Source organism: Polynucleobacter sp. MG-5-Ahmo-C2 (assembly GCF_018687735.1).
In the GTDB taxonomy this organism is placed as follows: domain Bacteria; phylum Pseudomonadota; class Gammaproteobacteria; order Burkholderiales; family Burkholderiaceae; genus Polynucleobacter.
On sequence record NZ_CP061304.1, the window covers coordinates 1,194,160 to 1,251,830 of the forward strand.

At 46.8% G+C, this 57,671-nt stretch carries 48 protein-coding genes and 1 pseudogene (2 of these 49 only partly in view); 16 read left to right on the forward strand and 33 right to left on the reverse strand.

Annotated features, from left to right (window positions below):
* Window positions 1–931, reverse strand: partial view of a DNA translocase FtsK gene (locus C2740_RS06215; protein WP_215294338.1) — the start only. The gene continues 1,325 nt to the left of window position 1, outside the view; only the first 931 of its 2,256 coding nucleotides appear in the window; the start codon lies at window positions 929–931; the stop codon falls past the left edge of the window.
* Between the two features lie 96 nt (window positions 932–1,027).
* Here C2740_RS06215 and trxB point away from each other — a divergent pair, with 96 nt between their 5' ends.
* Complete coding sequence (trxB, locus tag C2740_RS06220; protein WP_215292374.1) at window positions 1,028–1,984, forward strand: thioredoxin-disulfide reductase; 957 nt, start codon at window positions 1,028–1,030, stop codon at window positions 1,982–1,984.
* A gap of 69 nt (window positions 1,985–2,053) precedes the next feature.
* Here trxB and C2740_RS06225 read toward each other — a convergent pair whose 3' ends face one another.
* Complete coding sequence (locus tag C2740_RS06225; RefSeq protein WP_215292376.1) at window positions 2,054–4,114, reverse strand: sodium-translocating pyrophosphatase; 2,061 nt, start codon at window positions 4,112–4,114, stop codon at window positions 2,054–2,056.
* 171 nt (window positions 4,115–4,285) lie between these two features.
* Here C2740_RS06225 and ppa point away from each other — a divergent pair, with 171 nt between their 5' ends.
* The 3 genes from ppa to C2740_RS06240 all read left to right on the forward strand — a co-directional run bounded on the left by ppa (window position 4,286) and on the right by C2740_RS06240 (window position 6,893).
* Complete coding sequence (gene ppa, locus C2740_RS06230; protein ID WP_215292378.1) at window positions 4,286–4,822, forward strand: inorganic diphosphatase; 537 nt, start codon at window positions 4,286–4,288, stop codon at window positions 4,820–4,822.
* A gap of 40 nt (window positions 4,823–4,862) precedes the next feature.
* Complete coding sequence (locus tag C2740_RS06235; protein WP_215292380.1) at window positions 4,863–6,482, forward strand: NAD+ synthase; 1,620 nt, start codon at window positions 4,863–4,865, stop codon at window positions 6,480–6,482.
* Window positions 6,483–6,554: 72 nt separating this feature from the next.
* Window positions 6,555–6,893 carry a P-II family nitrogen regulator gene (locus C2740_RS06240; RefSeq protein ID WP_215292382.1) on the forward strand — a complete coding sequence of 113 codons (339 nt, stop codon included), beginning with the start codon at window positions 6,555–6,557 and terminating at the stop codon, window positions 6,891–6,893.
* A gap of 25 nt (window positions 6,894–6,918) precedes the next feature.
* Here the strand turns inward: C2740_RS06240 and C2740_RS06245 are convergent, their stop codons facing one another.
* Both C2740_RS06245 and C2740_RS06250 read right to left on the reverse strand, forming a co-directional pair.
* Window positions 6,919–7,908 (reverse strand): helix-turn-helix transcriptional regulator, encoded by a 990-nt coding sequence (locus C2740_RS06245; RefSeq protein ID WP_215292384.1) that lies wholly within the window; start codon window positions 7,906–7,908, stop codon window positions 6,919–6,921.
* 78 nt (window positions 7,909–7,986) lie between these two features.
* Entirely contained in the window at window positions 7,987–8,616 is a 630-nt protein-coding gene (locus C2740_RS06250; RefSeq protein ID WP_215292386.1) for a response regulator transcription factor, read from the reverse strand.
* A 227-nt stretch (window positions 8,617–8,843) separates the two neighbouring features.
* Here C2740_RS06250 and ilvD point away from each other — a divergent pair, with 227 nt between their 5' ends.
* A complete protein-coding gene (ilvD, locus tag C2740_RS06255; RefSeq protein WP_215292388.1) occupies window positions 8,844–10,535 on the forward strand; it encodes a dihydroxy-acid dehydratase in 1,692 nt (563 codons plus the stop codon).
* A gap of 71 nt (window positions 10,536–10,606) precedes the next feature.
* Here the strand turns inward: ilvD and C2740_RS06260 are convergent, their stop codons facing one another.
* The 10 genes from C2740_RS06260 to C2740_RS06305 all read right to left on the reverse strand — a co-directional run bounded on the left by C2740_RS06260 (window position 10,607) and on the right by C2740_RS06305 (window position 21,861).
* The gene (locus C2740_RS06260) at window positions 10,607–11,083 is read right to left on the reverse strand and encodes a copper chaperone PCu(A)C (RefSeq protein ID WP_215292390.1); all 477 of its coding nucleotides are present in this window, start codon (window positions 11,081–11,083) and stop codon (window positions 10,607–10,609) included.
* A 44-nt stretch (window positions 11,084–11,127) separates the two neighbouring features.
* Complete coding sequence (locus C2740_RS06265; RefSeq protein ID WP_215292392.1) at window positions 11,128–11,604, reverse strand: TlpA disulfide reductase family protein; 477 nt, start codon at window positions 11,602–11,604, stop codon at window positions 11,128–11,130.
* Window positions 11,604–12,788, reverse strand: coding sequence for a sialidase family protein (locus C2740_RS06270; protein WP_215292393.1), 1,185 nt, complete (start codon window positions 12,786–12,788; stop codon window positions 11,604–11,606). The genes C2740_RS06265 and C2740_RS06270 overlap by 1 nt, the downstream gene beginning before the upstream one ends.
* A 56-nt stretch (window positions 12,789–12,844) precedes the next feature.
* Complete coding sequence (locus C2740_RS06275) at window positions 12,845–14,992, reverse strand: TonB-dependent receptor (protein WP_215292395.1); 2,148 nt, start codon at window positions 14,990–14,992, stop codon at window positions 12,845–12,847.
* A 72-nt stretch (window positions 14,993–15,064) separates the two neighbouring features.
* Window positions 15,065–15,436: a DUF2946 family protein gene (locus tag C2740_RS06280; RefSeq protein ID WP_215292397.1), complete on the reverse strand. Its 372-nt coding sequence runs from the start codon at window positions 15,434–15,436 to the stop codon at window positions 15,065–15,067.
* 95 nt (window positions 15,437–15,531) lie between these two features.
* Window positions 15,532–17,028 (reverse strand): tripartite tricarboxylate transporter permease, encoded by a 1,497-nt coding sequence (locus C2740_RS06285; RefSeq protein ID WP_215292398.1) that lies wholly within the window; start codon window positions 17,026–17,028, stop codon window positions 15,532–15,534.
* Between the two features lie 41 nt (window positions 17,029–17,069).
* Complete coding sequence (locus C2740_RS06290; protein WP_215292400.1) at window positions 17,070–17,597, reverse strand: tripartite tricarboxylate transporter TctB family protein; 528 nt, start codon at window positions 17,595–17,597, stop codon at window positions 17,070–17,072.
* 85 nt (window positions 17,598–17,682) lie between these two features.
* A complete protein-coding gene (locus C2740_RS06295; RefSeq protein WP_215294340.1) occupies window positions 17,683–18,681 on the reverse strand; it encodes a tripartite tricarboxylate transporter substrate binding protein in 999 nt (332 codons plus the stop codon).
* 370 nt (window positions 18,682–19,051) lie between these two features.
* The gene (locus C2740_RS06300) at window positions 19,052–19,519 is read right to left on the reverse strand and encodes a DUF1854 domain-containing protein (RefSeq protein ID WP_215292402.1); all 468 of its coding nucleotides are present in this window, start codon (window positions 19,517–19,519) and stop codon (window positions 19,052–19,054) included.
* Complete coding sequence (locus C2740_RS06305) at window positions 19,516–21,861, reverse strand: ABC transporter ATP-binding protein (RefSeq protein WP_215292403.1); 2,346 nt, start codon at window positions 21,859–21,861, stop codon at window positions 19,516–19,518. Before C2740_RS06305 ends, C2740_RS06300 begins: the two co-directional genes overlap by 4 nt.
* 199 nt (window positions 21,862–22,060) lie before the next feature.
* Here C2740_RS06305 and cphA (C2740_RS06310) point away from each other — a divergent pair.
* Both cphA (C2740_RS06310) and cphA (C2740_RS06315) read left to right on the forward strand, forming a co-directional pair.
* Window positions 22,061–24,244, forward strand: a pseudogene (gene cphA / locus C2740_RS06310) (cyanophycin synthetase); the annotation flags it as partial.
* A 9-nt stretch (window positions 24,245–24,253) separates the two neighbouring features.
* Window positions 24,254–26,824 (forward strand): cyanophycin synthetase, encoded by a 2,571-nt coding sequence (cphA, locus tag C2740_RS06315; RefSeq protein WP_215292407.1) that lies wholly within the window; start codon window positions 24,254–24,256, stop codon window positions 26,822–26,824.
* A gap of 20 nt (window positions 26,825–26,844) precedes the next feature.
* Here cphA (C2740_RS06315) and C2740_RS06320 read toward each other — a convergent pair whose 3' ends face one another.
* The 6 genes from C2740_RS06320 to C2740_RS06345 form a co-directional block, all read right to left on the reverse strand.
* The gene (locus C2740_RS06320) at window positions 26,845–27,843 is read right to left on the reverse strand and encodes a class 1 fructose-bisphosphatase (protein ID WP_215294341.1); all 999 of its coding nucleotides are present in this window, start codon (window positions 27,841–27,843) and stop codon (window positions 26,845–26,847) included.
* 69 nt (window positions 27,844–27,912) lie between these two features.
* Window positions 27,913–30,522 (reverse strand): aminopeptidase N, encoded by a 2,610-nt coding sequence (gene pepN / locus C2740_RS06325; RefSeq protein ID WP_215292409.1) that lies wholly within the window; start codon window positions 30,520–30,522, stop codon window positions 27,913–27,915.
* A gap of 51 nt (window positions 30,523–30,573) precedes the next feature.
* A complete protein-coding gene (locus C2740_RS06330; protein WP_215292411.1) occupies window positions 30,574–31,149 on the reverse strand; it encodes a TMEM165/GDT1 family protein in 576 nt (191 codons plus the stop codon).
* Between the two features lie 105 nt (window positions 31,150–31,254).
* Complete coding sequence (ald, locus tag C2740_RS06335; RefSeq protein WP_215292412.1) at window positions 31,255–32,373, reverse strand: alanine dehydrogenase; 1,119 nt, start codon at window positions 32,371–32,373, stop codon at window positions 31,255–31,257.
* Between the two features lie 12 nt (window positions 32,374–32,385).
* A complete protein-coding gene (locus tag C2740_RS06340) occupies window positions 32,386–33,768 on the reverse strand; it encodes an amino acid permease (RefSeq protein WP_215292414.1) in 1,383 nt (460 codons plus the stop codon).
* A gap of 245 nt (window positions 33,769–34,013) precedes the next feature.
* Window positions 34,014–34,766, reverse strand: coding sequence for a ThiF family adenylyltransferase (locus C2740_RS06345; protein ID WP_215292416.1), 753 nt, complete (start codon window positions 34,764–34,766; stop codon window positions 34,014–34,016).
* Between the two features lie 20 nt (window positions 34,767–34,786).
* On the opposite strand from C2740_RS06345, the gene pdxH reads away from it, so the two are divergent.
* Window positions 34,787–35,422, forward strand: a complete 636-nt coding sequence (gene pdxH, locus C2740_RS06350; RefSeq protein ID WP_215292418.1) for a pyridoxamine 5'-phosphate oxidase — start codon at window positions 34,787–34,789, stop codon at window positions 35,420–35,422.
* Here pdxH and msrA read toward each other — a convergent pair.
* Window positions 35,419–35,991, reverse strand: coding sequence for a peptide-methionine (S)-S-oxide reductase MsrA (gene msrA / locus C2740_RS06355; RefSeq protein WP_215292420.1), 573 nt, complete (start codon window positions 35,989–35,991; stop codon window positions 35,419–35,421). The two genes, pdxH and msrA, sit on opposite strands and share 4 nt — an antisense overlap.
* A gap of 49 nt (window positions 35,992–36,040) precedes the next feature.
* On the opposite strand from msrA, the gene C2740_RS06360 reads away from it, so the two are divergent.
* From C2740_RS06360 to C2740_RS06370, 3 genes are all read left to right on the forward strand, one after another.
* On the forward strand, window positions 36,041–37,438 hold the full coding sequence (locus C2740_RS06360) for a coniferyl aldehyde dehydrogenase (RefSeq protein WP_215292422.1): 1,398 nt from the start codon (window positions 36,041–36,043) through the stop codon (window positions 37,436–37,438).
* Window positions 37,439–37,674: 236 nt separating this feature from the next.
* Window positions 37,675–39,213: a DEAD/DEAH box helicase gene (locus C2740_RS06365; RefSeq protein ID WP_215292423.1), complete on the forward strand. Its 1,539-nt coding sequence runs from the start codon at window positions 37,675–37,677 to the stop codon at window positions 39,211–39,213.
* A 2-nt stretch (window positions 39,214–39,215) separates the two neighbouring features.
* Window positions 39,216–39,779 carry a chorismate lyase gene (locus C2740_RS06370; RefSeq protein ID WP_215292425.1) on the forward strand — a complete coding sequence of 188 codons (564 nt, stop codon included), beginning with the start codon at window positions 39,216–39,218 and terminating at the stop codon, window positions 39,777–39,779.
* A gap of 4 nt (window positions 39,780–39,783) precedes the next feature.
* On the opposite strand, the gene C2740_RS06375 is transcribed toward C2740_RS06370, so the two are convergent.
* Both C2740_RS06375 and hemC read right to left on the reverse strand, forming a co-directional pair.
* Window positions 39,784–40,608 (reverse strand): uroporphyrinogen-III synthase, encoded by an 825-nt coding sequence (locus C2740_RS06375; RefSeq protein WP_215292427.1) that lies wholly within the window; start codon window positions 40,606–40,608, stop codon window positions 39,784–39,786.
* 13 nt (window positions 40,609–40,621) lie between these two features.
* Window positions 40,622–41,587: a hydroxymethylbilane synthase gene (hemC, locus tag C2740_RS06380; protein WP_215292429.1), complete on the reverse strand. Its 966-nt coding sequence runs from the start codon at window positions 41,585–41,587 to the stop codon at window positions 40,622–40,624.
* A gap of 43 nt (window positions 41,588–41,630) precedes the next feature.
* On the opposite strand from hemC, the gene argH reads away from it, so the two are divergent.
* Entirely contained in the window at window positions 41,631–43,049 is a 1,419-nt protein-coding gene (gene argH, locus C2740_RS06385) for an argininosuccinate lyase (protein WP_215292431.1), read from the forward strand.
* A gap of 41 nt (window positions 43,050–43,090) precedes the next feature.
* Here the strand turns inward: argH and C2740_RS06390 are convergent, their stop codons facing one another.
* The 4 genes from C2740_RS06390 to C2740_RS06405 all read right to left on the reverse strand — a co-directional run bounded on the left by C2740_RS06390 (window position 43,091) and on the right by C2740_RS06405 (window position 47,751).
* The gene (locus C2740_RS06390) at window positions 43,091–45,358 is read right to left on the reverse strand and encodes an arginine/lysine/ornithine decarboxylase (protein ID WP_215292433.1); all 2,268 of its coding nucleotides are present in this window, start codon (window positions 45,356–45,358) and stop codon (window positions 43,091–43,093) included.
* Complete coding sequence (locus C2740_RS06395) at window positions 45,355–46,269, reverse strand: ion channel (RefSeq protein ID WP_215292435.1); 915 nt, start codon at window positions 46,267–46,269, stop codon at window positions 45,355–45,357. Before C2740_RS06395 ends, C2740_RS06390 begins: the two co-directional genes overlap by 4 nt.
* Before the next feature lie 13 nt (window positions 46,270–46,282).
* A complete protein-coding gene (dcd, locus tag C2740_RS06400) occupies window positions 46,283–46,849 on the reverse strand; it encodes a dCTP deaminase (RefSeq protein ID WP_068948880.1) in 567 nt (188 codons plus the stop codon).
* A 71-nt stretch (window positions 46,850–46,920) separates the two neighbouring features.
* A complete protein-coding gene (locus C2740_RS06405; RefSeq protein ID WP_215292437.1) occupies window positions 46,921–47,751 on the reverse strand; it encodes a formate dehydrogenase accessory sulfurtransferase FdhD in 831 nt (276 codons plus the stop codon).
* Window positions 47,752–47,905: 154 nt separating this feature from the next.
* On the opposite strand from C2740_RS06405, the gene metG reads away from it, so the two are divergent.
* From metG to panC, 4 genes are all read left to right on the forward strand, one after another.
* Window positions 47,906–49,576: a methionine--tRNA ligase gene (gene metG, locus C2740_RS06410; protein WP_215292444.1), complete on the forward strand. Its 1,671-nt coding sequence runs from the start codon at window positions 47,906–47,908 to the stop codon at window positions 49,574–49,576.
* A gap of 103 nt (window positions 49,577–49,679) precedes the next feature.
* Window positions 49,680–49,868, forward strand: a complete 189-nt coding sequence (locus C2740_RS06415) for a DUF3460 family protein (protein ID WP_215292446.1) — start codon at window positions 49,680–49,682, stop codon at window positions 49,866–49,868.
* Window positions 49,861–50,724, forward strand: a complete 864-nt coding sequence (locus tag C2740_RS06420) for a ScpA family protein (RefSeq protein WP_215292448.1) — start codon at window positions 49,861–49,863, stop codon at window positions 50,722–50,724. The genes C2740_RS06415 and C2740_RS06420 overlap by 8 nt, the downstream gene beginning before the upstream one ends.
* Window positions 50,721–51,572: a pantoate--beta-alanine ligase gene (gene panC, locus C2740_RS06425; RefSeq protein WP_215292450.1), complete on the forward strand. Its 852-nt coding sequence runs from the start codon at window positions 50,721–50,723 to the stop codon at window positions 51,570–51,572. The genes C2740_RS06420 and panC overlap by 4 nt, the downstream gene beginning before the upstream one ends.
* 20 nt (window positions 51,573–51,592) lie before the next feature.
* Here the strand turns inward: panC and C2740_RS06430 are convergent, their stop codons facing one another.
* The 6 genes from C2740_RS06430 to oxc form a co-directional block, all read right to left on the reverse strand.
* The gene (locus tag C2740_RS06430) at window positions 51,593–51,793 is read right to left on the reverse strand and encodes a hypothetical protein (RefSeq protein ID WP_215292452.1); all 201 of its coding nucleotides are present in this window, start codon (window positions 51,791–51,793) and stop codon (window positions 51,593–51,595) included.
* Window positions 51,794–51,824: 31 nt separating this feature from the next.
* Window positions 51,825–52,757, reverse strand: a complete 933-nt coding sequence (locus C2740_RS06435; RefSeq protein WP_215292453.1) for a methionyl-tRNA formyltransferase — start codon at window positions 52,755–52,757, stop codon at window positions 51,825–51,827.
* A gap of 1 nt (window position 52,758) precedes the next feature.
* A complete protein-coding gene (gene frc, locus C2740_RS06440) occupies window positions 52,759–54,006 on the reverse strand; it encodes a formyl-CoA transferase (RefSeq protein WP_215292455.1) in 1,248 nt (415 codons plus the stop codon).
* A gap of 139 nt (window positions 54,007–54,145) precedes the next feature.
* Window positions 54,146–54,574 (reverse strand): PAS domain S-box protein, encoded by a 429-nt coding sequence (locus C2740_RS06445; RefSeq protein ID WP_215292457.1) that lies wholly within the window; start codon window positions 54,572–54,574, stop codon window positions 54,146–54,148.
* A gap of 83 nt (window positions 54,575–54,657) precedes the next feature.
* On the reverse strand, window positions 54,658–55,908 hold the full coding sequence (frc, locus tag C2740_RS06450; RefSeq protein WP_215292459.1) for a formyl-CoA transferase: 1,251 nt from the start codon (window positions 55,906–55,908) through the stop codon (window positions 54,658–54,660).
* A 90-nt stretch (window positions 55,909–55,998) separates the two neighbouring features.
* Window positions 55,999–57,671 carry the 3' portion of an oxalyl-CoA decarboxylase gene (gene oxc / locus C2740_RS06455; RefSeq protein WP_215292461.1) on the reverse strand. It continues 37 nt past the right edge of the window, so the window shows 1,673 of its 1,710 coding nt (coding positions 38–1,710); the start codon falls outside the window, past its right edge; it ends in the stop codon at window positions 55,999–56,001.

Here is a 57,671-nt window from a genome sequence, read left to right on the forward strand (position 1 = left end):
ATGCGGCAATCACAGTTACCTGAACATTAAATTCGGCTAACTTGCGCTCTATTAAACGGGAGGTAAATTCCAGGACATCAGCAGAAATTGTTTCTTTTGCTGCTGGTACAGGATCGAGCAACGCTAATGGCGGCAACTCTGAATCCGGAATATCCACAAACAGTGGCTGTTGTTTCTCACGTTCAACACGAGCGCTCTTTGCTATCTCAATAGGTGCACGCACAATTTGTACGGGCGCGGCAACATCCACACGACCGCGGAACTCCTCCACAAACTCTTCACGCTCTTCAGCAGCAGCCTCACCCAACTTGCGGTCTTCTTGACTATCGCGCCGCTCACGAATGCGGTGATAGGACACCTCGAAAAAGCGCCCCACCTTCTCAGCAATATCGAGCCAAGAAAAATGCAGAAATAAGGATAAACCGGCACATAAGCCAAATAAGAGCACCAAGGTCGCCCCAGTAAAACCAAGAGACATTTGTAGCGGATCGCCAATCAACTCACCCAAGATGCCTCCAGGGGGCCGTGGAAGCTGCCAGGACAGGGAATGCATTCGAATGGACTCAAGACCCATACTGCAAGACAAGGTCAGTCCAAAGCCCAACCAACGCACTAATAGAGATTCTGGTTTGGCGTTTGGGTCTACAGGAAGCGGAACACTCCACAGCTCTCGCCAGCCATTAAGCACCCTACGACCAAATAGAACCACCCACCAGAAGGCGGAAATTCCGAAGATGTAAAGCATCAGGTCAGCCAAATAGGCCCCAAAACGACCGCCAAGGTTTCTAGGAGTCTCAAAACTGGCGTGTGACCAGGCGGGATCAGCCTTTGAATACGTTAGCAAAATGGCAAATAAACCCAGGCACAAACCCACGGAGATGAACCAGCGGGCCTCTAGGAGAAGGCGGGGCATTCTGCCCGGCCCGTCCATCTCTGGAGGCGGAGGGCTCAATGGAGCCTTGGACTTCGGGTATACAGTTCTAGCCATGTTCTACCGATTGTAAACAAGCAAACCTATAATTTGGGTATGACTACAAATACCCCAAAACACTCCAAAGTTCTTATCCTCGGATCTGGCCCTGCTGGCTATACCGCCGCCGTCTATGCTGCCCGAGCCAATTTAAAGCCTACCCTCATTACCGGCCTGGCTCAAGGTGGTCAATTAATGACCACTACTGACGTCGAAAACTGGCCTGCCGATGCAGACGGGGTCCAAGGCCCAGAGCTGATGGACCGCTTTCTGAAGCATGCTGAACGCTTTAATACCGAGATTATTTTTGACCATATTCATACGGCAGCACTCAAAGAGAAACCCATTCGCTTGGTTGGTGACTCTGGCACCTATACCTGCGATGCCTTGATTATTTGTACTGGAGCATCTGCCCAATACATTGGTTTGCCGAGTGAAGAAGCATTCATGGGTCGCGGTGTTTCTGGTTGCGCAACCTGTGATGGCTTCTTTTACCGCAATCAAGATGTGTGCGTAGTCGGCGGTGGTAACACTGCAGTTGAGGAAGCACTCTACCTCACTGGCATTGCTAAAAAAGTAACGGTCATTCACCGTCGCGATAAATTCCGTGCTGAGCCAATCTTGAACGATCGCTTAATGGCGAAAGTTGCTGAAGGCAAAGTCGAACTCAAACTCAATTCAACATTGGATGAGGTACTTGGCGATGAAAAAGGGGTTACTGGTGTGCGCATCAAGAAACAAGATGGCAGCACAGAAGATGTTGCTGTCACTGGCGCCTTTATTGCGATTGGCCACAAACCCAATACAGAACTCTTTATTGGTCAGCTAGATATGAACAACGGCTACCTCAAGACCCACTCAGGACTTGAGGGCAATGCCACAGCAACCAACATCCCTGGTGTGTTTGCTGCTGGTGACGTGCAAGACCATATCTATCGTCAAGCAATTACGAGCGCTGGCACTGGTTGCATGGCCGCACTCGATGCACAACGCTATTTGGAAACATTGAATTAAGTGTTCTTAGTTTTGGCAATAAAAAACGCCTAGCATTGCTAGGCGTTTTTGTTTGTTGCCTTCTATTGCTTAACGTGAAATCACCGGCAACAAGGGCACGATGAGCAATGCCACAATATTAATGATTTTGATGAGAGGGTTTACCGCAGGACCGGCAGTATCTTTGTAGGGATCACCTACAGTGTCACCAGTCACCGCTGCCTTATGCGCTTCAGAACCTTTACCGCCAAAGTTACCCTCTTCGATATATTTCTTGGCATTATCCCAAGCACCGCCACCAGTACACATCGAGATCGCTACAAACAAGCCAGTCACAATCGTACCCATGAGTAAGCCGCCCAATGCAGCAGGGCCCAATAAGAGACCTACTACGATAGGCGCAATTACCGGCAAGAGCGAAGGAACAATCATTTCTTTAATGGCTGCGCTCGTAAGCATATCTACTGCCTTACCGTATTCAGGCTTAGCAGTGCCTTCCATGATTCCTGGAATCTCACGGAACTGGCGACGTACCTCTTCCACTACCGCACCAGCACAGCGACCTACCGCTTCCATTGCCATCGCACCGAACAAGTAAGGAATCATGCCGCCAATAAAGAGGCCAATGATCACCATGTGGTTCGATAAATCAAAAGAGACTTGCTGACCAATACCTTCTAGAGCATGGGTGTAGTCAGCAAACAAAACAAGTGAAGCTAAACCAGCCGAGCCAATTGCATAACCTTTGGTAACTGCTTTAGTAGTATTACCCACCGCGTCCAGTGGGTCAGTGATATCGCGCACTGATTGCGGTAAACCAGCCATCTCTGCAATGCCGCCTGCATTATCAGTAATTGGGCCATAAGCATCCAGTGCAACGACAATACCTGCCATAGACAACATTGCTGTGGCTGCAATTGCAATGCCATACAAACCAGCCAACCAATATGCTGCAAAAATAGCGGCACAGACAAAGAGCACTGGATAAGCAGTGGACTTCATGGAGATGCCTAAACCTGCAATGATGTTAGTGCCATGACCTTTAGTAGAGGCCTCAGCAATATGCTGCACTGGCTTGAACTGAGTACCGGTGTAGTACTCAGTAATCCATACCAAACCAGCAGTCAACAAGAGACCCACTACTGTTGAGCCGAACAAACGCCACTGGCTACCCGGAATACCCAAGGCATCATCAGGCATGATGAAGTTGGTCACGAAGTAGAAGGCTACTAGCGATAAAGCACCTGCAATGATCAAACCCTTATACAAAGCTGGCATCACATTCCTCATGCCAGGCGTTGCTTTTACAAAAGAGCAACCAATGATGGAGGCAATAATAGAAACGCCACCCAGTACCAAGGGATAAACAATCGCAGCTACCGGCGCACCAGCCACCATCAATGAACCAAGCACCATAGTGGCAATCAATGTCACTGCATAAGTTTCAAACAAGTCGGCCGCCATTCCTGCACAGTCACCTACGTTATCACCTACGTTATCGGCAATCACTGCTGGATTACGCGGATCATCCTCCGGAATACCCGCTTCTACCTTGCCAACTAAGTCAGCACCAACATCTGCGCCTTTAGTGAAGATCCCGCCGCCAAGACGCGCAAAGATCGAAATCAAAGATGAGCCAAATGCCAAGCCAATAAGGGGATGCAATACAGCAGAGAGATCACGTCCTGCACCAATCGATACGAGAAACATAAAGAAGAGGCTGACACCTAAGAGACCAAGACCAACTACCAACATACCAGTAATTGCGCCGCCTTTAAATGCAACATTGAGTGCCTCGTTCATTCCTTTAGTAGCTGCTTCAGCTGTGCGCACATTAGCGCGCACTGAAACGTTCATGCCAATAAAGCCGCATGCTCCAGATAGCACGGCACCGATCACAAAACCAATCGCAGTCGCGAAGTCGAGGAAGAGCGCCATAAGGATAGTGAGTACCACGCCAACCCCGGCAATGGTTTTATATTGGCGCGATAAATAAGCCGCCGCGCCCTGCTGAATCGCCTCTGCAATTTCTTGCATTTTGGCATTACCTGTACTTTGCTTCAAAATCCAGCCGCGCATCACAAAACCGTAAATTACGGCCAGGACACCGCACGCCAAGGCAAAATACAAGCCTAAAGTGATATTACTCATGCTTGAACTCCCTAAAGTTGATCTTATCGTTTTGTATATCTAGCGCTTAGTTCGACCAGGTTTTAGAAAGCTTTAAACTAGGGTCTTTAAGCTGTATCAGTATGTAGCAGAATCACCCCTACGCCTCCTTGCCGGCATCAGGGTATTTACTAATCACTATTCGGAGTATTTATGAGTCTCGACAACGTCAAGCCAGGCAAAAAGATCCCTGAGAGCTTCAACGTCATTATTGAAATCCCAATGAACGCGGATCCAATTAAATATGAAGTAGACAAGGAAAGTGGCGCAATTTTCGTTGACCGTTTTATGGGTACTGCAATGCACTATCCATGCAACTATGGTTACATCAACAAAACCATCGCTGGTGACGGCGATCCTGTTGACGTTCTCGTCATTACTCCATTTCCACTAATCCCTGGTGTAGTTGTCAGTTGCCGCGCTATTGGTGTTTTGCAAATGGAAGATGAAGGTGGGCAAGACGCTAAATTATTAGCAGTGCCAGAAGATAAAATTTTACCAATTTACACACACTGGCAGAAACCAGAAGATATCAACCCATTGCGTTTAAACCAAATCCAACACTTCTTCGAGCACTACAAAGATCTCGAGCCAGGCAAGTGGGTCAAGGTTAAAGGCTGGGGCGGGGTTGCAGATGCCCATGCAGAAATTATGGAAGGCATCGAGCGCTACAACAAAGAGTCAAAATAATTCTTAACCTTCCTTATTAGTAAAGGCTTTGTGAACCGGAGTGAGCGCACAAAAAATTGCCCTAGCCCAAATGAACCCCTTACTAGGTGATCTGGCTGGTAACGCGCAACTGATTCACAAAGCCGCCCTGGATGCCTTTAAGCAAGGCGCCAAACTCGTAGTTACTCCTGAGCTTTCACTCACCGGCTACCCCCCTGAAGATTTGTTACTCCGCCCCGCTTTCATTCAAGCGGCGCAGCAGCAGCTAGATCTCTTAATGAAAGAGTTGGCACAATACCCCGACCTTACCGTAGTGGTGGGTCATCCAAAACAAACTTCAATCGGTCTGCAAAACTTTGCGTCGGTCTTACAAAATGGCAAAGTCATTGCAGGCTATGCCAAACAAGAATTACCCAACCATGAAGTATTTGATGAAGTTCGCTATTTTGTTCCTGGCAATCAAGCTTGTGTATTTGAATGCGCAGGAATTCGTTACGGCTTAATCTTGTGTGAGGATGCATGGCATGCTGGCCCTGCCAAACAAGCCCATGCAGCTGGCGCGCAAGTATTACTGGTCCCAAATGCTTCGCCTTATCACCTGAAAAAAGAAACTCTTCGCATCGAAGTATTACGTGGGCATATTGCGCAAACCAAAATGCCGTTGGTCTATGTCAATGCCGTTGGCGGTCAAGATGAGTTGGTCTTTGATGGTGGATCATTTGCACTAAATAGCCAAGGTGAAGTGCTCATGGCGATGCCTCAGTTTGAGATTGGCCTGGGTATTGTTGATGTCAGTCCCTCTGGCCAGTTAGAAAAAGGTTTTATCAGCCCACCCCAAAGTGTTGAAGCGCAAGCCTATCAAGCATTGGTTCTGGGGGTACGTGACTACGTCACCAAGAACCATTTTCCGGGAGTCATTATTGGTCTATCTGGTGGCGTAGATTCCGCTTTGGTATTAGCCATTGCAGTTGATGCCCTGGGTGCGGATAAAGTCCGTGCCGTCATGATGGCTTCACGCTATACAGCAGACATTTCCTGGATTGATGCCCAGGAATTAGCCAACAATTTAGGCGTGCAATACGACGAGATTCCCATTAGCGGTCCAGTAGATGCTCTCGAAGAAGCTTTGGCAGCCCAGTTCGAGGGTTTGAAAGTCGATGCTACTGAAGAAAATATTCAAGCGCGCGTGCGGGGCACCCTCCTCATGGCGCTCTCCAATAAAACTGGCCGCTTGGTTTTAACCACCGGCAATAAAAGTGAGATGGCGGTTGGCTATTGCACGCTGTATGGCGATATGGCTGGCGGCTTTGCAGTCATCAAAGATATTGCCAAGACTTTAGTCTATCGACTGTGCGAATACCGCAATACCATTCAACAAGTTATTCCGGAACGCATTCTCACTCGCGCACCTTCTGCCGAATTGCGCCCCGACCAAACAGACCAAGATAGCCTGCCCTCTTACAAAGTGTTAGATGGCATCGTAGAGCGGTACATGGAACAGAACCAATCCATAGCCCAAATCATTGCCGCCGGCTTCGATCCCGAGAGTGTCGAAAAGGTCACCCGCCTCATCAAATTAAATGAATATAAGCGTCGCCAAGCACCTCCAGGGGTTCGCGTAACCACCCGCGCTTTTGGTCGCGACTGGCGCTACCCAATTACCTCGCAATTTAGGGCCTAATCATTGCTATAGAGGGTTGTTTTTGACGATATCCTTGAGTTCTAGGTATGATTACTGCATTAGGGGGAATAAATGAAATTAATCACATCAATCATTAAACCGTTCAAGCTAGACGAAGTTCGAGAAGCTTTGGCAGAAGTAGGTGTTACCGGCCTCACCGTCACTGAAGTGAAGGGCTTTGGACGCCAAAAGGGTCACACCGAACTCTATCGTGGCGCCGAATACGTCGTGGACTTCTTGCCTAAAGTAAAAGTCGAAGCAGTCGTGCCTGGCGATCGCGTTGAAGTTGCAATCGAAGCCATTACCAAAGCTGCGCGCACTGGAAAAATTGGTGATGGAAAGATTTTTGTGACCGCAGTTGAACAGGTCATCCGCATTCGCACAGGCGAAACTAACGAATCTGCAGTTTGATTGTTGTTTTAGCTAATACAGATTCTCAGCGCATCTGAGAATCTGCTGGAGGTCCAGGCTGACTGATTTCAGCCGCCTCCAAAATAATTGTTTTGCCAGCAGGATCTGAACGTACTTTTCCACCCTGGAAATACAAATCCACTTGATTCAAACCAAATGTGAGCACCTTAAGAGGTGGCTTGCCACGGATACTTGCCCCAACACCAGGCTCTAGGGTTTTATTTTGACTTTTACCGCTTGCATCAATCACGCAAACAGTTTGCGCTGTTTTTGATTGAACATACACCATATCACCGGCCTTTTTAGGAGCCTCAGGCTTGTAGGTCAGCGCCGCCATATCGGCTACTGGACACTCGGTAGAAATTGCCGCAGGAAGCGCAAGCTCTGCTACTACCGGGGCTGCTGCTAGAGTTGGCACCATAGGCTTGGCCTCTTCTGGAGGCGCATTAGCTTGAGGGGCTTCTTCTACCGCTTCCACCAACACAAGCTCTTCTTTGGGCGGCTCAGGAAAAAATACTGGGCGTAAGTTCACCATAGAGAATGCTAAGGCCGCTCCAATACCCAATAAAACAAAGAGCTTCTTTTTTGGATTGCTTTGTATAAGCGCTTTACCGCTTTCAAGATGTTTCAGCGGATTAGGGATTTTAATGGCTTCTTTTGGCGCTTCTTTGTCTTGCTGTGGCTTGGGAGTTTTTTCTGGCGCAGATGATTTTTCTAGATTCTCAGTTGCCTGCTCCACTGATTTTTCTGGAATATTTTTTACTGGTGAAGCTTGCTCCCCAAAATCAAAAGCATCTTCTATATTTAGTTTAAGTAGACGGGCAACTTTTTTGGCCGCAGTGACTTTGACTTGAGGGCTATAAAAAGTATTTGTCTCGCCATTTTCAATCTGCTGTATTTGGCGGACAGAGAGACATGCCATGCCAGATAACTCTTTTGTGCTCAAACCAAGACCTTCTCTAGCCTTGATAAAAGCTTCTTTGCGAATCTCCGGTAACTTTGCTGAATTATTCACGACTGATCGTCTGTCTCTTAAGTAAATAATAAAACTGATACTAATCCCAAAATGTTACGGGAATAATTGGCTATGAGGCTAATGGTTTAAGGGGTGATTCTCAAGATCTGACTCAAGGTACTTTTTTACCAAAGTTTGCACTGAGTCAGCATGCATCTTATCCATGATTCGCGCTTTGTGCACCTTAATTGTGGCGTCAGTTGTGCCCAATACAACAGCAATGTCTTTATTGAGAAGTCCCTTAACTAACCAGCCACAGACTTCACGCTCTCTCGGTGTAAGGCTTACGTAGTACCTTCTAGTCTCCACATCCAAGGAAATACGCTTTAGCTGGCGACTATCAAAATCCACCCCATCGGCTACGGCCTTGAGCAACTCCTCTAAATTGAAGGGTTTAAATAGAAAATCTACTGCCCCCTTCTTTAGGCCTTGCACAATTTGATGGGGGTGACTTTGGCCGCTGACAAAGACAATCGGCGTTTTGCGACCTAATTTAAGCAGCCTTTCTTGGAGATCTAACCCAGTGATGTCAGGCATTTGCATATCCAGAAGAATGACTGCTGGCGAGACTGGGACAGACTTTTCCAAAAAAACACTGGCTGAAGCGTAATCCTCAACCAAATATCCCAGTTCACGAAGCATTCTCGCTAGGGAGATACGCATCGATTCATCATCATCAATTAAGTAGATATGGCCGACTTTAGTCATTGAATCCAAAGGGGAAAGTCATGATTTGCCTAATTTACAGGAGTAAGTTAAACCAGGCTATTAGCTTAGTAGCTAATAATGCTGTCAAATATTGATGACTTAAGTGTTTTTTATATTGCATTGCAATATATTTCGATGGTGTTTAAGGCCACACAGAAGCTGAGCCATCATTCAATTCTCACGGCACAATAGAGCCTTTCATCACCAACCTTTTGGAGTAATAAAGCATGAAACGCCTTAATGAACGCTCACGCATGGTCACCGAAGGGGTTGCACGCGCACCCAACCGTTCGATGTATTACGCAATGGGCTACAAAGATAAGGATTTCACAAAGCCAATGGTTGGCGTTGCTAATGGTCATTCCACTATCACCCCTTGTAATAGCGGATTACAAAAATTAGCAGATGCTGCAGTGGATGCTTTGGAAGAGGCAGGCGCAAAAGCGCAAATGTTTGGCACTCCCACCGTTTCTGATGGCATTGGCATGGGCACCGAGGGTATGAAATACTCCCTCGTCTCTCGTGAAGTGATTGCGGACAGTATTGAAGTTTGCGTCAACGGTCTTTGGCAAGATGGCGTTGTTGTCATTGGTGGTTGCGATAAAAATATGCCAGGCGGCATGATGGCAATTGCACGTACCAATGTGCCAGCAATCTATGTCTATGGCGGCACTATCAAGCCTGGCCATTACAAAGGAAAAGATCTCAATATTGTTTCTGCATTCGAGGCGGTTGGGGAATTTACGTCCGGCAGATTAAGTGCCGAAGATTTAAAAGGCGTTGAAGAGCACGCCTGCCCGGGCAGCGGATCATGTGGCGGCATGTATACAGCGAACACCATGAGCTCCTCTTTTGAGGCACTCGGCATGAGTCTGCCTTATTCCTCAACCATGGCTAACGAAGATGCTGAAAAAGTAGCTAGCGCCGCCGAATCAGCCCGTGTATTGGTTGAGGCAATCAAAAATAACTTACGTCCACGCGACATCATTACCAAAAAATCCATTGAGAACGCAGTGAGCGTGATCATGGCAGTAGGCGGCTCTACCAATGCGGTATTGCATTTCTTGGCCATTACCAGTGCAGCAGAGATCGACTGGACCATTGATGACTTTGAGCGTATTCGTCAACGCGTTCCAGTCATTGTGGATATGAAACCATCTGGCACCTATTTAGCAACTGACTTACATCAGGCTGGCGGCATTCCGCAGGTGATGAAGATTTTGTTAGATGGCGGCTTATTACACGGTGATTGCATGACGATCACTGGCAAAACCATTACTGAAACATTGAAAGATATTCCCTCGGTGCCACGAGCTGATCAAAAGGTCATTCGCACTTTAGATAATCCTCTGTACAAGCAAGGTCACCTCGCTATTCTGAAAGGCAATATTTCTCCAGAAGGCTGTGTTGCCAAGATTACTGGCCTCAAAAATCCATCCATCACTGGTCCAGCCCGTGTCTTTGATTCTGAGGATGACGCTATGGCTGCCATCATGGCCCAAAACATCAAGGACGGCGATGTTGTGATCATCCGCTACGAAGGCCCTAAAGGTGGCCCCGGTATGCGTGAGATGCTCGCCCCTACCTCTGCCCTGGTTGGTCAAGGCCTCGGTGAGTCTGTTGGCCTGATCACTGATGGCCGCTTCTCTGGTGGCACTTGGGGCATGGTAGTTGGTCACGTAGCTCCTGAAGCTTATGTTGGCGGCGTCATCGCCCTCATTCATGAAGGTGACTCTGTCACGATCGACGCTCATAAACTCCTCATCCAACTCAATGTGAGTGATGAAGAAATTGCTAAGCGCAAAGCGGCATGGAAACAACCAAAGCCACGTTATACCCGTGGATTGCTTGCTAAATATGCAAGCCTTGCAAGCAGTGCAAGTAAAGGCGCAGTAACCGATTTAAATCTCGATCTGTAAAAGAGTTAGCCGCAAAGAAAAAAGCCCCTAGATTTAGGGGCTTTTTCTTTGCGTCACTGAGCACCTAAAGGTTAGTGTTTTGCATTCTGGCCCATTGCATTCACCGGCATCTTCACCTCGACTTCACCTGCTTTAGCGAACTTCAGCTTCACTGGCACTGTCTCACCAGCGCTTAATGGAGCTTTAATATTCATGAACATGAGATGTAAGCCGCCTGGTTTTAATTCAACAGCGCCACCCGCTGGTACCGCAATGTCTTTCACCTGCCGCATCTTCATCACATTGCCTTCCATTGCCATCTCATGCAATTGCACTTCACCAGCTATTGGTGAGTTCGCTGATAACAATTGGTCGGTAGAGTTACCCTTATTTTCAATCTTCATAAAACCACCAGCTACTTGTTGACCTGGCATCGTAGCGCGCGTATAGGCATTCTCAATTTTGATCGCACTAGTGCGGACAGTTTGTGAAACATTTTGCGCTGAGATATTACCGCTTAAGGCAATACCCATTGCTGCACACATCACCACAAATAATTTTGATTTCATTTCCAAATCCTCCTAGTTATTTTTGATACGCCTATATTCATAATTTAAGCGCCACCATTCAATGCGCTCTGCAGTTTACGAAAATCAATTAATCCACTTTTTCTGGAGGGCTTACCATTTTTATCTATCAAAATAGTAGTCGGGGTCTCACCATGCCATTTTGGATCAATCTCGTAACGTAAGCGCTCATCAAAAGGGCCTGCAACATAGTAATTATTCGCATAATCAAGACCAGCCTTATTAAGCATTTTTTGCATATTTTCAGAAGTTACGTCATCCACCTGAATAAAGATTACTTTTGCGCTTTGATTACCCTTCAGAAAATTTCCCCAGAGCGGCATCTCCTTAACGCACGAAGGACAAGTAACACCCCAAAAATGAATTGCCATTGGCGCACCATTTGCACTCTTCACCAAGCTAGACCAATCACCGCTCTGATATGGCTTCATGACTGCCTTATCTGCAAACGCAAAATTCATTGATCCAATCGCAATGATTAAGGCGAGTACACATTGTTTCATTATTTTTGTCCAACCTTAATCAATTGATACCCATCAATCCTAGTAAGCCAGGATAAAAATACTGTATCACCTTGACTGATCAACAGAGGGTGATCACTATACCCATTTGTTTTAGAAATCATTTGTGGTGTATTCCACGTTTTACCATCATCGGTTGATTGTTTGATGTAAACCAATGAATGCGCGCCATCAAACTCTTTCCACGCTAACCATACCTGCTGACCTAGAGCGAAGAGATAAGGCCTAGAGACATTAGCCCCTTCTGAGCCGATTTTGACAGACTTGGAATAACTGATGCCTTGATTGCTAGAGTTCGCATAAAAGACGCCTGCGCGCTTTGTCCCTTGGGTATACCACGCCACATGGAATTTTCCAGATCCGGATACCGCAATCGATGGGCCTTGATGCGGACAGGCATCCGTCTTCCAGTCATCATCTGCTACCCTACGAATTGGCCCAGCACCTTTAGCGGAAATCACTTGGCTTGCATGGTCCCGAATACCTCCAGGAAATATAGCTCGATACACAATCACCGGCTGATTTTGCGCATCTAAAGCGCCACCAATTCGACAGCATTCGCAACTATTTTCATTAGCAAATTTCTCGGCTTCAAATGTTTTTCCACTATCACTTGAAAATGAGTAGGCAATTGAACCACCCAAGCGTTTGCTACCGCCCGGCTTTGCAGCAGCAACAAGTCGCTTATCAATCCAAGAAATAAAAATGGAGTCATCAGCCCTCATTAGGACCGAGGGAAAGCGCTGACTAGATCCATCTTGAACTAAAGGTTCTGGGGCAGTAAAAGTCTTACCTCCATCAGTTGATCTAGCGGCATTAATCTGGGCATTCCAATTGGCGTCTTTGAAAAAAGCGTAAGCCAAAAAAACATTGTTCTGTTTATCAGCAACAATCTGCGGACGCGCATCACTACCAATATCTAATGACTTACCGTGCTCTGCAATTTTGACAGTCGACGTCAATGTTTTACCTAGATCGGAAGACTGTCCTAGGGATACCACTCCATTTGCTGTCCATGCAAGGAGCAAATTTCCATCATCAGAAAAATATGGGGTAGCTGCATTGGCGCAATCCAATCCAAATCCTTGGCAGGTATTACTTGCCTTATTAGGCATCTTCGAGGATGAATGATCCATTTGGGCTTGAGCACGGCCAAACAGGCCCATTAGGACGACGCCTAATATGGTCAAGCGCGAAAAAGAATGTAAGTGAAATCTCATAGCTAGAAGATGATACGTGCACCAACCGTAATTGTCTGAGGTTGGCCAGCAATATATTGCGAACCCGATCCAAAGGTAATGTAGTTACGATTCAAAAGGTTAACTGCGCTTAAATAAACTGAGGTATTTGTAGTCACCTCATGGTTGACCCTTGCACCCAATACGGCATAGGCCGGAATTGGTAGAGTATGGGCTGTGTCATACCAAGAGTTTCCGACATAACGAACCGAAGCAGTCAAGCTTGTTTTTGAAATTGGATAGTAGGTGATATTTGCACTCCCCATATTTCTGGGTGTTCCGGCAATCTGAACGCCAGTAGGATTCAGTGTTTGATCAATTGCACCATAGGTCGAGGTGAGTACCGCTTTGGTTAGCGTATACCCAAGATCGGCCGCCCATTTTGTGCTCATATCGTAATGTGCTTGCAGCTCTAGACCGGCGCTCCGAAGCGATTGGTCGTTACTATAGGATTTGGCACCAGCACTACATACTGGAGCACAAGTACTGGCAATTTGAGCGCTCGTTAGAGTATAGGTAGCAATTGCGTTGGTAACGCTTGCGTTGTAACCCGTTACCTGAATAAAGCCGGAGCTCCACCGATAGTCGGAACCTAATTCATAGCCAGTCATATTTTCAGGCGAAAGATATGGATTATTCCCAACATAGCTAGATCCCGAACCATAACTACGTATCGTATTGTTGAGGCCTGGCGCATGAAATGCTTGATAGGCAGCAGCCCGAAAATCCAACTCTTTCGTTGCGTTATAAAGCAACCCTAAATTTGGGCTAAATTTTGTTCTTGATTGATCTGGCACAGCCTGATTGATCTGCGAGCTTCCAACAGCTTGCGTGTAATTTATGGGAACCTCACTGTTCCATCTGTCGACCCTAGCAGATAAAGTTGCTTGAAGAGGGGCTGAGGGTAATTTTGATTTAACTTGCCCTAGAACGCCTGCAAAATTTTGGGTGCCCTGTGCAACTACCTGTGAAGTAAGCGCCCCCATTTTGCTTGTTTGGTAATTTGCCGCTCCAGGTGAAGCGTAGTTATTCTGAAAATTAGATGCTGATAACTGCTTCGCATCCACGCTCATGATGAATTGATCAATTACTAGATTTTGAAGATTACTTGTGTATTGGGCAGATCCTCCAAGTTGATAGTAGGGATTATGAAAGGAGGCATTAATATACGGATTAGTAGAGCTCACATTTTGCTGTTGTAATGTCGTATTTTCATAATAACCATTCACTTGAACCTGCTCGCTAGAATTTAGCTTTGTAGTTGTGCCACCCGAAAGAGTCATCTCATTGGTGGATTTTCTGGCAAAACTGTAACCACCCGTAGGTAGATTTGACATTGAATGCAGACCAAGATTGAAAAAGCCATCAGTATCTCGACTTAGCTTTGCTGAACCTTGTAACCTGTAGTTTGCATTTTCCGCACTTTCATTTCCCATTCCTGGTTTAACAGCGCTCGGTGATGATGGAGAGATGGATGCAATATTCTGATAACCCTCAGTGCTAAAGTAGTCCGCAGAAGCTCTTAATTTAAAAGAGTCGTTCAATGCAAATTCATTTGATACTGCTGCAGTGCCTGTTGAGTAAGATCCAATACTGGCTGATGCCTCCCCCTTATTGCCGTCAATAGGCTTGGTTGTGATATTGATTACTCCACCCATGCCCATATTTCCATACAAAGCCGAGACACCACCGCGAATAAATTCAACATCCTGAATGGCTGACATGGGTACTAAATTCCATTGCACAGTTCCATACATAGCATCATTTGCGGGTACCCCATCAATCAAAACTAATGTTCTAGCATTGCCTAATCCACGTACATTAATGCTTTGCCCGGTTGGGTCCTTCTCATAAAAAGGTTGATCATTTAAAAATACACTTGTCTGATTCTTTAAGATCTGGTCGATTGTTTGATCCGGAGCAATCTCTAATTCCTCTTTAGTCAAGATGGTCGTATTCTGAGTCATGTCACGCAGAGTAGTCCCTGATTTTGTCGCAGTAACTACCATGTCAGATAGCTTCTGGTCATAATTAGGCGGTGGCGCTATTTGAGCTTGCACACTAGCATTGATGAGAAATGAGCCGACGAGCATGCTCGCATATACGCTCACATTCTTTTTCTTAAACAACATTAATTTCCCCGCACAAAACACGGCAACTGATTTGTTACCAAATACATAGCTAGGCTATGCCCTAATAATTTCTTAGGCTTGTGCTGGAGGTGCTGCTGATGGCGGTTTTACCCAAACAACGAGTGGTTTGGGAGATTGATAGAAAAGCTGCGGCAGAAATGCAAAGGTTTGCGGTGCCTGAAATTTGAGGTTGGTATTAAATGCAGGAGTAATACTGCTTTGGGCAATACAAAAAGGGCATGGTTGAACTTGCTCCGCAAGGTCTTTGCCATCATCCTGAACATCAATTTGCATTTTGATACCGTCGGCTACGCAAATCTCCATCGAAAAACCTTGCCCATGCTTTGCCAACGATACCGCCTGAGACATTGCAGGTGCCAGCGCACTCATTGCAATTGCAATTGCAGCAATCCAGTGAACGAGGTGGTTTTTGCGGGAATTCATGATGGATAATTTTATCGGATTTTATGATGTGCCATATAAAAAGGGGCTTGCGCCCCTTTTTAATCAGATCAGACTGGCTTTTGACCAGCTAAGCTTTATGCGGCCACCTTCTTCTTACCAATGAACTTGCCTATTAATGGCCAGAACAACAGGAGCAAAGCAACAGATGAAATACCAGCCACTAGATAGTTAGAGAAGAAAACATCTAAGCTACCTTGTGAGATCAACATGGACTGACGGAAGGAGTCTTCTGCGCGGTCACCCAAGACCAAAGCTAAGACCATTGGGGCCATTGGATAGTCAAGTTTCTTAAAGACATAGCCCAGTACGCCAAAGCCCAACATCAACCAAACGTCAAATGTCGCATTGTGAACGGTGTAAGCACCCACGGCACAAATCACAATAATGACTGGTGCAATGATTGAGAATGGGATTCTCAAGATTGAAGCAAACAATGGCACACATGTTAATACTACAAACAAGCCAGCCAAGTTACCTAAATACATACTTGCAATCAAGCCCCAAACAAAGTCTGGCTTCTCTACGAAAAGCAATGGGCCAGGTTGTAGACCCCAGATCAACAAGCCACCGAGCAATACCGCTGCCGTAGGTGAGCCTGGGATACCAAGAGATAACATTGGCAGCAGTGCTGAAGTACCTGCAGCGTGGGCCGCAGTTTCAGGAGCAACAATCCCCTCCATCTCGCCTTTACCAAAGTTCTCACCATTCTTAGAAACGCGCTTTGCAACGCCATAAGCCATAAATGAGGCAGGCGTCGCGCCGCCTGGGGTGATACCCATCCAGCAACCGATTAAGCAGCTACGTAATGAAGTAGCCCAATACTTAGGTAACTTTGCCCAGGTCTCGAGAACCACTTGGCGGCGAATCTTAGCTGCTGCACCATGGAATGCAAGACCTTCTTCCATCGAGAGCAATATCTCACCGATACCAAACAAACCGATAACAGCGATCAAAAAGTCAAAGCCACGCATGAGTTCAGGGTGACCAAATGTCAAACGCAATTGACCAGTAACAGTATCCATGCCGACAGTAGCCAAGGCAAAGCCCAACATCATGGCGGAGATTGTCTTGAACGGCGATCCTTTATTCATGCCCACGAAACTACAGAAGGTTAGCAAGTACACCGAGAAGAACTCAGGTGGCCCAAACTGCAGAGCAAACTTAGCAACCAAAGGCGCCAAGAACGTAATCATCACAATCGCAAAGAATGCGCCAACGAAAGAAGAGGTAAAGGCTGCAGTTAGCGCCTCACCTGCTTTGCCGTTGCGGGCCATTGGGTAACCATCGAAAGTTGTCGCAACTGACCAGGGCTCACCTGGAATATTGAAGAGAACAGATGTAATCGCACCACCAAACAATGCACCCCAGTAAATACAAGAGAGCATGATGATGGCTGATGTTGGTGGCATTGTGAATGTCAATGGCAACAGAATTGCAATGCCGTTGGCACCACCCAATCCTGGTAGTACGCCAATAATCACACCGAGTGTTACACCTACCAGCATCAGCAGCAGGTTAAATGGGGTCATTGCAACAGCAAAGCCGTTGAATAGAGCGCTAATTTCTTCCAACTTGAACTCCTTTTTCTCTAATCTTTTTTATTTATATTTTTTTAGTTCACACCAACAAACTCGAGCGGGTTAAACCATGAACCATGTGGCAATGGAACTTGGAACCAAAACTCGAACATGAGGTATAGGGCTACGCTCACCCCAACTGATACTGCAATTGCCTTCCAAAGCGGATATTTACCAAGCCAAACCATGAAAATGGCGATATAAAACACTGAGGAGACATAAATACCAATTAACTGAACACCAAGCACGAACACAACCGCTGGCAACAATACAGCCATCACCTGATTGAAGGATTCTTTATCAACAAATGACTCTGTTTTCTTTTTCTTATTCACGATCGCCGCTTGGTAAAGAGTCACCGCGCTTGAAAGAAGGATGATTAAGCTAATATAGAAAGGGAAATATCCCGCTTCTGGGCCATCACTACCCCAGCTAGCACCAAGCTTGATGCTACCTACCATCACGATCAGCCCTACCACCATAAACAGGAAGGCGGTGATGATATCCATTGATCGCACACTGATCACTGAGTCTTGATTTGAATTATTTGTATGTTCAGACATTTGCTTTGTTCATTAATAAAGTTGATTAACGCACTACTTAAAAAATAGGACCCCCTGATGGAGGTCCTATCTGATTTCCTACTGATTACTTAGCCAAGAATCCAGCTTCGGTCATTAATTGCTTGTGAAGTGCCTCATTCAAGGTGAGCCAGTTTCTAAATTCTTTGCCAGACATAAATGTTTGGTTGAAAGCACCATCAGCCATGAACTTCTTCCACTCAGCTGTCGCACGTACTTTTTTGAATAACTCCACATAAAAATCAACTTGCTCTTGTGTCACGCCAGGAGCCATGAAGATGCCACGCAACATGGTGTAGTCAGTTGAAACACCTGCTTCTTTACAAGTTGGAACGTCATACCAAGATTGCGTATCGGTAATCTTTTCTTTGTAAGGCATGCGCGTGTCATCAAATACACAGAGAGCACGCAACTTGCCAGCACGCCATTGCGCAACTGCTTCAATTGGATTATTCACAGAAGAATCAATATGATTACCAACGAGCTGAACAGCAACGTCGCCACCCCCTTTGAATGGAATGTAAGTGAATTTAGCGCCGGTTGCTTTTTCAATCGCTACGGTAATAATTTGATCTTCTTGCTTAGAACCTGTACCGCCCATTTTGAATTTACCTGGGCCCGCTGCTTTAGCGGCATCAATATATTCTTTTGCTGTTTTGTATGGCTTTTCAGCGTTATCCCACAAAACAAATTGATCAAGCGCCAACATGGCAACTGGAGTGATGTCTTGCCAATTAAATGGAACACCAGTAGCCAATGGAGTGGTAAACAAGTTCGAGAGTGTGATCACGATCTTGTTTGGATCACCCTTAGCTTCTTTCATTGCCAAGAAACCCTCAGCACCAGCACCAGCGCCTTTATTCACAGGGATAATCGCCTGCTTCATCAAATTATTTTTGGTAATGATCCCTTGAATCATGCGCGCCATTTGATCGGCACCACCGCCAGGACCGGCAGGAATAATGAATTCAACAGGCTTACTTGGCTCCCATGCTGCAAATGCAGGTGAAACGCCAGCGACACCGAGGGCTAAGGCGGTGGAAATCAATGCCCCTTTTAACTTCATCTTCATAATGTGTGCTCCTGTAATGGTTTGCCAATTTATTTTTGGCTTATTTAATGTGTCTGTGATTTTTAAACAAGATAGGCTATCAGAACTTGACTGCCATCAATTATTTCAAAATCGTTACGTGCAAGCTTCTGCAATCTAGTGGAAACCCTGATCAATCAAGCTACGGACTGCGTTTAGTGTACTTACATTTGGACCTAAAAACCGCATTAAATACACATTAAATGCACAAAATGATAATGGCTATTTAGCGAGATTTGTCAGGGGTAATTCGGGGCTAAATATCTAGGTAATTACCCTAGTTATCCATTGGTGCCGCTTGCAGGAATCGAGCTGGCGACCTTTTCATTGCCAATACACCGCCCTACTACCGGAAGCGATCTAGGAGCTTTTTGCTGACCTTGTCCAGCTCGGTAGAGTCCTTAATCAGGAACTGCAGACCGTTAGAATCAGCAATCAACAGGGTATTTCCGGCGATTCTGCGGATATCCTCTTCACCCTTCAAACGAATACGAGTGGGACCTCGATCCGTTTCAATATCCCAAATACTGGGCGTTGCAAATGTCGACACCTTGGTAATTTTCTCGATGACCGGCATAAATTCACGGGCAGCCAATTCTTCCTCAATCAGAGCAAGCTCTGCCTCTGGAATGAGCGAAACATCTGGATACCAACATACTTCTTTGCCGGATTGATTCATGATGCCAATACCGGCAGCAGGTGCGGTAATTGGAAATGCTCGAACTGGATGAACTCCAATATGACGTTCACCTTTTGCGTCGATAAATACTAAATGGCCAAGTGCATCGCGCTCTAGTTGATGCGCCTTACTCATACGCCACCTCCAATATTTTTCGCAATCACTTCTAGTTGCTCTTCTTGCTTTTCCGCATGAGCCTCTTCAAGACTCTCACCGATAGCGCCACCCTCAACCAACTCGGCAGCATGACGCAACTGCGCTTGATACAAGGTGTAGTAAGCCCCCTGGGTCTCCATCAGCTGGTCATGTGAACCAATCTCCACAATCTCTCCCTTATCAAGAACTACCAGACGGTCAGCCTTTCTAAGTGTTGAAAGACGATGCGCAATCGCGATTGTTGTGCGGCCTTTAACTAAGTTATCTAATGCGCGCTGAATTTCTTTTTCGGTAGTGGTATCAACGGATGATGTTGCCTCATCCAAAATCAAAATACTTGGATTAATGAGAAGCGCGCGCGCAATTGAAATACGTTGACGCTCTCCACCCGAAAGAGATTGACCACGCTCACCAACTAAGGAGTCGTAACCAAGCGGGAGTCTGAGAATAAATTCATGGGCATGGGCTGCACGAGCTGCTTCAATAATTTCTTCACGAGTAGCGTCCGGTTTTCCGTAGGCAATATTCTCAGCAATCGTGCCAAAGAATAAGAATGGTTCTTGCAAGACCAAGCCAATACGCTTGCGATAGTCGGCAATTCGAATGCTGCGAATATCGCGCCCATCTAAGGAAATTGAACCAGAGTTCACATCATAAAAACGACAGATCAAATTCACCAAAGTGCTCTTGCCTGAACCGCTATGCCCTACCAGGCCAATCATTTCTCCGGGGGCAATATCCAAATCAATGCCTTTAGATACAGCGCGGTTTCCATAGCGGAAGCCCACGCCACGCAAGGCGATGCGGCCTTGAACTTGTCCTAATGGCGCTGGGTTGATTGGCTCGGGAACGCTCGATACGTGATCCAAGATATCAAAAATGCGCTTCGCGCCTGCGGCTGCTTTTTGTGTATGAGAAACAATTCGACTCATTGAATCTAATCGAATATAAAAACGTCCGATGTAAGCTAAAAAGGCAATCAATACACCAACTGTTACTTTTTGGTGCGCAACCTGCCAAATACCAAAACCCCAGACAACCAATAATCCAGTTTCTGTGAGTAATGTCACGGTTGGAGAAAACAATCCCCACACACGGTTCACACGATCATTGATTTGTAAATTGTGCTTGTTTGAGTCAACAAAACGTTTGAGCTCACGATCTTCTTGAGCAAATGCTTTCACTACCCGAATACCCGGAATAGTGTCAGCTAGGATATTGGTAACTTCAGACCAAATGCGATCAATCTTTTCAAAGCCAAAACGCAAGCGATCACGTACTACATGAATCATCCAAACAATGAATGGCAATGGAGCTAATGTCACTAAAGCAAGTAAAGGATCAATCGACACCAAGATTGCCGCAGTCATGGTGATCATGAGTACATCAGTTGCAAAATCTAAAGCGTACAAAGACAAGAAAACGCAGATACGATCAGTCTCTGCGCCAATGCGCGCAATCAGGTCACCCGTACGTTTGCCGCCAAAATATTCTAGAGAAAGCTTAAGTAAATGCTCAAAAGTGGTATTACGTAGGTCAGCGCCAATACGTTCACTCACCAATGCAAGTAAGTATGTTTTCCACCAACCCAGACCCCAGGCAACAATTGCTGCCCCAAATAAAGCCAGCAAATACATACTTGCTAAATGAAAATCTATTGGGTTGCCACGCTCATATGGAATCAACACGTGATCCATTAAAGGCATGGTGAGATAAGGTGGAATAAGCGTTGCGCCAGTAGATAGCAAGGTCAACACAAAACCCAGCGCAAGTTGTTTCTTATAGGGTCTTGCAAAACGCCAGAGCTTGAATAAAGTCCAGGTAGAAGGTGGAGTGTCGTCCTCTGGGTCACAAGTAGGGCATAAATCTGAATTGGCCGGTTTTGGACTTAAGCAAACTGGGCAAACTTGTTTATCGTATTCGCTTGACTCGCTCTTACTTTCTGCCTCTCCTCTAGTGAGTTGCTTAAAGCTTGATTGCAAGCGGAGAACTTGTGGGTTTACTGCCAAGGTGAAATACCAAGCTCGCAGCAAACTATCGGCAGTTTCTAGCCTTAAATGCCCCACCCCAGCATGATCCCCATGAATCAAATGCTCTTTCTGCCCTATAGACCAAGACTCAAATTGCTTACCATCGGTCCAAAAAAGACCTTCTTCGCTCAGCCAAATCAGGCTTTTTTCAAAGCGAAGATCCGCACCCAAATCGAGTTCAACCCATGCTAGCAAAGCATCAAAGCTGTGGACTGGAGATTTATGGTCCTGCAAAATAGCTTGCCAATAGCTTGGCAAAGCGGGGGCAAAAGGTAGGATTTCTGGCTTCATTGACACTAAAAGTATAGTGGAGCTAGATTTTTTAGATTTATAGATCCTGTCAACTTTAGGGCTGTAAAAACGTTAAATTAATGAACTAGCCCTTTTTATGTACTTTTGCTAATTTTGTGAGTTTTAAATAAAAACTATAAATAGAGAGACTGTCTGACGCGTCATAGCCAAACCCAGGCCCCAGAACTCGCAATACCCCATGCCCCAATTACTAGATAAATCCATCGAGATCCTGAGTGTTAAGCATCTCCGTGGCCCCAATATGTGGACCTACCATCCCGTCATTGAGGTTTGGCTAGATATTGGTGATTTGGAGGACTATCCCTCTAACCTCATTCCCGGTTTTTATGAGCGACTAGTTCAGGCTCTACCGAGTCTCGTTGAACATCGTTGCAGTTATGGAGAGACCGGCGGTTTCTTAAAGCGCGTCGAAGAAGGTACTTGGCCTGCGCATATTCTGGAACACCTTACGCTTGAGTTACAAAATTTAGCCGGTATTCCAGGTGGCTTTGGCAAAGCACGTGATGGTGATAGACGAGGTGTCTATAAAGTCATGGTGAGCGCCATTAATGAAGAAGTCACCCTAACTGCGCTCAAATATGCACGTGATTTGTATTTAGCTTTAGCGCAAGACAATCGAGATAGTGTTGCGCTGGTGAGTGACATCATCGAAAAGCTCCGCGACCTTGGCGATGATCTTTTGCTTGGGCCAAGCACAGCGTGTATTGTCAATGCAGCTGAAGAGCGTGGCATTCCCTCGATTCGTTTATCAGAAGGCAACTTAGTCCAACTGGGATACGGCGCCAAGCAACGTCGTATCTGGACCGCAGAGACCGATCAAACTAGTGCGATTGCCGAAACCATCTCTAGAGATAAAGATTTAACTAAGAGCCTATTACGGAGTGCTGGCGTCCCCACTCCTGAAGGTAGAACTGTTACTAGCCCTGACGATGCATGGGAAGCTGCACAAGACATTGGTCTACCTGTTGTTGTTAAACCAATTGATGGCAACCATGGTCGTGGCGTATTCATTAACCTTTACACCCAACAAGAAATCGAGGCTGCTTATGCAGTAGCGATTGATGAAGGTAGCGAAGTTTTAGTAGAGCGCCACATTGTGGGTGATGAACATCGCTTACTGGTAGTTGGCAATAAAGTCGTTGCTGCCGCCAAAGGAGAAACCGTTTGGGTTACTGGTGACGGTAAGCACTCTGTTTACGAACTCATTCAAATACAAATCAATTCAGATCCCCGTCGCGGTACTGCAGAAGAGCATCCGCTCAATCCAGTTCGCATTGATTCAGCAGTAGAGCTTGAGCTCGCACGTCAACAACTCACAGGCGATAGTATTCCTACCGCAGATCACAAAGTGCTCATTCAAAGTAACGGCAATGTCGCTTTTGATGTAACCGATCTGATTCATCCAGACGTAGCTCACCAAGTGGCCCTAGCAGCACGCGTAGTTGGCCTTGAGATAGCCGGTGTCGATTTGGTTGCACAAGATATCAGTCGCCCACTAGCAGAACAAAATGCTGCCATCGTGGAAGTAAATGCTGGCCCCGGCCTCTTAATGCATTTGAAGCCTGCGAGTGGAAAACCACAACCCGTTGGCAAAGAAATTGCTCAACACCTCTTCCCTCCAGGGACAGATTTCCGTATTCCAGTTGTAGGTATTTGTGGTGAAAATGGCAAAACGCCTGTTGCAGAAATGATTGCCCACTTCCTACGTCTAACCAATGTGTATGTTGGCCTCTCATGCAGTAAAGGCTTGTTTTTTGGCAATCGCGCGATCCCTAATACCAATGCATCCAATTGGGAAAATGCGCGCCGCACTTTACTCAATCGCGCCGTAGAAGCGGTCGTCATTGAAAATAATCATCTCTCTATGCTGATTGAAGGCTTAGCTTATGATCGCTGCCAAGTTGGCGTAGTCCTTAATGTAGACCCAAAGGCTAACTTTCCTAAATACGCTATTTATGATGAAGAGCAAGTCTTTAGCGTTATACGCACCCAGATTGATGTGGTACTCCCAACTGGAGTTGGCGTTCTCAATGCTGACGATCCGATGTGTGTGCAGATGGCAGAGCTCTGTGATGGTCAAGTGATCTTGTTTAGTGAAAAACCGAATTCTGATGTTGTCAAAACTCATCTGGAAAACGGAGGTCGTGTTGTGCTAGTTGGCAAACAACAAATTACTCTCAAGTCTGGTAAGTTGGATCAGAAATCAATTCCCGTACCACGCCACTCCGAATCAGACAATAGCGCCCCATGGAAAGGTATGAACTTAGGTGCTGCCATTGCCGCTGCCTGGGCACTAGATATACCATTTAATGTTATCGAAGCTGGTGCGGAAACATTTGTGCCAGACCTCACTACTGCACCAGGGGCTTAATTGGAAATCACCCGTATTCGTATGTTGCGCGGCCCTAATTTATGGAGCCGACACACTGCCCTAGAAGCAATCGTCTCTTGCGATGAGGCTGAGCGCTCCATCGATTCCATCCCCCAGTTTGAAACCAAGATTCGCGAACGCTTTCCACAACTTGGCAGTATGCGTCGTGGCGGTCACAATGAAGTACTCTCGCTTGCTCATGCCCTAGAACATGCCGCCCTTGGCTTGCAAGCGCAAGCTGGTTGCCCTGTTACTTTTAGTCGCACTGTCCAGACTGTGGATGTTGGCGTATATCAGGTGGTTGTGGAATATACCGAAGAAGTTGTCGGTCGCATGGCTTTTGACTTTGGCTTTGCCCTCATTCAAGCCACATTGAATGATGCACCTTTTGATCTTGCTGCAGCCCTCTCTGAACTAGAAGCCCTCTATGAAGATGTCCGTCTTGGCCCCAGTACTGGTTCTATTGTTGATGCAGCAGTACAGCGCAACATTCCATACCGTCGCATGACTGAAGGCAGTATGGTGCAGTTTGGCTGGGGCAGTAAACAAAAGCGAATTCAAGCTGCTGAGACCAGTGATACCAGTGCCATTGCTGAAGCGATTGCTCAAGATAAAGATCTCACCAAAAATTTACTAGCCGCAGCAGGTGTTTCAGTACCAACTGGCGAGGTGGTCACTTCAGCTGACGATGCATGGCGTGCTGCACAAGAAATTGGTGGTCCGGTCGTATTAAAGCCAAAAGACGGTAATCAAGGTAAAGGTGTTGTTGCCAATATTCAAACGGAAAAAGAAATCCGTGCCGGCTTTGAAGTAACCCAAAGCTTTGGTCGCGAAACGATTGTTGAGCGCTACCTCCCGGGTGCTGACTATCGCTTACTCGTGGTTGGAAATCGTCTCTCTGCGGCGGCCCGTCGTGAACCCGCTCAAGTTGTTGGAGATGGCACCCATACCGTTGCTGAACTCGTTGAGATAGAAAATAAAAATCCATTACGAGGCGATGGGCATGCCACTGCACTAACCAAAATTCGGTTTGATGATATTGCCCTCGCCCACTTAGCTAGCAACGGACTCACCCCCAAGTACATCCCTAAAACCGGGGAACGCGTCCTCCTTCGTAACAATGCAAACTTGAGTACAGGCGGAACTGCAACTGATGTAACTGATGATGTCCACCCTGATGTTGCCGCTAGCGCAGTGGCTGCAGCACAAATGATTGGTCTTGATATTGCAGGCGTAGATATTTTGTGTGAATCTATCTACAAACCCTTAGAGCAACAAGGTGGTGGCATCGTTGAAGTCAACGCCGCACCTGGCTTACGCATGCACCTCAAGCCGTCTTACGGAAAAGGCCGTCCCGTTGGTGAAGATATTGTGAATACGATGTTTCCGCCCGGTGAAGATGGCCGTATTCCAGTTGTTGCGGTCACTGGTACCAATGGCAAAACAACTACCGTACGCTTGATTGCTCATTTACTAAATGAGACTGGACTACGCGTTGGCATGACTACGACCGATGGCGTCTATATCAACCATCGATTAATTGATTCTGGTGATTGCAGCGGACCGAAGAGCGCGCGCAATGTATTAATGCATCCAGATGTGGATGCTGCCGTATTAGAAACTGCTCGCGGTGGGATGCTGCGTGAAGGTCTTGGTTTTGATCGATGTGAAGTGGCAGTAGTTACCAATATTGGCGAAGGCGATCACTTGGGCCTGAACTACATTACTAGCGTGGAAGATCTGGCTATTCTCAAGCGGGTAATTGTGCAAAACGTTGCACCAACTGGCGCAGCCGTCCTGAATGCTGCCGACCCGATGGTCGTTAAGATGGGTGACAAGTGTTCTGGACGGGTCATTTTCTTTGCTCAAAACCAACATCACCCAGTGATTGCTGCGCATCGCGCGAAAAATAAGAAAGTGATCTACTTTGATGGCACCTATATTGTTGCCTCAAAAGGTTCGCGGGTGATGTACCGCTTCCCCGTTAGCGAAATTCCGCTTACTCAAAATGGTGTGCTTGGCTTCCAAGTGGAAAATACTATGGCTGCAATTGGAGCAGCATGGGCCCTCGGACTTGACGCCGAAAAAATTGCACGTGGTCTTCATAGTTTTGAGAGTGATGCAAGTTCTGTACCAGGTCGCTTTAATCAATTCCAACACAACGGTGCAACCGTAATTGCTGACTATGGCCACAACCCAGATGCCATGCGCGCCTTAGCGAGCGCCATTGAAGCCATGAAGCCAAAGAAGAGTCACGTTGTGATTAGCGGCGCTGGGGATCGACGTGATGAAGATATCCGCGATCTCACCCGTATCTTAGGTAATTCGTTTGACAATGTCATCTTGTATCAAGATGCTTGCCAACGTGGTCGTGAAGATGGTGAAGTGCTCAAGCTCCTGCAAGAAGGTCTAGTAGGCGCAACTAAAGCCAAGCAAGTGAAAGAAATTCATGGAGAATTTAAGGCAATCGATACTGCCCTAAACGACATCTCTGCAGGAGATATCTGCCTTATTCTGATTGACCAAGTAGAAGAGTCGCTCGCCTACCTCAAGAAACAAGTGAAGCCCTAAGATCAAACCAGGGCATTAGCTCAAGCGTGATATTGCCGCAAGCGATCAATCTCTTCTTTGGATCCCAGCATGACTGAAACACGCTCATGCAAACCTGTTGGTTGCAGATCCATAATGGTCTGAGTGCCATTAATAGAAGCACCGCCAGCCTGCTCCACCAAGAAGCTCATTGGATTTGCTTCGTACATTAAACGCAACTTACCAGCCTTACTTGGATCACGCTTATCCCAAGGGTACATAAATACACCACCACGAGATAAAACGCGATGAACATCAGCCACCATTGATGCAATCCAACGCATATTAAAGTCTTTATCACGTGTACCCGTGGTGCCGGCTAAGCACTCCTCTACATAGCGACGGACTGGATCGGCCCAGTGACGCATATTGGACATATTGATTGCAAACTCTTTGGTTGAAGGCGAGATAGTGACGGCATCTTTAATAAGCAAAAACTCGCCAGTCTCTTTATTTAAAGTAAACATCACCACGCCATCACCCAATGTCAGGGCCATAGTGGTCTGCGGACCATACACTACATAACCTGCAGCCACTTGGTTACGTCCTGACAATAAGAAATCAGAAGTTTGTAAAGGAGTTTTTGGATCTTGCTTCTTCAAAACAGAAAAGATTGTTCCGATAGAAACATTCACATCAATATTGGATGAACCGTCCAGTGGATCAAACAAGAGAAGGTAGTCACCAGTACCTTGGACTGGCACAGGTAGCTCCATTTCCTCGGAGGCAAGGCCTGCCAGCGATTTGCAGCCCTTCACACCATCTATCAATTGATCATTAGCAATAATGTCTAGCTTTTGCTGTACTTCACCCTGTACGTTGCCACTTCCAGCTGAGCCTAATAAACCAATCAAGGCGCCCTGTGCTACTTCATGACTTAAGGTCGAGCAAGTATTGACCACTGCAAGCAACAAATCCTGAAGGCCTAAAGGTATGGCAGCACCTTTTGGTTTGGCGCTGACTAAATACTGCTTGAACGTGTGATTGATGCTTGAGGACAAAGGTGTTTCTCCGATTGTTGATGCCAATATCGTACTTTAAGGCTCTATTTTGCCCTGTTATCTAAAAGACTAGTGACCTAATGCCTTGCCTATTACCTCCCTGGTATCTGGAGAGAGGGTTTGGCAGGCGGCTACGCGCTCTAAGGCCGCTTTCATCTTATCTTGATAGGGTTGAGCAAATAGACGCCAGCGATCTAAGGCTCTAGCCAACCGAGCAGCTACCTGAGGGTTAATCGGATCTAAAGTGACAACACTATCAGCCCAAAATTCATAGCCACTGCCATCTGCTTGATGAAAGCTCGCAGGATTGTTGGAGCAGAAAGCATGAATCACGCTGCGCACTCGATTGGGGTTATTCATTTTGAATGCAGGATGTTCACGCAAGCCCTTCACATTACTCAATGTGGAATCCCGACCATCGACGGGTGGGCGGCTCGATTGCAATCCAAACCATTTATCGATTACCAATGCATCATTTGCAAAGCGCTCATAGAAGTCAATCAAGCAATCTTTTGCTTCCTTGGCTCCATGAATGACCAATCCCGCTAAAGCAGCATAACGATCAGTCATATTGTCGGCGATTCGATACTGATTGACCGCCAGCGGAGACCAAATCGCTGGATTGGCTTCCAGCAACATACTGAGCGCCAAGTTTTTCAGAGCACGTTTGCCAGCATCCACCGCATCAGACTTGAATGGTCCGGGTGTTTGCATTTGTTGATACAAGGCAGCCCACTCTAGTTGTAACTGCTTAGCAAGCTCTTTTCGGAAGGCGCGGCGTGCAGTAAAGATTTTCTGTGGGTCTACGCTAGTGCACTGTTCATATAAATAAGACTCGGCAGGCAGCGTTAGTGCAAGCTCCTTGAAGGCTGGATCTAGATTAGGATCAAGCAAAAGATTGCGGTAGGCTTCAATCAATTGAGCGTCGGGCAAGCGATTGTTTAAAATCATTTGCATGGCCAATTTCTGACCCGCTTCCCAGCAATTAAATGGGTCATCGTCAGACGAGAACAGCGTTAAAAGGTCTGCTTCACTTTGCTCAAAATCTAAATTTACTGGGGCTGAAAAATCTCGGTTAATCGAAAGCACTGGGCGCTCATCAATATTGTCAAAAGTCCAGCTTTGACTTGCTTGAGTTAGCTCTAATAATTGCTCTGCTTGATCATTGCTCTTTGTAATCAAGCGCATCTTCAATGGAATATGAAAAGGCTTCTTCTCTGGCTGCCCAGGACTGGGGGCACAGCTTTGAGTCAATGTAATTTGATATTGTTTTTTTGTCGGGTCGTAATGCTCTTGCACTTTGACGCGCGGTGTACCTGCCTGGCTATACCAATTTCTGAATTGAGTAAGATCTCTACCATTAGCATCGGCCATTGCCATTAAGAAATCATCACAAGTTACCGCCTGACCATCATGGCGCTTGAAATATAAATCCATGCCCTTGCGGAAGCCTTGTTTGCCTAGCAGGGTTTGATACATCCGCACTACCTCGGAGCCCTTCTCATACACGGTCACAGTATAAAAGTTGCTGATCTCTTGATATTCATCAGGACGAATCGGATGAGCCATCGGACCCGCATCTTCAGGAAACTGTAGTTGACGAAGTAGGCGCACATCTTCAATGCGCTTTACAGCCCTGCCAGACTCGCTACCCATTTGATCAGCTGAAAACTCTTGATCTCTAAATACGGTTAAGCCTTCCTTCAAGGATAGCTGAAACCAATCCTGGCAAGTGACTCGATTACCAGTCCAGTTATGAAAATACTCATGCGCAACAACACTCTCAATATTGGCAAAGTCTGCATCGGTTGCAGTTTCGGGTTGCGCTAGTACAAACTTGGTATTGAATATATTCAATCCCTTGTTCTCCATTGCGCCCATATTGAAATCACCCACCGCCACAATCATGAAACGCTCTAAGTCCAACTCAAGACCGAAACGTTTTTCATCCCAATGAATCGAGGCAATTAAAGAATCCATCGCATGACGGGTTTTCTTAAGATCATGGGGCTCTACCCAGATCTGCAATAACTTCTTGGCGCCGTTACCGGTGGTAATGCTTTCTTCAATGCATTCCAACTTACCAGCCACCAAGGCAAACAGGTAGGAAGGTTTTGGGAAAGGATCTTCCCAAGTGGCACTATGCCAACCATTGGGTAACTTTTCAGTATTTAATAGATTGCCGTTCGATAAGAGGACTGGGTATTCCGCTTCGCGTGCACGCAATGTCACACGATAGCGCGCCATCACATCTGGACGATCTAAGAAGTAAGTAATTTTTCTGAAACCTTCAGCCTCACATTGCGTAAAGAAATTTCCATTAGAAACATACAAGCCCATGAGAGAAGTATTTTTCTCGGGTACGCAAACGCAAATGATTTCAACAATGAATTTATCTTTACCTTCATTTGGCAAAGAATGAATTGTCAAAAATTCAGGAGTTAGTTCAAAGTGACGATGTGCCTCACCATTAATACGCAAACTCACAAACTCCAATTCTTGGCCTACCAAAACTAATGGTGCTCCGGCTGCAAAACCCTTACCCGGCAAAACCTCAATCCGACTCTTCACAATCGTACGTGCAGGATCTAGTGCAATATCAAGCTCTACTTGATCAAAGGTATAAACGGGAGGTCGGTATTCGAGTCGACGAAAGCTCTGTGGCAGATCAGTTTTCATAGTCTTATTTTAAGCCTTGGCTAGTGTTGCTGCAGACCCCTCAAGATCCCACTAATTCCAAATCAGCGTGGCGATACCAATGGCAATAAAGGTTACCGCCGCCACCGCATGCACCCACTTGATCGGCATACGCTTGGTAAATTTTTGACCGATCCAAACAGCTGGGACATTCGCCAACATCATCCCCAATGTGGTGCCAACCGTTACAGAGAAAACATCTTCATATCTTGCGCCTAAAGCAATCGTCGCAATTTGGGTCTTATCCCCCATCTCGGCCAAAAAGAATAGGCCAACTGTCAGCAGAAATACTTGCCAAGCACGATCGGCTACCCTCGATCCAGCAACATCATCGATATGATCGGGCACCAGAAGCCACAAACCAATGCCCAGGAAGCTCAATCCCAAAATCCAACGCATTACATCTGGTGATACCAAGGTCGTTAACCAATGGCCCAAGAGGGCGGCGCATGCATGGTTTGCGATGGTAGCAAGAAATATCCCGGCAATGATGGCTAAAGCTTGCTTGGGATAACGCGCAGCCAACATTAATGAAAGGAGTTGAGTTTTATCACCCATCTCCGCTAAGGCGACAACGCCAGCAGAGAGGATTAGAGTAGAAAAGTCCATGGATCTAGTTGTTCCAGTAAATGCAGCAATGAGTAATACATTGGGGACAGTTTAAATCCCCAATGTGTCCACATGATGCAAAACTACAAATCCATACAAAACAACTTATGCGACCAAGAGCTCCTCTGCCAAAGCAAAGTCTAAGCCTTGCGCCAACGCTACTGGCTTAGAGGTTAATACACCCTTATGCACACTCAGACCATTACGCAAGTGATGGTCAATCGATAGAGCTTCCATCACCCCTCGATTAGCCAAAGCCTCCACAAATGGATAGGTAGCATTCGTTAATGCAAAGGTAGAAGTTCTTGCAACTGCTCCAGGCATATTAGCAACGCAATAGTGCAATACACCGTCCACTAAGAAGGTGGGGTCAGCATGAGTAGTGGGCTTGGAGGTTTCAAAGCACCCACCCTGATCAATTGCAACATCTACCACGACTGAGCCTGGCTTCATCTTTTTCACCATCTCATGCGTCACTAACTTTGGTGCTGCACCACCAGGGAGTAGTACTGCACCAATCACAACATCTGCCTCACAAACTTCTTGCTCTATTAGCAAGTTATCTGAGTAAAAAGTTCGTACCCGATTACCGTAAAGCATATCGATTTGACGTAAGCGATCAATATCACGATCAAAGATACACACATCAGCACCGATACCTACTGCCATCTGCAAAGCATTACGGCCCACCACCCCGCCGCCCAAAATGACGATCTTGGCTGGTGATACGCCAGGCACCCCAGCCATCAAAACACCCAAACCACCATGCGTTTTTTCTAGATGAGATGCAGCCGCCTGAATTGACATGCGACCAGCCACTTCGCTCATCGGGGCTAGCAGCGGCAGCGCCCCGTTGATGGCAGTCACTGTTTCATAGGCAATACAGGTGGCACCAGAATCAATTAATGCCTTTGTCTGCTTTGGATCTGGAGCTAAATGCAGATAAGTAAACAGAATTTGATCCTCGCGCAGCATGGCACATTCTTGCGCTTGCGGCTCTTTGACCTTCACAATCATCTCGGCCTTATGAAATACTTCTGCTGCGCTGTTGATGAGTGAAGCACCTGCAATCCGATAGGACTCATCCGTTAGGCCAATCTGTTCTCCTGCGCCACGTTGAACGAGAACAGTGTGGCCCTGTTTACAGAGCCCGCTGACATTGCCCGGGGTTAAGCCCACTCTAAACTCATTATTTTTTACTTCTTGAGGTACGCCAATAATCATTTCTATCTCCTGTTATTTGAATTCACGATTACTTTTTGTTTTATGGTGCAAACCAACGATGTAGAACATCGCCAGATACACCGCCAATAGGCACGGGCCTAATATCAATGCAATCCGTGCATCCTCATGGAAACCCATCAGCACAACGACAAGAAAAATGAATGCCAGAGCAAACCATGAGGAATATGGGTACCAAGGAGTGCGATACGCAAGTTCAGAAACCTGGGATTTAGTTAATGAGCGGCGGAATTTGAGTTGCGTAAACAAGATTGCAATCCAGACCATCAAGCCAACAAAGGTCACCGCAGCCATGATGTATTGAAAAGCCTTGTCAGGAACAAAGTAATTCAAAATAACGCCAGTCATACAAACAGCGACAGTAGCCATTACCGCACGATGAGGAACACCATACCTGGATAACTTTGCAAAAGGTGCTGGCGCATAACCATTGCTCGATAAAGAGTACAGAAGTCGGCCGCCACTAAAGATGCCAGCATTGCAGGATGAAAGCGCTGCCGTGATGACAACAAAGTTAATCAAGCCAGCTGCCTCACGCAAACCAATGCGCTCAAACATCACCACAAAAGGACTGCCCTGTTGTCCTACCTCATTCCAAGGGAAGATTGCCAGAATGACTAAGATTGCACCCATGTAAAAAATCAAGATGCGCCACGCCAATGAATCAATTGCCATGGGGATTGTTTTGCGTGGGTTCTCAGCTTCGCCTGCAGATAAACCAATCATCTCAATGCCAACGTAGGCAAATAAGACCATCTGTAAGGAGAGCAACATACCGCTGATGCCATTGGGAAAGAAGCCGCCATGCTGCCACAAATTACTCAAGCCAATTGGCTGCCAATCATTGGTAAACCCAAATAAGATGACAGAACCACCCAGCGCAATCATGGCAACAATCGCCACCACCTTGATTAAGGCAAACCAGAACTCAAACTCACCAAACACTTTGACGGCAATGAGATTGATTAAACCCATCATTACAATCGATGACAGTGCCCAGATCCACTGTGGCGTTTCGGGGAACCAAATACCCATATAAATGCCAACTGCTGTGACCTCAGCAATGCCAACCACGATCCAATAGGTCCAATACCCCCAGCCAACCATATAGCCAGCTAATGGCCCCACATAATTATTGGCATAAGCTGCAAAAGATCCGGCAACCGGTTCATGCACTGCCATTTCACCGAGGGTGCGCAGCACGATGAAAGCCACGATCCCCGCCAATAGGTAGCCCAGGAGAATCGATGGCCCAGCAATTTTGATTGCACTTGCTGAGCCTAGAAATAATCCAACGCCAATCGTTGAGCCTAACGCCATCAAGCGAATGTGTCTTACTTTGAGATGGCGTTTTAAGCCAGTGTGTTCAGTCTGCAAAAGAGACCCCCTTTCGATTTGTCGTTGGCTGATTTACCAACGAGGCAAAGTCTAGGGAGTGCTAGGCAGATGCACTAGGGGCTAAAAATGCCTAAAGTTGTTAAAACAATAAAAAATAATTTGCTTAGGAATGAAATGTCATATAAATCAAGACCGGAGCACACCAGAAAATATTCCCGACTGCAAAAGAATCAGTAATTTCCTACAGGGAATCCCCTTAAGGATTTACTGCATACAAATTGCAATTAAGCTTTGGCGGCAATGAGATTCAAAATCTCAGCAGCAGCCGCAAGGCCACAGGCTGCGGTCACCATGACGGTGGATCCGTAGCCAGAGCAAGCTAAGCCACCATTGGCCGCGCCGGCCCTGGGCTCATGAGAGTAAATAGCGCGGATACCAATTTTTTTCTTCAGGTTTCTTGAAAAACCATGATCTTGTCTGAGTCCTTGGCGCACCTTTGCCAATAATGCATCCTGCTCAGTTCGAGAGAGATCATCACAACGCACCGAAGTTGGATCGGACTTACCACCAGCGGCACCACACATCACTAGCGCACGATGATGAGCGGTTGCCCATACTGATAAAGCAATTTTCGTTTGAACAGAATCTGTGGCATCCAAAACCAAAGCATCACGCGGTATGAGTACATCTAAATTTTCTGGTGTTAGAAACTCATCGCAGGGTGTCAAGTGGATCTCGGGATTAATTTGCAAAATGCGCTGAGTCATTGCCTCTACTTTGGCTTTGCCATACTGGCCTTCTAAGGCATGCAATTGACGATTGGTATTACTCTCTGCAATGTGATCAAAGTCAACTAAGACTAGGTGCCCAATTCCAGTTCGAGCTAATGCTTCTGCCGCCCAAGAACCGACTCCACCTAAACCAGCTACCACCACCGTCGCATTGTGAAAGCGCTCGCGCAGCTCAGGACCATAGAGTCTAGAGACCCCGCCAAAACGACGATCTTCGATATTTGTTTCTTTCTTGTCTTCTGCCATGGCTTCTTTATACTGAATAAATGGACTCTATTGCCCAACTTCGCAAAAACTACACCTTTGGCCAGCTATCGGAAACCGATGTTCCAAGCAATCCATTTCCTCTTTTTCAGCTTTGGTTTGACCAAGCCGTAAGAGCAGAGTGTCCTGAACCTAATTCCATGACCTTGGCTACCGCCGATCAAGCAGGAAACCCATCAGCTCGTATTGTCTTACTAAAAGGTGCCGACCAAAAGGGCTTCACCTTTTTCACCAACTATGAAAGCCAAAAAGGTAAAGATTTAGCGGCCCGTCCGCAAGCCGCCCTACTTTTTCATTGGCACGAGCTAGAGCGTCAAATCCGCATTCAAGGAGCGGTGGAGCGGGTGAGCGCCGCTGAAAGCGATGAATACTTTCATTCTCGCCCTCCCGCATCGCGAATTGGCGCCTGGGCTTCACCGCAAAGCGCAGCCATCCCCAATCGTGAATTTTTAGAAGAAGCTGAAAAACGCTTTAAAGCAGAGTTTGGGGATGCGCCGCCGCGCCCTGATCATTGGGGTGGTTATCGCTTACAACCAACTGAAATTGAATTTTGGCAGGGCCGCCCTTCCAGGCTGCATGATCGTATCTACTACAAGCTAGATGGGTCAACTTGGCAGGTAAACCGCCTAGCTCCCTAAGAGTATTGGGGCGCTATCAGCGCTTTAAATTTCGCCCTGAACTTTGCCAACTTCGGTGCAACCACTGCCATGCAGTAGCCTTGATTTGGGTGTTGCACAAAGTAATTCTGGTGATAGTCTTCAGCAGGAAAGATGGTTGGCGCCGCATCAATCTGCGTTACCACGGGTCTAGAATAGATTTTTGAATCATCAAGCTCCTTCACCACTTCATGCGCAACTTTAGATTGTTCATCGCTGTGCGTAAAGATCACCGAACGATATTGCGTACCGTGATCATTGCCTTGATAGTTCAAGGTGGTGGGATCATGAATCACAAAGAAGATCTCCAACAAATCCCTAAATGAGACGATCTCCGGATCAAACATCATGTCTACAATTTCTGCATGTCCAGTAACCCCTGTGCAAACTGCTTCATAAGTGGGGTTAGGTCTAGCGCCTCCAGCGTATCCGGAAACAACTGATTTGACCCCTGAAATTTGCTGGTAAACAGCCTCTAGGCACCAAAAACAGCCGCCACCTAAGGTGGCACGCTCTAGAGTAGGCTGGTTTTTATCTAAGCTTTGGTTCATGGCTTTATCCTAATGCCTTATTTCAATATCTGCCAACTATTAATCGCCTATGAATCGCTTCACCATACAACTCGATGAAATTAAAGCGGCCTATGCTGCAGAACCAAACCCCAGTCTTGAAGTCAGACTGGAGCGCATTGTTCGCATCGAAAAGATGCTTCGGGCCAATGAAGAAAAAATCTGCAAAGCACTCATCGCAGACTTTGGCATCCGTCACCCCATTGAAACCCAGCTCGCCGAGCTTCAGATGGTGTATCAGGCTTGTAAGTACGCCCGCAAACATCTCAAAGAGTGGATGAAACCCGTGCAAGTGGAAGTGCCTTTGTATTTGAGCTCCTCAGAAGCCTGGATTCAAAGTCAATCCATTGGTGTTGTTGGCATCATCAGCCCCTGGAATTACCCAATTCAATTGGCGCTCGTTCCTGCAATAGCTGCACTTGCCGCTGGTAACCGAGTTTGGCTCAAACCTTCTGATCGCAGTTCTCGTACTTCTGGATTTTTAGCGAGCTTAATTCAAGAGTATTTTCACCCTAGTGAGTTTTGTGTCACTACTGGTGGCATTGAAGTAGCAGAACAATTTGCTGCACTTGCATTTAACCATCTCTCATTCACTGGCTCAGAAGCTATTGGTAAAAAAGTAATGCGCGCTGCTGCTGAAAACCTGACTCCAGTAACCCTAGAGCTTGGCGGCAAAACACCAGCCATCATTGATTCCACCGCCAAACTCCAAGAGGCGGCTGCTTCTATTGTCTATGGAAAATTACTGAATAGCGGTCAAACGTGCATTGCTCCAGATTACGTATTGATTGAACAAAACATTCAAGCTACTTTTATTCAAGAACTGCAAACTGCAGCACAATCCCAATTTAGCAATCCCGAAGAATTGACTGGTCCGATTGATGATGACCAGTTGCAGCACTGGCAACACTTAGTTAGTGATGCCGTTGATCGTGGGGCAAAAGCAATTCCATTGCTCAGCAATCCTGCAGTAGGTGCACGCAGATTTGAGCCTGTAGTACTGATTGACGTCTCACCCCAAGCCCGCGTCCTGCATGAAGAAATCTTTGGGCCAATACTTCCCATAGTGATCGTTACCGATACTGCTGCAGCAATTGCCTATGTCAACAGTAGACCCAATCCTTTAGCGCTTTACTGGTTTGGTAAAAGCAAAAAGAATATGCAGCGGGTTTTAGAAGAAACTCGCTCTGGTGGCGTCACTATCAATGACACGCTATTGCATGCAGTAGTCGAGTCATTACCATTCGGCGGAATTGGCGCAAGTGGTATGGGCGCATGCAAAGGTAAAGCTGGCTTTGACGCTTTTAGCCATGCAAAGCCTATTCTGGAAGTGCGTGGCTTATTAGGCACAAGTCTTTTTAAAGGCACGCAAGCTGCACACCCGCCCTACGACAAGAAGACAGAGCGTCTTATTCGTCATCTAAAGTAATTAATTCGGGAAAACCCTTGTAATCACCCTCTCAAACTGCCATAATAAGAGGCTTTTTAAAGCAATTTGATTCATCGCCCCCCAGCTATATTTCAGCGTTCCGTTTAGAAGTTATAAACACCGAAGTCAAAAAACGCGCTGCCGCCTGTCTGATGGTCGATGCCTTTGACCATCGCACCCTACAAAACCATGGGTGCAACATACGGAGACATCCCTTAAAGGGGATGTGTAATAGCATGACTTTTTCTAAAGAAACTAAACACGAGTCACATGACTCAAAGCACGCTGGAACTGAGTTCCAGTCTTTTGCCTTAGCGGCATCACTCCTTAAAAACGTTGCTGAACTGGGTTATACCCAAGCTACTGCTGTACAAGCTCAGGTTATTCCTGCAGCCTTGGCTGGTGGTGACTTATTAGTCAGTAGCCAAACTGGTAGCGGTAAAACTGCAGCCTTTTTATTACCTTTAATCAATCAACTCATTGAAGACAACCCGAATAACTCACCTGTACCAGGTCGCGCGCAACCTAAAGTGTTAGTGCTCTGCCCTACTCGTGAGTTAGCTCAACAGGTTGCCGCTGATGCAGTGAACCTAGTTCGCGGCATGAAAGGCATCCGTATTGCAACTGTCATGGGTGGCATGCCTTACGGCAAGCAAATCCAAGCCCTGAAGGGTGCATTGCTAGTAGTCGCAACTCCAGGCCGTTTACTCGATCTATGCGACAGCAAAGCAATTCGTCTAGATGATGTAAAACAACTCGTTATTGACGAAGCCGATCGCATGTTAGACATGGGATTTGCGGATGATCTCGAGGCAATTGATAAACGTTGTGCAGGCCGTAACCAAACCTTGATGTTCTCTGCAACCTTTGCACCAAAGATTATGTCTTTGGCAAATGAATTGACTACAGATCCCAAGCGCATTGAACTTGCTCACGCAGGTGAAAAGCATGCCAACATCGAACAGAAGTTACATTGGGCTGACAGCATGTCACATAAGCACAAGTTACTTGAGCACATTTTGGCTGATGCCACTTTGGATCAGGCAGTTGTGTTTGCTAGCACTCAGGTTGAAAGCGAAAAAATCGCCGATACCTTGCGTGCTAATGGCTACGAAGCTAGCGCCCTTCACGGTGCAATGCCTCAAGCTGTGCGTATGCGTCGCCTAGAGTCTTTACGTAAAGGCCACACCAAGATTTTGGTTGCAACGGACGTAGCGGCTCGCGGTATTGATGTGCCACGTATCAGTCACGTCATTAACTTCGGCCTACCAATGAAACCAGAAGACTATACGCACCGTATCGGCCGTACTGGTCGCGCTGGTCGCAATGGCGTAGCCATCACCTTGGTTGAACATCGCGATCGCGCCAAGATCCGCAATATCGAGCGCTTTACACAGCAAGATATCGTGGCATCAGTCATTGCTGGTCTCGAGCCGCAAGCCAAGCCTAGCTTTGGTGGTGGCGGTGGTGGCAATCGTTCTGGTGGTGGTCGCTCAGGCGGCGGTGGTGGCAATCGTTCTGGTGGTGGCGGTGGTCGCTATGGTTCAGGCGCACGTTCTGAATCTCGTTCTGGTGGTGGTGGCTCTGGTGGTGGTAATCGTTCGGGCAATCATTTCGAGGCGCGTTCGACTGGCTCTACTGACTCACGTCCAGCTCGCTCTGCTGATTCACGCCCTGCGCGTTCTGCGGACTCACGTCCAGCACGCCCAGCGGGTGGCCCGCGTTTTGCCAAACCAAAGTCTGGCGGTCAACGTCGGAACTTTAGCGGTAGCTAAAAATGATTCACCGTAATCGTCTCCGTTCTGCATGGAATCGAGTCGGTTCCGGTGAAATTCATCGGGCGCCACGGAAGTGGCAACCATGGCTTAGTGACACTGGGTCTCTCACCCAAAAACTTGAGAAAGTAATTGGTCAAAAACTAGAAGTACAGATTTTGCGAGATTGCCCTCAATCACTCAATAGCGACGAAAGTCGCTATTTCCATTTCAAGCTAAGACGTTGCAGAGTACGCGAAGTACTTTTGTGCGCAAATAATGTTCCCTTAGTAATGGCGCGTAGCGTTATACCGACCCTTAGCTCTAGCGGTAGCAATCATGCTGTTCTACGGCTGGGAACAAAGCCTCTTGGGGCTGTACTCTTTGCCAAAACACGCAAGCATTCCAAAGTAAAACCGCCGCGAGATATTGCGCGTTTAGATAAAAGTAGTGATTTGTGGAAACGATGTTCCAGGAATTACCCTGAATTAAGCTCACCCCTATGGGCTCGTCGCACCCTCTATCAATTAAAGGGTCATCCAGTCCTGGTGAATGAAATTTTCTTGCCAGCTTTACTAAGCTTTTAAAAGCTTAGAGTGTTAGCCAGGCTAGGCTCGCTTTAATGAGAGCCTCATCACCAGGCTCAGTCGTAAACACTTCACCAAATCCAATCATCTCGGCTGTATCGGCAATGTTGTGATGTGGACATAAGGCGCTTGCACGTTGCAGGCTTTGAGGAAATTGATCTTTACCCACTTGACCTAGATAACGCACAGCCTCAGATGAGGTGAGTAACCAAAGGGATTTTGAAAAATCTATCTCATGAATTGCATCCCAAGCAGGACTATCAAGATCTAAAGGTACACGAGTGTAAGTAGAAATTGCCTCTACCTTAGCCCCCGCTTTTACTAAGGTATCAGCTAGCCATTCTCGGCCGCCCTCGCCCTTAAAGATAACGATCTTTTTGACTGTCCAATCCCACTTAAGAGCCTGGAGCTCTTGCCATAAACCTTCTGAATCCCATTGCTCATTGTTCTCGGGAATCAATATCGGGGTAGGAGTCTTTTCTTGGCCAATGCCATGGTTTTCTAATGCAAACCGACTGCTTCCACCCATCACCCCAATTGGAATAATCTTTTTAGAAAATGCTTGCCAATCGCGCTCTAGTAAACGCATCACGCATTCAATTGCATTGGGGCTAACGAAGATTGCAAGATCTGCATCTTTTAAAGCGGTGGCAATGTGATCAGCTAAATGATCATCCGTCTTGGGGACGATCGTCAGCAAAGGGAGTGAAATAATCTCAGGTAGGCTACGCTTAGCAACCCCACTCTTTTCGATGCTATTGGTCAGCAACTCAATGAGTTGACGAGCTTGGCCACTAGGCCTAGTGACGACGATGGTTTTCGTACTCATCGCTACTGTTTTTTTATTTGGAAATCTTAGGAATTAGATCTGCAGCGCCCTGGGCTAGTAAGTCTTGGGCGACAGCAAGGCCCAAGGCTTCTGCATCTTCAATCGATTGCACTGCTGCTTTGCCATTGGCCAAACAAATCGCTTTGCCATCAACACTTGCAACAAATGAATGGATTTGCATTTGGCCTGCGCCCCATACTGCATGGGCCGCCAAGGGTACTTCACAAGAACCCCCAAGTTGACGAGACACCATACGCTCAGCGGAAACTGCATACCAAGTTGCCAGGTCATTGAGGGGGGCCAGCCATTGTTTGATATTCGGGTGCTTGCTCAAAGTCTCAATACCTAAGGCTCCTTGACCAGCAGCTGGTGTGTATGGGTCATAAGGAAGGTAGGTACGAATACGACTTTCTAAACCTAAACGCCTCAAACCTGCAGCAGCCAAAATAATTGCCTGATACTCACCGCGATCTAACTTAGCCATGCGCGTATCTAAATTGCCACGCAAGGGATGAATTTCTAGATGAGGAAATTTTGCTCGCAGCACTGACTCCCGACGTAAACTGGAAGTACCCACAATCGTATCCTTGGGTAAATCTTCAAGGCTTGCAAAATCATTTGAGACAAATGCATCACGCGCATCTTCTCTTGCCATAACGCAAGCAAGATCAAATCCCTCCGGCATAACCATGGGCATATCTTTTAGGGAATGAACCGCCAAATCAGCGCGCCCATCCTCAAGAGCAGTTTCGAGCTCTTTCACAAAAAGACCCTTGCCACCCACTTTAGAGAGGGCTTTATCCAAAATCTGGTCCCCGCGGGTAGTCATTCCCAAAATCTGGACATCACAGTCTGGATAGAGCTTTTTTAGGCAATCTTGGACGTGTTCAGCCTGCCACATGGCTAGACGACTTTCACGGGAGGCAATTACTAGGCGCTGAGGGGCTGATAGGGAGGAAGAATTCAGGGTTTGGGACATAACATTTAAAATAAGCAAAGACCTACACCAATATACTGTGTTTATGAGCTCATCTAAAAATTCCTTAGCCAACAAAGCCCAAGCTTGGTCGGCCCGTTTTGACGAACCGGTTAACGAGCTTGTCCAGCGTTATACGGCCTCCATCGGCTTTGATCAGCGTTTTGCAATGGTCGATATTGCAGGCTCCCTGGCACACGCCCAAATGTTGGCCTCCCAAAAGATCATCAGCAGTCAAGATTTGGCTGATATTCAAAATGGCATGGCGCAAATTAAGAGCGAGATCGAGGCTGGCCAATTTCATTGGCAATTGGCCTTAGAGGATGTTCACCTCAATATTGAAGCACGCCTGACTGAATTGGTTGGCGATGCGGGAAAGCGTTTACATACTGGTCGCTCACGTAACGACCAGGTGGCAACAGATTTGCGTTTGTGGTTACGCGCCAGCGTCGATGAAATTGCTGCCACCCTCAAAACTTTACGAACTGCACTATTGGATCTGGCAGAAAAACATGCTGGCACGATCATGCCTGGTCACACGCATTTGCAAGTTGCACAACCAATTACCTTTGGTCATCACTTAATGGCCTATTACGAAATGTTTAGTCGCGATGCCAGCCGCTTGACTGATTTGCGTGCACGTTTTAATCGTCTACCATTAGGTGCTGCCGCCTTAGCTGGCACCACCTACCCAATTGATCGGGAGCAGGTTGCCAAGATCCTGGGCTTTGATGGTATTTGCAATAACTCATTGGATGCTGTGTCAGATCGTGACTTTGCCATTGAGTTTTGCGCTTTTGCGTCCATCCTGATGATGCATGTATCACGCCTTTCAGAAGAGCTCGTACTTTGGCTCAGTCCACGCTTTGGCTTTATTGATTTACCAGATCGCTTCTGTACTGGCAGCTCCATCATGCCGCAAAAGAAGAACCCTGATGTCCCTGAATTGGCGCGGGGCAAGACTGGTCGTGTTTATGGCGACCTCATCTCATTGTTAACGCTGATGAAGAGTCAGCCCCTCGCCTACAACAAGGATAACCAAGAAGATAAAGAACCTCTATTCGATGCGGTGGACACAGTGCAAGATACGCTGCGTATTTTTGCCGATATGGTTCCTCACATCGAAGTGAAGGCTGACGTAATGAAAGCTGCTGCTGAAGAGGGTTTTGCCACAGCAACTGACTTAGCCGACTACCTTGTTAAAAAAGGCCTCGCTTTCCGTGATGCCCATGAGGCTGTTGCTCACGCCGTTAAAGCGTGCGTCGGCAGAAACTGCATGCTCACTGACTTAAGCCTCTCAGAATTACGCTTTGCCTGTGGCCTAGACACGCGCCCTGAACTTATTGGAGATGATGTCTTTGTTTTGCTGACAGTGGATGGCTCGGTACAGTCCCGCCAGCACGCTGGAGGGACATCGCCCTCTCAAGTGCTTGCCGCAATCAAACAAGGCCGCGCAGATCTTTAGGTCACCTGCGCGCCTGCTCCTAGCAAGATATAGCCTCTTGATTAAAGTGTGATGTCGCGCTCTTGCCTGACACAATCAACATAGTATTCACTGCGGGCATCGACATCCGCTTTCACTAAGCCATGAATATCTGTCTCGAAGCCTGGGAACTTCTCATTAAAGTCACGGGCAAAGTAAAGATAGTCAACAATGCGCTTATTAAAACGCTCGCCTGGAATTAATAGTGGAATGCCTGGAGGATAGGGAGTAACCAGCATGGCAGTTACACGACCATCCAATTGATCCAGGGGAACGCGATCTACCTCCTTATGAGCCATCTTTGCCCATGCCTCTGATGGCATCATTGCTGGTTCCATATCAGAGGTATACATTTCCGTAGTCATACGGGCTACGTCACGGCTCTTATAGAACTCATGAATCTGCTGGCAAATATCTTTCAGACCAACACGCTCATAACGTGGGTGCTTAGCGACAAACTCCGGAAGCACTTTCCATAATGCCGCATTCTTGTCAAAGTGATCCTTAAACTGTTGCAGCTCTGTAACCAAAGTATTCCAGCGGCCTTTAGTAATGCCGATGGTGAACATAATGAAGAAAGAGTACAAGCCGCACTTCTCCACGATTACCCCATGCTCGGCAAGGTACTTAGTCACAATGCTTGCAGGGATACCCATGGAACCGAAGTGACCCTCGATATCCAGTCCTGGCGTGACGACTGTAGCTTTGATCGGGTCAAGCATATTGAAGTCTTTAGCGAGCTTACCAAAGTCATGCCAAGAGGCGTTCGGCTCTAAAACCCAATCCGAACGCTCGCCAATTCCTTCTTCTGCTAAGTGATCTGGACCCCAGACCTTGAACCACCAGTCTGCACCAAACTTGTCATCCACCTCACGCATCGCGCGACGGAAGTCCATTGCTTCCGCAATCGACTCTTCTACCAAGGTAGTGCCGCCTGGTGACTCCATCATGGCAGCAGAGACATCACAGGAGGCAATAATGGCGTACTGCGGACTAGTTGAGGTGTGCATGAGATAGGCTTCGTTGAAGCAATCACGATCAAGCTTGGTCTCTTCGGCATCCTGAACCAATACTTGCGAAGCTTGTGACAAACCAGCCAGCAGCTTATGCGTAGACTGGGTCGCAAACATCAAACTCTTCTTGGTACGCTTGCGATCAGAGCCAATGGCATGCATATCTTTATAGAATGGGTGGAAGGCGGCATGCGGCAACCATGCTTCATCAAAGTGCAAGGAATCCACCTTGCCATCAAGCATCTCTTTAATCATCTCAACGTTGTAGACGATGCCATCATAGGTACTCTGGGTCAACGTCATGACGCGTGGGACAACATTTTTATTCTTAATAAATGGATTAGCGTCAATCTTCTTCTTGATATTGGCCCACTCGAATTCCTCTTTTGGAATTGGACCAATAATGCCAAGGTGATTGCGGGTTGGCATAAGGAAAATCGGAATTGCACCCATCATGGTGATTGAGTGAATCACCGATTTATGGCAATTACGATCTACCAAGACCACGTCTCCGGGGGCTACAGTGGAGTGCCAGACAATTTTGTTTGATGTGGACGTGCCGTTGGTGACAAAGAACAAATGGTCGGCATTAAAGATGCGCGCAGCATTACGTTCACTCTGCAACACTGGGCCAGTGTGGTCTAGCAGTTGACCTAATTCTTCTACAGCATTGCAAACGTCAGCTCGCAGCATGTTCTCACCAAAGAACTGATGGAACATCCGACCGACTGGGCTCTTTAAGAAAGCAACACCACCAGAGTGTCCAGGACAGTGCCAAGAATAGGAGCCTTCGGAAGCGTAATTGGTTAATGCACGGAAAAATGGGGGTGCCAATGAATCGAGGTACACCTTTGCTTCACGAATGATATGACGCGCTACAAACTCTGGGGTGTCTTCATTCATGTGAATGAAACCATGTAATTCACGCAAGATGTCATTTGGCATATGGCGTGAGGTGCGAGTCTCACCATACAAGAAGATAGGGATATCTTCATTACGCTTACGAACCTCAGTGATAAAGGCGCGCAAATTATTTAAAGCAGGAAGATCATGGTCTTCAGAATCGGATACAAACTCCTCATCATCAATCGAAACAATGAAAGAGGATGCTCTGGAAGCTTGTTGCGCAAAAGAGGTCAGGTCACCGTAGCTCGTTAAACCAATGACCTCCATGCCCTCATGCTCAATTGCCTCGGCAAGGTCGCGAATACCCGAACCCGAAATATTTTCGGAACGAAAATCCTCATCAATAATGATGATTGGGAAACGAAATTTCATAAAAACTCCCCTGCTATGCGGTCCGATGCATTCGGAACCCACTGCTCAAAATTAGAAAGGTCAATTATCCGACCGCCGTCTGACGAAACCGTGACTATATCGACAAATGTCGCATTTTGCTGGACATCTCTAGGTAAGTAAACATGCCGGGCATAAACCTGGTTTGCAAGGCTCTCGTGATAGCCAGTAAAGGTGATGAGTAAGTGCCAGCGGCCATTAAGAGCACTATTGCCCAGATAGTCATTTAAGGCGCTCGTCTCATCAACACTATGCATGGCCGTCCAGGTTAAAGAAAAGACCGGACTTTCAGAGCGATGTAAGGCAAGCTCGACAGATCGACGGTAGCGCTCGCCCTCTGAAGTCATGCTCTCGGCAATTAACCAAAGCCGCAGCTGGGCCTCAACAATATGGGAACTTCGATCATTAGCGACCCGAAACTTCAAGGTTTTAATACCATCGTGATTGCCAACTACTGCCACCTTTGAAAACCGCACACCAGCAGTCGGCCTGGTGAAGCGTGCGAAGGCTAAGCCGGTTGTTAAAGCAGAATAGACGATGCCAAAAAATGCCTCAAAGGTCACAATTGCATTCGGCCAAGAACCAACTGGCGTCATACGCCCATAACCAATCGTCGCCATGGTCTGCACGCTAAAGAAAAAAACATCTAAGAGCGATCCAGACTGAGCGTGGGTAATTGCCCCATCGCCACAAGCAAGATATGCAAATGCAAATACAAGATTGGTGCCCAGATACACCAAGACCACCAGCAGCATAAAGCTTGCCCAGCTGGTGCCTAGAAGCCAATGATAAAAATTGTTTTCGGGGCGCGCTACTTCCGAGCGCGTAAGGGTGGCACGATATTCATCTAAGTCAATACGCGCGGGGCGACGATTGAAAAGAAATTTACGCACTACCGTGAATAGCTTAGGTCTTAGGCAGGGTCACGCCCCGCTGACCTTGATACTTACCGCCACGATCTTTATATGATGTACCGCAGACCTCATCGCTCTCAAAGAAGAGAACTTGTGCGCATCCCTCGCCAGCATAAATCTTTGCAGGTAACGGCGTGGTGTTTGAAAACTCTAAAGTGACATAACCCTCCCACTCAGGCTCGAATGGAGTGACGTTCACAATAATGCCGCAACGAGCGTACGTACTCTTACCAACGCAAACCGTTAATACACTGCGTGGAATCTTGAAATACTCAACAGTCCTTGCTAACGCAAATGAATTTGGAGGGATGATACAAACATCACCCTTGAAATCAACGAAAGATTGCTCATCGAAGTTCTTCGGGTCAACAATCGTACTGTTGATGTTGGTGAAGATTTTGAATTCGTCTGCGCACCGAATGTCATAGCCATAGCTTGATGTGCCATAACTCACGATTTTGTTGCCAGCAGCGTCTTGACGAATTTGTCCAGGCTCGAACGGGCTGATCATGCCTTGTTCACCCATGCGGCGGATCCAGTGGTCAGATTTAATAGTCATGGGCGAATTGTAAAACCTTCGCTGACTCAACCCACCATTTATCGAGGCCTGAGCACTAAAAATGCGCTGTTTTAGGTAAAAATCACCCGCTCAGGGGCGTTATAAATCTCAAAGTGTTTTCCAGAGCAACGAGACAAAATGGTGAGATTGGTTTTACGAGCTAACTCTAAACCCATCAGGGTGACCCCTGAGCGGGTTAGGAGAAAAGGAACGCCCATCTGAGCCCCCTTAATAACCATCTCAGAAGTTAAGCGGCCAGTAGTAAAGAAGATCAAATCTTTGCCTGGCTTATTGGCTAACCACATCAAACCAGAAATGGAGTCGACTGCGTTGTGGCGACCTACATCCTCAATAAAGTGGAGGAGTTTCACGCCATCATCACCATCCCTCTCAAATACTGCGCAGGCATGTACAGATCCAGACTGCTTGTAAATCGAATCGTGAACCCGAATCGCATCAATTAAGGTAACGATTGCCTCTTGAGACAGTTTGGGCCCCTCTGGAAGGGCGATTTCGGATATCTCCTCCATTAGGCCACCAAACATTGTGCCCTGACCACACCCAGTAGTCACAACCCGCTTGCTTGTTAAGGCATCAATATCCACAGTGCTGCGGCGAGTCTTGACTGCAGCAGAATCTGTCTCCCAGTCAACCTGGATGCTTTCGATATCATCCGGCGACTGCACCAAACGCTGATTGCGTAAATACCCCAGTACCAAAGCCTCAGGAGCGCTTCCGAGGGTCATCAAAGTAACGACTTCGCGCTTATCTAAGTAGATCGTCAACGAGCGCTCCCCGGGAATATGGGTTAGCTTTTTCCTGCCCGCCTCATCCAATATCTCCACCTCGTGCACCAAGGGCACCGAGGCGCTAGACATCTGAATATTGGGTTTTACGACCATAAAACACTTTCTAAATTGAGTGGAAATTGGAGTTTATCGGGGTTTATGAAGACTTCGCGGTGTTTTACTTTAACCGCAGACTAAAATCACTGCACAAGCTCGGCATAATTGAGCATTACCCCTAATTTAACCTTCTTATTTAAGTCCGCATTACATGAGTAGCTCCCAGCGTCGCATTCTTGTTACCTCAGCCTTGCCTTACGCCAATGGCCAGATTCACATTGGTCATTTGGTGGAATATGTGCAAACTGATATTTGGGTCCGTTTTCAACGGATGCGCGGTCATGAGGTTCACTATGTTGGCGCTGATGATACCCATGGCACGCCAATCATGTTGCGAGCAGAAAAAGAAGGGGTCACCCCAAAGGAATTAATCGCCACAGTTTGGAAGGAACATAAGCGCGACTTTGATAACTTCCTCATCTCATTTGATAACTACTACACCACCGATAGCCCTGAGAATGAAAAGCTAGCGCAAAGTATCTATCTGAAATTACGTGACGCCGGGCTAATTGAAAAGCGGGCTATCGAACAAGCCTACGATCCAGTTAAAGAGATGTTTTTGCCTGATCGCTTCATTAAAGGCGAATGCCCTAAGTGTGGCGCTAAAGATCAATATGGTGATAACTGTGAAAAATGTGGTGCCACCTACTCACCTACTGATCTGAAGAATCCCTTCTCGGTCGTCAGTGGCGCAACGCCCATCAAAAAGATTTCTGATCACTACTTCTTTAAGTTATCCGATCCGCGCTGCGAAGAGTTCTTGCGTGAGTGGACTCAAGTCAAAACGCCATTGCAACCCGAAGCACGCAACAAAATGAAAGAGTGGGTTGGTCAGCCAGGCGAAAGCAAGCTGGGTGACTGGGACATCTCCCGCGATGCCCCTTATTTCGGCTTTGAAATCCCGGATGCACCCGGCAAGTACTTCTACGTCTGGCTTGACGCTCCAATTGGCTACTACGCTAGCTTCCTCAATTACTGCCAGGCTAAAGGCTTAAACTTTGACGAGTGGGTCAAACCAGATACGACCACCGAGCAATACCATTTCATTGGCAAAGATATTTTGTATTTCCACACCTTGTTCTGGCCGGCTACTCTGAAATTTTCTGGCTATCGCACTCCCACCAATGTATTTGCGCACGGCTTCTTAACCGTTGATGGCGAAAAGATGAGCAAGTCACGTGGCACATTAATCTCTGCCAATAGCGTGATTGAGTGCGGCTTTAATCCCGAGTGGTTCCGCTATTACTTTGCGACCAAACTCAATGACAGTATGGAAGATTTAGATTTAAATCTTCAAGATTTTGTAGCACGCGTGAATAGCGATTTATTAGGCAAATACATCAATATTGCTAGTCGTAGCGCCGGCTTCTTAGTAAAACGTTTTGGCGGTGTTATGTCTGATGAATCCATGAACAATCCCTTGCTAAAAGAAATTACTGCATCTAGTGAAAAGATTGCCGAGCTTTATGAAGGGCGCGAATATGCAAAAGCATTGCGTACGATCATGGAGCTCGCTGACATGGTCAATGGTTTCGTGGATGAAAATAAACCTTGGGACATTGCTAAAGACCCAGAGCGCGAAGCAGATTTGCAACGCGTCTGTAGCGTTACCCTAGAAGCCTTCCGAATGCTTAGCTTGTATCTCAAGCCGGTCATTCCACAAGTTGCCACTGGCGCAGAAGAATTTCTCTCCCTGCCACCGCAATCTTGGAGTGATATCAATACTCCGCTTTCTAGCAAGAACCCAATCAAAGCTTACAAGCACCTCATGACTCGGGTTGAAGCCCCTCAAATTGAGGCTTTGCTGGCTGCAAACTTGTAAAAATCACCCTAAAAAGCACCTATAATAGTGATCGCAGTCTTTAGATGACTTTTGGTATTAATTATATAAGTTATTGAATTTATTGAGTATTTTAGGAAATACCATGGCAAGATATCAATCCGAATTCACCCAGTTCTTAAATGAACTTAAATCCGAGAAACCTAATCTCGAGGCGGAGCAGCAAGCTGGCCGCGCCCTCTTATGGGATAAGGAACCCCTCACCGTTGAGGACCAGCGCCGTGCTAAGGCCGCCAAATTAAAACAACGCGCTTACGTTTATTCGAATGACTGAGCCAAGTACTCAGCCAATATCCGACTTACTAGATAGCACCCCGTCAGTAACTGATGGGATGTCGGAAGCATTTGCCAAACTCTATGGCGAGCCTCTCTTCAAGCTTCCTACTGATCTCTATATTCCGCCGGATGCATTAGAAGTTTTTCTAGAAGCATTTGAAGGTCCTTTAGATCTGTTGTTGTATCTGATTCGTAAACAGAATTTCAACGTACTTGATATTCCAATGGCTCAGGTTACTCAACAGTACTTGAGCTATATCGATCAAATTCGCCATTCAAACCTTGAGCTTGCCGCAGAGTATTTATTGATGGCAGCGATGTTGATTGAGATTAAATCTCGCATGCTGCTACCAATGAAGAAGGCAGATAGCGAAGAGGAAGTGGAAGATCCACGCGCAGAATTAGTTCGTCGTCTCCTAGAGTATGAGCGCATGAAACTTGCAGCCCAAGAACTGGATCAAATTCCACAACAAGGCCGTGACTTTCAAGTAGCGCATGGTTTTGTAGACACCACTGTTGCCATCACATGGCCAGAAGTGAACTTAGAAGACCTGCAGATGGCTTGGCGTGATGTTTTACACCGCGCTAAGCTTAATCAACATCACACCATTACTCGTGAAGAACTCTCTGTCCGTGACTTTATGACTCGTATTCTGCGTCGTTTGCAAAGCACGCGTTTCATCGAGTTTGGTGAGTTATTTGAAGATGCCATTAAGTCTGGGAAAGGCATCCCTGTTGTGATCGTCAATTTCATCGCGATGTTAGAACTCTCACGCGAAGCCTTAGTAGAAATTACTCAAGCTGAGCCCTACGCCCCAATTTACGTTCGACTGGCCTACACACCCGTTGCATGAAAATTATTAGCGACATTCAGGAGTTGCGTGACCACCTGCGTGGCCAAAACCGTGCTTCATTTGTGCCAACGATGGGTAATTTGCACGAAGGTCATTTATCGCTCATGCGCCTTGCAAGGCAACATGGAGATCCAGTAGTTGCCAGCATCTTCGTTAATCGTTTGCAATTTGGTCCAAACGAAGACTTTGATAGCTACCCACGCACTATGCAAGCGGATATTGAGAAGCTTGAAAAGGAAGGTGTGTATATTCTATTTGCGCCTACTGAGCGCGATCTCTACCCACAACCTCAAGAGTACCGCGTTGACCCACCTCAGCAACTTGGTGACATCCTTGAAGGTGAATTCCGACCCGGCTTCTTTAAAGGCGTGTGTACAGTTGTACTAAAACTTTTTTCCTGCGTGCAGCCCAAGGTTGCAGTATTTGGTAAAAAAGATTATCAACAGCTGATGATTATTCGTCAGATGGCCAAACAATTTGCTTTGCCTGTAGACATCGTTCCTGGCGAAACCATTCGTGCTGATGATGGCCTAGCCCTTTCCTCCCGTAATGGCTATCTCTCATCCGAAGAACGAGCAGAGGCACCTGAACTGATGAAAGCATTAAAAGAGGTGCGCCAACGGGTACTCGATTTAAGTGCGCGGGATGCAAAATCTCTTTCTGAAATTGAAAAAGTTGCCGTTGCATCGCTTGCTGGGCGTGGCTGGAATCCAGATTACATTGCCATTCGTCAGCAGAGTGATTTAGCTCCAGCCTCCAATGAAAGCCTTGAGGCCGGTGAGCCACTCGTGATTCTCACTGCAGCAAAGCTTGGTAAAACCCGCTTAATTGATAATCTAGAGATTTAATCCTTAGGCCTGCCTGCAGCTTACTCGTCCCAGGGAAATCGTTGACGAGATAATTCTTCCATAATTTCACGCTTACTCAGCCCAGCTCTCCTTGAGGTTGCGGGTCCAGTCGCAGTCGAACTTCCATGATCAACGGTAACCTCGACTTGCTCTTTTCTGATATCGGCAGGTGTTTGAGGCTTTAATCCATCTTCAGACTCTAATTTTGATTGATTTGCCATAGCTAGATTAAGTAAGCGGCCGAGAAAAAGGTTAGAGCCCGAAGAACTGCCCTACTTGTAGATTCAATTCTTTCGCCAATTCAGCGCCAGTCACTTTTCCCGAGATACCCTTCGCCTTGAGAACTTCGATTTGCCCACCATGGCAGGTAATGAAGAATGAATCTAAGGTGATTTGTGTTACCTCACCAGGTTTGCCTTTGACTGCACTGAAGGTAGCAGCTACGTGCTTATGACAATCGTAGATCTGCACCTTTTGCTCGCCAAATTTCGTCCATGCACCAGGAGCAGGGTTGCAGGCACGAATCAAGTTATAGATTTGACTAATATGTGTCGACCAATGAATCTGCGCGGCATTGCCATCAAACCAGCCCTCATAGTTGGCCTTGGATTCATCTTGAACGACTTCTTGGTGCTTACCTGAAACCACCAAGTCGGCAGCCTCCATGAGGGCTTTGACGCCTACCGGAAATAGATGGTCGAAGTAGATCTTGCCTAAAGTGTCATCAGGGCCAATCACCACTTCTTTTTGCAAAATGACTTCGCCCTCATCCAAGCCATCGGATGGTCGGAAAATGGTTAGGCCAGTTTTATCTTCGCCTAATGCAATCGCCCAATTAATAGCGCTAGGGCCGCGATATTTTGGTAAGAGCGATGGGTGATATTGAATCGTGCCGTGCTCCGGAATTTTGCAGAGCTCTTGCGGCACAAACTGCAATACATACGCCATGACACAAATATCAGCATTGCTATCGATCATGGCCTGAGCAGCCTCAGGACTCTTTAAGGAAGCAAACTGCAAGGGCGTTAAGCCTCTCGCTAAAGCTGCCTCTTTAAGGACTTCTGGCTTAGTTGATTTGGGATTATCTGGCGGGCAGAAAACGGCAACGACTTCATCGCCACGATCTAAAAAAGCTTCCAATGTAGCTTTACCAAAGTCAGCACTCCCAATCAAGGCAACCCGCATCTTAGATAACCTTATCGTGACGAAGAGCAATCAATTCATCTGTGGAATAACCTAACTCACTGAGAATCTCATCAGTATGCTCACCAAGCAATGGTGAACGAGTTACCTCCGTTGGGCTATCAGACATCTTAATGGGGTTGCCAACAGTCAGATACTTGCCGCGAATTGGATGATCGACCTCAACCACCGTACCAGTTGCGCGCAAGGCAGGCTCTTCAGCAATCTCTTTCATAGAAAGAATTGGGCCGCATGGAACGTCGTACTTATTCAATGTATCCATGACCTCGAACTTCGTCAACGTCATGGTCCATTTTTCAATCTCGCCAAAAATCTCCATCAAATGTGGCAAGCGTGCCATTGGGGATGCGAAGCGCACATCAGTAATCCAATCTTCATGACCAATGACTTTGCAAATCGCCTCCCACACTGGGGCTTGCACCACGACATAGATATATGAGTTGGGGTCAGTTTCCCAGCCCTTACACTTCACAATCCAACCAGGCTGACCACCGCCAGAGGCATTACCGGCGCGGGGTACAGCGTCACCAAACTCACCGTTCGGGAATTGTGGGTACTCTTGCATCAAACCTACGCGCTCAAGACGCTGTTGATCACGTAATTTCACACGACACAAGTTCAGTACCGCATCTTGCATAGCTGCTAATACTTTTTGACCACGACCAGAATGGGTGCGCTGGTAAAGTGCAGTGACGATGCCTAATGCCAAATGTAAGCCAGTGCCGCTATCACCAATTTGGGCGCCAGTTACCATGGGAGGCCCATCATCAAAACCCGTTGTCGAAGCGGAGCCACCAGCACATTGCGCTACGTTCTCATACACTTTGCAATGTTCATATGGGCCGGGACCAAAACCTTTTACAGAGGCCATGATCATCATCGGATTGAGTTCTTGAATGCGCTCCCAAGAAAAACCCATGCGATCCAGTGCGCCTGGTGCAAAGTTTTCCACCAGAACATCACACTCTTTAATCAAACGTTCCAAAATTTCTTTACCCTTTTGGGTTTTGGTATTGACAGTAATGGAACGCTTGTTGTGATTGAGCATTGTGAAATACAAACTATCTGCATCCGGAATGTCGCGGAGTTGACCGCGTGTAGCATCCCCTTCGCCTGATTTTTCTACCTTGATCACATCTGCACCAAACCAAGCCAGCAACTGAGTACAGGTTGGTCCAGATTGAACGTGCGTAAAGTCGAGGATTTTGACCCCTTCTAGTGCTTTTGCCATGGTTTAAGTCCTAATAAGAATGAAATTTTGAATTCCGGCAATTTTACCAGCGGGTAATCAGGATAAATATAGTGCGCCTAATTATTAGGCATATATGCCGCTTCAGACTAAATTAGCCATTCCTAGGGACTGCATGAAGCTATGAATCGGGGTTTTCAAGATCGGAGATTCGCTTTTTGAGCGCCCTCTCTTCCGCAAAACGCTGTGTTTCATCCCGAATGATAGCCACCACTCCATTTGCCTTCTGACTGCCATCAAAAAGCATGCCGACGGTAAATGCAATCGATAGTGTGCTGCCATCTTGATGTTTGGCTGGCACCTTCAACAAGGAAGTGCCATAGCGGGTGGTGCCGGTCTCCATAGACTTGCTATAGCCTTCCTTGTGCGTTTGACGTTGACGTTCAGGAACAATCAAATCTAAAGTCTTGCCGAGCGCCTCCGCTTCTGAGTAACCAAAGATTCGTGTGGCAGCAGGGTTCCACAATACAATTTTTTCATTGGCATCCGCTACGACAATCGCATCACCAACACACTCTACCAACTGATGCAAATCTACACTTGTATTCATGAGGTTAGTCTATCGCAGTTTTCATGGAAAATAAAAAAGGCGCTCACGAGGAGCGCCTTCACTTTGATGCTAACTACTAATAATTAAACTGCTTTAGCAGTATGCAACTTAGCGATGTCGTCAGCGCTGTAACCAAGATCAGCCAACACTTCATCAGTGTGCTCGCCCAATACGGGAGATGGCTTCACTTCGATTTCCAAATCAGAGAACTTGATTGGGCTACCGATGGTCAAATACTTGCCGCGTACCTTGTGATCGACTTCAACGATCGAACCGCTCTTACGCAGGTCAGGTGAAGCAGCCAATTCTTTCATAGAGAGAACTGGAGCACATGGAATATCGAACTTGCGGAGGATGTCCACAGCTTCGTATTTAGTCTTGTCCTTGAGCCAATCTTCAATCGTTGCGAAGATGTCAAAAATCTTGTCTTGACGAGCTTCAGCAGTCATGTACGCTGGATCAGTTGCCCACTCTGGCTTACCCAAAGCCTTAGTAATTGGCTCCCAAGCGTGACCTTGAATGGTGAAATAGATGTATGCGTTTGGATCAGTTTCCCAACCCTTACACTTCAACACCCAACCTGGCTGACCGCCACCACCAGCGTTACCGCCACGTGGCACTACGTCAGTGAATGAACCGTGTGGATATTGTGGATACTCTTCCAAGTAACCAATTTTGTCCAAACGTTGTTGATCGCGCAACTTCACACGGCACAAGTTCAATACAGCATCTTGCATTGAGCAAGATACTTTTTGACCTTTGCCAGTTTTTTCACGTTGCATCAAGGCTGTCAAGATGCCGATTGCCAAATGCATACCAGTATTGGAGTCGCCCAAAGCTGCAGCAGAAACTGTAGGAGGACCATCCCAGAAACCGGTTGTGGAAGCGGCACCACCAGCACACTGAGCAACGTTCTCATACACTTTTAAGTCTTCGTATGAGTGGCCATCGCTAAAGCCTTTAACAGATGCCATGATCATTTTTGGGTTCAATTCTTGGATACGCTTCCAAGAGAATCCCATGCGATCCAAAGCGCCAGGACCGAAGTTCTCAACCATCACATCAGAAGTTTTGATCATTTTTTCTAAAACTTCTTTACCTTCTTGAGTCTTAGTATCGAGAGTCAAAGAACGCTTATTACCGTTGAGCATGGTGAAGTACAAAGCATCTGCACCTGGAATATCGCGCAATTGGCTACGGGTTACGTCACCAGAACCTGGACGCTCTACTTTGATAACGTCAGCACCGTACCAAGCCAAAAGCTGAGTACATGCAGGACCCGCTTGAACGTGGGTGAAGTCAATAATGCGAATACCGTCTAATGGTTTAGTCATGTTTGTTTCTCCTTAAGTATTTCTTGTTTGCTACAAATTTAGTCTAAAAATATTAACTTTTTATTACCGTTTTTAATTTCTAATCAATCTTTATTTCTTAGCAGCTGCAGTAGATGGGTTCAAGTTCGTCAAACGGCCACTCTCAGTACCTGCAGTCTCATCAATAACAGCATTGATGAGGGCTGGTTTACCGGCAGCAATTGCCTCTGTTAGCGCCGCCTCTAATTCTGCTGGGGTGGTTACGTAGTAACCCACTCCACCAAATGCTTCAATCATCTTGTCGTAACGCGCATCTTTTACGAATACGGTTGGAGCTACATCAGCGCCACCCGTTGGATTTATATCGGTACCACGATATACGCCGTTGTTATTGAATACCACAGTCGTGATTGGCAAGTTGTAACGGCAAACAGTTTCGAGCTCCATGCCGCTAAAGCCGAATGCACTATCGCCCTCGACTGCAACAGTTGGCAAACCACTGATGACAGCTGCTCCAATGGAGTAACCCATACCAATACCCATAATGCCCCAAGTACCAGAGTCAAAACGCTTACGTGGCTTGTACATATCTACGATGGCGCGGCAATAATCCAAAGTATTTGCGCCTTCGTTTACCAAGTTCACATCTGGGTTCTTCTTAATGACATCACGTATTACACGCAATGCACCATGGAAGTTCATTGGGTTAGCTTCTTTGGCCAATGTTTCAGCCATCTTAGCCATGTTCTTATCTTTTTTCTCATTGATTGCGTTGATCCACTCGGCACTTGGCTTAGGTACAGAAGCGATACCCTTCAAGAGCTCCTCAACACATGAGCCAACATCACCAATCAATGGAGCGGCGATTTGCACGTTGCTATCCACTTCGTTTGCTTGAATATCGATCTGGATAAATTTCTTAGGATCTTTACCCCAAGTCTTGCCTTTACCGTGAGCCAGCAACCAGTTCAAACGTGCACCAACCAATAACACTGCATCAGCTTCAGCCAATACAAATGAACGTGCTGCAGAAGCAGATTGTGGATGATTGTCTGGTAACAAACCTTTAGCCATCGACATTGGCAGGTAAGGAATACCAGACTTCTCGATCAAGTCACGAATCTCTTTATCGGCCTGTGCATAAGCTGCACCTTTACCCAAGAGAATCAATGGACGCTTAGCGCCCTTCAATACATCCAATGCGCGCGCAACTGCATCAGGAGCTGGAATTTGACGTGGCACTGGGTCGATTACTTTAAAGATCGATTTCTTCGCTTCATCAGCAGGCATTGTTTGCGCAAGCAACTGTGCCGGCAAATCTAAGTAAACACCGCCTGGACGACCAGAAACTGCAGCGCGAATCGCACGGGCAAAACCAATGCCGATATCTTCAATGTGATTGATGCGGTATGCAGCCTTGCAATACGGCTTGGCGGCATTGAGCTGATCCATCTCTTCGTAGTCACCTTGCTGCAAGTCAACGATTTCACGCTCGCTTGAGCCAGAAATCAAAATCATTGGAAAGCAGTTCACAGTGGCATTTGCCAATGCTGTTAAGCCATTCAAGAAGCCAGGTGCAGAAACTGTCATGCAGATACCGGGCTTTTGCGTCATGTAGCCAGCAATCGCAGCAGCGTTACCCGCATGCTGCTCATGACGGAAGCCAATGAAACGCAAACCTTCTGCCTGAGCTAAGCGGCAGAGGTCGGTAATTGGAATACCAACGAGTCCAAAAATGGTGTCTAGGTCATTTGCTTTTAAAGCGTCAATGACGAGATGGAAGC

Coding starts and splice junctions, on each gene's coding strand:
- ilvD (WP_215292388.1), top strand. CDS start 8,844: ATGAAACGCCTTAATGAACGCTCACGCATGGTCACCGAAGGGGTTGCA.
- C2740_RS06405 (WP_215292437.1), bottom strand. CDS start 47,751: ATGGTCGTAAAACCCAATATTCAGATGTCTAGCGCCTCGGTGCCCTTG.
- C2740_RS06345 (WP_215292416.1), bottom strand. CDS start 34,766: ATGGCAGAAGACAAGAAAGAAACAAATATCGAAGATCGTCGTTTTGGC.
- frc (WP_215292459.1), bottom strand. CDS start 55,908: ATGACTAAACCATTAGACGGTATTCGCATTATTGACTTCACCCACGTT.
- hemC (WP_215292429.1), bottom strand. CDS start 41,587: ATGTCCCAAACCCTGAATTCTTCCTCCCTATCAGCCCCTCAGCGCCTA.
- pdxH (WP_215292418.1), top strand. CDS start 34,787: ATGGACTCTATTGCCCAACTTCGCAAAAACTACACCTTTGGCCAGCTA.
- C2740_RS06330 (WP_215292411.1), bottom strand. CDS start 31,149: ATGGACTTTTCTACTCTAATCCTCTCTGCTGGCGTTGTCGCCTTAGCG.
- C2740_RS06240 (WP_215292382.1), top strand. CDS start 6,555: ATGAAATTAATCACATCAATCATTAAACCGTTCAAGCTAGACGAAGTT.
- ppa (WP_215292378.1), top strand. CDS start 4,286: ATGAGTCTCGACAACGTCAAGCCAGGCAAAAAGATCCCTGAGAGCTTC.
- panC (WP_215292450.1), top strand. CDS start 50,721: ATGAAAATTATTAGCGACATTCAGGAGTTGCGTGACCACCTGCGTGGC.
- C2740_RS06275 (WP_215292395.1), bottom strand. CDS start 14,992: ATGTTGTTTAAGAAAAAGAATGTGAGCGTATATGCGAGCATGCTCGTC.
- C2740_RS06375 (WP_215292427.1), bottom strand. CDS start 40,608: ATGAGTACGAAAACCATCGTCGTCACTAGGCCTAGTGGCCAAGCTCGT.
- C2740_RS06250 (WP_215292386.1), bottom strand. CDS start 8,616: ATGACTAAAGTCGGCCATATCTACTTAATTGATGATGATGAATCGATG.
- C2740_RS06415 (WP_215292446.1), top strand. CDS start 49,680: ATGGCAAGATATCAATCCGAATTCACCCAGTTCTTAAATGAACTTAAA.
- C2740_RS06300 (WP_215292402.1), bottom strand. CDS start 19,519: ATGAGTAAGGCGCATCAACTAGAGCGCGATGCACTTGGCCATTTAGTA.
- C2740_RS06260 (WP_215292390.1), bottom strand. CDS start 11,083: ATGAAATCAAAATTATTTGTGGTGATGTGTGCAGCAATGGGTATTGCC.
- pepN (WP_215292409.1), bottom strand. CDS start 30,522: ATGAAAACTGATCTGCCACAGAGCTTTCGTCGACTCGAATACCGACCT.
- ald (WP_215292412.1), bottom strand. CDS start 32,373: ATGATTATTGGCGTACCTCAAGAAGTAAAAAATAATGAGTTTAGAGTG.
- frc (WP_215292455.1), bottom strand. CDS start 54,006: ATGGCAAAAGCACTAGAAGGGGTCAAAATCCTCGACTTTACGCACGTT.
- C2740_RS06280 (WP_215292397.1), bottom strand. CDS start 15,436: ATGAATTCCCGCAAAAACCACCTCGTTCACTGGATTGCTGCAATTGCA.
- trxB (WP_215292374.1), top strand. CDS start 1,028: ATGACTACAAATACCCCAAAACACTCCAAAGTTCTTATCCTCGGATCT.
- C2740_RS06265 (WP_215292392.1), bottom strand. CDS start 11,604: ATGAAACAATGTGTACTCGCCTTAATCATTGCGATTGGATCAATGAAT.
- C2740_RS06365 (WP_215292423.1), top strand. CDS start 37,675: ATGACTTTTTCTAAAGAAACTAAACACGAGTCACATGACTCAAAGCAC.
- msrA (WP_215292420.1), bottom strand. CDS start 35,991: ATGAACCAAAGCTTAGATAAAAACCAGCCTACTCTAGAGCGTGCCACC.
- C2740_RS06420 (WP_215292448.1), top strand. CDS start 49,861: ATGACTGAGCCAAGTACTCAGCCAATATCCGACTTACTAGATAGCACC.
- C2740_RS06270 (WP_215292393.1), bottom strand. CDS start 12,788: ATGGGCCTGTTTGGCCGTGCTCAAGCCCAAATGGATCATTCATCCTCG.
- C2740_RS06290 (WP_215292400.1), bottom strand. CDS start 17,597: ATGTCTGAACATACAAATAATTCAAATCAAGACTCAGTGATCAGTGTG.
- C2740_RS06225 (WP_215292376.1), bottom strand. CDS start 4,114: ATGAGTAATATCACTTTAGGCTTGTATTTTGCCTTGGCGTGCGGTGTC.
- metG (WP_215292444.1), top strand. CDS start 47,906: ATGAGTAGCTCCCAGCGTCGCATTCTTGTTACCTCAGCCTTGCCTTAC.
- C2740_RS06295 (WP_215294340.1), bottom strand. CDS start 18,681: ATGAAGTTAAAAGGGGCATTGATTTCCACCGCCTTAGCCCTCGGTGTC.
- C2740_RS06305 (WP_215292403.1), bottom strand. CDS start 21,861: ATGAAGCCAGAAATCCTACCTTTTGCCCCCGCTTTGCCAAGCTATTGG.
- dcd (WP_068948880.1), bottom strand. CDS start 46,849: ATGACTATTAAATCTGACCACTGGATCCGCCGCATGGGTGAACAAGGC.
- argH (WP_215292431.1), top strand. CDS start 41,631: ATGAGCTCATCTAAAAATTCCTTAGCCAACAAAGCCCAAGCTTGGTCG.
- C2740_RS06390 (WP_215292433.1), bottom strand. CDS start 45,358: ATGAAATTTCGTTTCCCAATCATCATTATTGATGAGGATTTTCGTTCC.
- C2740_RS06430 (WP_215292452.1), bottom strand. CDS start 51,793: ATGGCAAATCAATCAAAATTAGAGTCTGAAGATGGATTAAAGCCTCAA.
- C2740_RS06445 (WP_215292457.1), bottom strand. CDS start 54,574: ATGAATACAAGTGTAGATTTGCATCAGTTGGTAGAGTGTGTTGGTGAT.
- C2740_RS06370 (WP_215292425.1), top strand. CDS start 39,216: ATGATTCACCGTAATCGTCTCCGTTCTGCATGGAATCGAGTCGGTTCC.
- C2740_RS06435 (WP_215292453.1), bottom strand. CDS start 52,757: ATGCGGGTTGCCTTGATTGGGAGTGCTGACTTTGGTAAAGCTACATTG.
- C2740_RS06360 (WP_215292422.1), top strand. CDS start 36,041: ATGAATCGCTTCACCATACAACTCGATGAAATTAAAGCGGCCTATGCT.